General features: G+C 46.8%; 40 protein-coding genes. 18 read left to right on the forward strand and 22 right to left on the reverse strand.

What is annotated here, in order from left to right; all coding sequences use genetic code 11:
• On the forward strand, positions 1-5157 hold a 5157-nt coding region (locus QUA00_RS21110), incomplete at its 5' end, for an AAA family ATPase (protein ID WP_333411010.1).
• Here the strand turns inward: QUA00_RS21110 and QUA00_RS21115 are convergent.
• Entirely contained in the window at positions 5129-5401 is a 273-nt protein-coding gene (locus tag QUA00_RS21115) for a hypothetical protein (protein ID WP_333411011.1), read from the reverse strand. The genes QUA00_RS21110 and QUA00_RS21115 overlap by 29 nt on opposite strands.
• A gap of 344 nt (positions 5402-5745) precedes the next feature.
• On the opposite strand from QUA00_RS21115, the gene QUA00_RS21120 reads away from it, so the two are divergent.
• The 3 genes from QUA00_RS21120 to QUA00_RS21130 all read left to right on the forward strand — a co-directional run bounded on the left by QUA00_RS21120 (position 5746) and on the right by QUA00_RS21130 (position 9347).
• Positions 5746-6378 carry an alpha-ketoglutarate-dependent dioxygenase AlkB gene (locus QUA00_RS21120; protein ID WP_333411012.1) on the forward strand — a complete coding sequence of 211 codons (633 nt, stop codon included), beginning with the start codon at positions 5746-5748 and terminating at the stop codon, positions 6376-6378.
• A 604-nt stretch (positions 6379-6982) separates the two neighbouring features.
• Positions 6983-7876 carry an isoaspartyl peptidase/L-asparaginase family protein gene (locus tag QUA00_RS21125; protein ID WP_333411013.1) on the forward strand — a complete coding sequence of 298 codons (894 nt, stop codon included), beginning with the start codon at positions 6983-6985 and terminating at the stop codon, positions 7874-7876.
• 142 nt (positions 7877-8018) lie between these two features.
• Positions 8019-9347 (forward strand): carbamoylphosphate synthase large subunit, encoded by a 1329-nt coding sequence (locus tag QUA00_RS21130; RefSeq protein WP_333411014.1) that lies wholly within the window; start codon positions 8019-8021, stop codon positions 9345-9347.
• 180 nt (positions 9348-9527) lie between these two features.
• Here the strand turns inward: QUA00_RS21130 and QUA00_RS21135 are convergent, their stop codons facing one another.
• The 3 genes from QUA00_RS21135 to hisD all read right to left on the reverse strand — a co-directional run bounded on the left by QUA00_RS21135 (position 9528) and on the right by hisD (position 14107).
• On the reverse strand, positions 9528-11570 hold the full coding sequence (locus tag QUA00_RS21135; protein ID WP_333411015.1) for an ATP-binding protein: 2043 nt from the start codon (positions 11568-11570) through the stop codon (positions 9528-9530).
• Between the two features lie 472 nt (positions 11571-12042).
• Positions 12043-12471 (reverse strand): universal stress protein, encoded by a 429-nt coding sequence (locus QUA00_RS21140; protein WP_333107034.1) that lies wholly within the window; start codon positions 12469-12471, stop codon positions 12043-12045.
• 322 nt (positions 12472-12793) lie between these two features.
• A complete protein-coding gene (gene hisD, locus QUA00_RS21145; protein ID WP_333305308.1) occupies positions 12794-14107 on the reverse strand; it encodes a histidinol dehydrogenase in 1314 nt (437 codons plus the stop codon).
• Between the two features lie 1288 nt (positions 14108-15395).
• Between hisD and rpsT the strand changes: the two genes are divergently transcribed.
• From rpsT to QUA00_RS21160, 3 genes are all read left to right on the forward strand, one after another.
• Positions 15396-15698: a 30S ribosomal protein S20 gene (rpsT, locus tag QUA00_RS21150; protein WP_333066838.1), complete on the forward strand. Its 303-nt coding sequence runs from the start codon at positions 15396-15398 to the stop codon at positions 15696-15698.
• Positions 15699-16054: 356 nt separating this feature from the next.
• Positions 16055-16834: a TatD family hydrolase gene (locus QUA00_RS21155; RefSeq protein WP_333411016.1), complete on the forward strand. Its 780-nt coding sequence runs from the start codon at positions 16055-16057 to the stop codon at positions 16832-16834.
• Complete coding sequence (locus tag QUA00_RS21160; RefSeq protein WP_333305306.1) at positions 16803-16985, forward strand: hypothetical protein; 183 nt, start codon at positions 16803-16805, stop codon at positions 16983-16985. Before QUA00_RS21155 ends, QUA00_RS21160 begins: the two co-directional genes overlap by 32 nt.
• Before the next feature lie 205 nt (positions 16986-17190).
• Here the strand turns inward: QUA00_RS21160 and QUA00_RS21165 are convergent, their stop codons facing one another.
• Positions 17191-17334 (reverse strand): hypothetical protein, encoded by a 144-nt coding sequence (locus QUA00_RS21165; protein ID WP_333305303.1) that lies wholly within the window; start codon positions 17332-17334, stop codon positions 17191-17193.
• Between the two features lie 102 nt (positions 17335-17436).
• Between QUA00_RS21165 and rpoB the strand changes: the two genes are divergently transcribed.
• The 4 genes from rpoB (at position 17437) to QUA00_RS21185 (ending at position 28406) form a co-directional block, all read left to right on the forward strand.
• Positions 17437-20823 carry a DNA-directed RNA polymerase subunit beta gene (rpoB, locus tag QUA00_RS21170; RefSeq protein WP_333305301.1) on the forward strand — a complete coding sequence of 1129 codons (3387 nt, stop codon included), beginning with the start codon at positions 17437-17439 and terminating at the stop codon, positions 20821-20823.
• A 149-nt stretch (positions 20824-20972) separates the two neighbouring features.
• Positions 20973-22061, forward strand: a complete 1089-nt coding sequence (locus tag QUA00_RS21175) for an HNH endonuclease (protein ID WP_333411017.1) — start codon at positions 20973-20975, stop codon at positions 22059-22061.
• 83 nt (positions 22062-22144) lie between these two features.
• Positions 22145-24019, forward strand: coding sequence for a DNA-directed RNA polymerase subunit gamma (locus tag QUA00_RS21180; protein WP_333411018.1), 1875 nt, complete (start codon positions 22145-22147; stop codon positions 24017-24019).
• A gap of 262 nt (positions 24020-24281) precedes the next feature.
• On the forward strand, positions 24282-28406 hold the full coding sequence (locus QUA00_RS21185; RefSeq protein ID WP_333411019.1) for a DNA-directed RNA polymerase subunit beta'': 4125 nt from the start codon (positions 24282-24284) through the stop codon (positions 28404-28406).
• A gap of 304 nt (positions 28407-28710) precedes the next feature.
• Here the strand turns inward: QUA00_RS21185 and QUA00_RS21190 are convergent, their stop codons facing one another.
• Positions 28711-29106, reverse strand: a complete 396-nt coding sequence (locus QUA00_RS21190) for a response regulator (protein ID WP_006632892.1) — start codon at positions 29104-29106, stop codon at positions 28711-28713.
• 1908 nt (positions 29107-31014) lie between these two features.
• Here QUA00_RS21190 and QUA00_RS21195 point away from each other — a divergent pair.
• The 3 genes from QUA00_RS21195 to QUA00_RS21205 all read left to right on the forward strand — a co-directional run bounded on the left by QUA00_RS21195 (position 31015) and on the right by QUA00_RS21205 (position 35520).
• Positions 31015-33567 (forward strand): DNA topoisomerase (ATP-hydrolyzing), encoded by a 2553-nt coding sequence (locus QUA00_RS21195; protein WP_333411020.1) that lies wholly within the window; start codon positions 31015-31017, stop codon positions 33565-33567.
• Positions 33568-33754: 187 nt separating this feature from the next.
• Positions 33755-35242, forward strand: a complete 1488-nt coding sequence (locus QUA00_RS21200; protein WP_333411021.1) for an ATP-binding cassette domain-containing protein — start codon at positions 33755-33757, stop codon at positions 35240-35242.
• A 125-nt stretch (positions 35243-35367) separates the two neighbouring features.
• The gene (locus tag QUA00_RS21205) at positions 35368-35520 is read left to right on the forward strand and encodes a high light inducible protein (RefSeq protein ID WP_015179166.1); all 153 of its coding nucleotides are present in this window, start codon (positions 35368-35370) and stop codon (positions 35518-35520) included.
• A gap of 210 nt (positions 35521-35730) precedes the next feature.
• On the opposite strand, the gene rpoD is transcribed toward QUA00_RS21205, so the two are convergent.
• The 8 genes from rpoD to trxB all read right to left on the reverse strand — a co-directional run bounded on the left by rpoD (position 35731) and on the right by trxB (position 43242).
• Positions 35731-36897, reverse strand: coding sequence for an RNA polymerase sigma factor RpoD (gene rpoD / locus QUA00_RS21210; RefSeq protein ID WP_333105010.1), 1167 nt, complete (start codon positions 36895-36897; stop codon positions 35731-35733).
• Positions 36898-37172: 275 nt separating this feature from the next.
• Positions 37173-37466, reverse strand: coding sequence for a hypothetical protein (locus QUA00_RS21215; RefSeq protein ID WP_333411022.1), 294 nt, complete (start codon positions 37464-37466; stop codon positions 37173-37175).
• A gap of 116 nt (positions 37467-37582) precedes the next feature.
• Positions 37583-37747 carry a hypothetical protein gene (locus tag QUA00_RS21220; protein WP_333054806.1) on the reverse strand — a complete coding sequence of 55 codons (165 nt, stop codon included), beginning with the start codon at positions 37745-37747 and terminating at the stop codon, positions 37583-37585.
• Positions 37748-37948: 201 nt separating this feature from the next.
• A complete protein-coding gene (locus QUA00_RS21225) occupies positions 37949-38203 on the reverse strand; it encodes a hypothetical protein (protein WP_333142346.1) in 255 nt (84 codons plus the stop codon).
• 342 nt (positions 38204-38545) lie between these two features.
• Positions 38546-39178 carry a DUF4276 family protein gene (locus QUA00_RS21230; RefSeq protein WP_333411023.1) on the reverse strand — a complete coding sequence of 211 codons (633 nt, stop codon included), beginning with the start codon at positions 39176-39178 and terminating at the stop codon, positions 38546-38548.
• 24 nt (positions 39179-39202) lie between these two features.
• Positions 39203-40408: an AAA family ATPase gene (locus tag QUA00_RS21235; RefSeq protein ID WP_333411024.1), complete on the reverse strand. Its 1206-nt coding sequence runs from the start codon at positions 40406-40408 to the stop codon at positions 39203-39205.
• Between the two features lie 172 nt (positions 40409-40580).
• Positions 40581-41465: an ABC transporter permease gene (locus QUA00_RS21240; protein WP_333054802.1), complete on the reverse strand. Its 885-nt coding sequence runs from the start codon at positions 41463-41465 to the stop codon at positions 40581-40583.
• Between the two features lie 406 nt (positions 41466-41871).
• Positions 41872-43242, reverse strand: a complete 1371-nt coding sequence (trxB, locus tag QUA00_RS21245; protein ID WP_333411025.1) for a thioredoxin-disulfide reductase — start codon at positions 43240-43242, stop codon at positions 41872-41874.
• Positions 43243-43826: 584 nt separating this feature from the next.
• Between trxB and QUA00_RS21250 the strand changes: the two genes are divergently transcribed.
• Entirely contained in the window at positions 43827-44843 is a 1017-nt protein-coding gene (locus QUA00_RS21250; RefSeq protein WP_333411026.1) for a methyltransferase domain-containing protein, read from the forward strand.
• Positions 44844-44889: 46 nt separating this feature from the next.
• Here the strand turns inward: QUA00_RS21250 and QUA00_RS21255 are convergent, their stop codons facing one another.
• The 3 genes from QUA00_RS21255 to QUA00_RS21265 form a co-directional block, all read right to left on the reverse strand.
• A complete protein-coding gene (locus QUA00_RS21255; protein WP_333411027.1) occupies positions 44890-45120 on the reverse strand; it encodes an addiction module protein in 231 nt (76 codons plus the stop codon).
• A gap of 20 nt (positions 45121-45140) precedes the next feature.
• Positions 45141-45368 (reverse strand): hypothetical protein, encoded by a 228-nt coding sequence (locus QUA00_RS21260; protein WP_333411028.1) that lies wholly within the window; start codon positions 45366-45368, stop codon positions 45141-45143.
• A 78-nt stretch (positions 45369-45446) separates the two neighbouring features.
• Positions 45447-46772 (reverse strand): transposase, encoded by a 1326-nt coding sequence (locus QUA00_RS21265; protein WP_333411029.1) that lies wholly within the window; start codon positions 46770-46772, stop codon positions 45447-45449.
• Between the two features lie 209 nt (positions 46773-46981).
• Here QUA00_RS21265 and QUA00_RS21270 point away from each other — a divergent pair, with 209 nt between their 5' ends.
• Entirely contained in the window at positions 46982-47176 is a 195-nt protein-coding gene (locus QUA00_RS21270) for a helix-turn-helix transcriptional regulator (RefSeq protein ID WP_333411030.1), read from the forward strand.
• Positions 47177-47235: 59 nt separating this feature from the next.
• Here the strand turns inward: QUA00_RS21270 and QUA00_RS21275 are convergent, their stop codons facing one another.
• Positions 47236-48345 (reverse strand): diguanylate cyclase domain-containing protein, encoded by a 1110-nt coding sequence (locus tag QUA00_RS21275; RefSeq protein ID WP_333411031.1) that lies wholly within the window; start codon positions 48343-48345, stop codon positions 47236-47238.
• 553 nt (positions 48346-48898) lie between these two features.
• On the reverse strand, positions 48899-49393 hold the full coding sequence (locus QUA00_RS21280) for a DUF427 domain-containing protein (RefSeq protein WP_333316291.1): 495 nt from the start codon (positions 49391-49393) through the stop codon (positions 48899-48901).
• 113 nt (positions 49394-49506) lie between these two features.
• On the opposite strand from QUA00_RS21280, the gene QUA00_RS21285 reads away from it, so the two are divergent.
• Positions 49507-50787, forward strand: a complete 1281-nt coding sequence (locus tag QUA00_RS21285) for a GH25 family lysozyme (RefSeq protein WP_333305284.1) — start codon at positions 49507-49509, stop codon at positions 50785-50787.
• Positions 50788-51463: 676 nt separating this feature from the next.
• Here QUA00_RS21285 and QUA00_RS21290 read toward each other — a convergent pair.
• The gene (locus QUA00_RS21290; protein ID WP_333305344.1) at positions 51464-51622 is read right to left on the reverse strand and encodes a hypothetical protein; all 159 of its coding nucleotides are present in this window, start codon (positions 51620-51622) and stop codon (positions 51464-51466) included.
• Between QUA00_RS21290 and QUA00_RS21295 the strand changes: the two genes are divergently transcribed.
• Positions 51585-53543: a cation:proton antiporter domain-containing protein gene (locus QUA00_RS21295; protein ID WP_333411032.1), complete on the forward strand. Its 1959-nt coding sequence runs from the start codon at positions 51585-51587 to the stop codon at positions 53541-53543. The two genes, QUA00_RS21290 and QUA00_RS21295, sit on opposite strands and share 38 nt — an antisense overlap.
• A gap of 137 nt (positions 53544-53680) precedes the next feature.
• Here QUA00_RS21295 and QUA00_RS21300 read toward each other — a convergent pair whose 3' ends face one another.
• Both QUA00_RS21300 and QUA00_RS21305 read right to left on the reverse strand, forming a co-directional pair.
• Positions 53681-54079 (reverse strand): winged helix-turn-helix domain-containing protein, encoded by a 399-nt coding sequence (locus tag QUA00_RS21300; protein WP_333142335.1) that lies wholly within the window; start codon positions 54077-54079, stop codon positions 53681-53683.
• Positions 54080-54307: 228 nt separating this feature from the next.
• Positions 54308-55036 (reverse strand): response regulator transcription factor, encoded by a 729-nt coding sequence (locus tag QUA00_RS21305; protein ID WP_333142334.1) that lies wholly within the window; start codon positions 55034-55036, stop codon positions 54308-54310.
• Positions 55037-55518: the final 482 nt, after the last annotated feature.

Below are 55518 nucleotides of genomic sequence, written 5' to 3' on the forward strand. Positions count from 1 at the left end.
GGCGTCACCTTCTACGAATTGCTGACAGGAAAATTGCCTTTTGAGACAAAAGATGCTTTAGAGATAGTTCACTGCCACATTGCCAGACAACCAGTTGCCCCGCACGAAATCAAGCCAGAAATTCCCCTAATTGTCTCGCAAATTGTCAGCAAGCTGATGGCAAAAAATGCGGAAAATCGCTATCAAACTGCATTGGGTATCAAGCAGGATTTAGAAATGTGTCTGGTTCAATTACAAGAAACCGATAGCATAGAAGAATTTGACTTGGGAACGCTGGATATTACAGACCATTTCCTGATTACCGAAAAACTCTACGGCAGAGAAAGTGAAGTTGATCATCTATTAGCTGCCTTTGAGCGAGTCAGTATCGGTAGCGCCGAAATGATGCTGGTGGCTGGCTTTTCTGGGATTGGAAAAACCGCAGTAGTGAACGAAGTCCATAAGCCGATCGCCCGACAGGGTGGCTATTTTATCAAAGGCAAATACGACCAATTTCAACGCAATATTCCTTTCTCAGCATTTGTGCAAGCATTTCGGGAATTGATGGGACAATTATTATCAGAAACTGACGCTCAGTTACACAGATGGAAAACCCTGATTCTCACCGCAGTAGGCGAGAGTGGGCAAGTCTTGATTGACGTAATTCCTGAATTAGAACACATCATTGGCCCTCAAAGTCCTGCACTAGAATTGTCGGGGAGTGCCGCCCAAAATCGCTTCAATCTGCTGATGCAGAAATTTGTGCAAGTATTTACCACAGCAGAACATCCATTAGTGATATTTTTAGATGATTTGCAGTGGGCGGATTCGGCATCCCTGAAGTTGCTACAACTGTTAATGGAGGATAGGGGGCATCTGTTAGTATTGGGTGCTTATCGGAATAATGAAGTCACCCCTGTTCATCCGTTTATGTTAACAGTGGATGAGATTGTTAAGTCTGGGGCAGTGGTGAACACTATTACGCTGGAACCGTTGAGCCAAAGAGATATCAATCAGTTGGTAGCAGATACGCTGATTTGCGATTTATCCTTTGCCGGGCCATTGACAGAATTGGTTTATCAAAAAACCAAAGGTAATCCCTTTTTCTCTACTCAATTCCTCAAGTCGCTGTATGAAGATGGTCAAATTATCTTTGACTGGGATGTAGGGCATTGGCAGTGCGATATTGCTCAAGCTAGACTTACCCACGCCTCGGATGTGGTGGAGTTTATGGCGTTGCAATTGCAGAAGTTGCCGGCCATTACTCAGGAGGTTCTCAAACTTGCCGCCTGCATTGGGGCGCAGTTTGATTTAGATACATTGGCAATAGTCAACGAAGAATTACCCGAACAAACAGCATCACCACTATGGAAAGCCTTGCAAGAAGGACTCATTTTACCGATTACAGAAGGCTATAAATGCTTCATTCCCACAGATGCTCAATCCAATACTGAGTCTATTACCAATCCAACTTATCGCTTCCTGCACGATCGCGTCCAGCAAGCGGCTTATTCCCTAATACCCGAAAACGAAAAAAAAGCTACTCATCTCACAATCGGACAGTTACTCCTCCAAAATTATTCGGAGATAGAAAGAGAAGACAAACTCTTTGATATAGTGGGGCATTTTAATCAAGGAATTGATTTAATCAATCAATTAAGCGAACGAGAAGCCTTAGCCCAACTAAACTTAGAAGCGGGAGGTAAAGCGAGAAGTTCTACCGCCTATGCAGCCGCAAATATCTATCTGCAAACAGGGATTGAGCTACTGAGGGCCAACTGCTGGCAAAGTCAGTATGAGTTGACGCTGAATCTCTATATTGCTGCTACCGAAGCCGCCTATTTGAATGGTGACATTGAGGGTATGGAACAGATGGCAGCATTGGTGTTGCAGAATGCTCAGACGATTTTAGACAAAGTTAAAATTTACGAAATTCAAATTGCCGCCCAGACAGCTCAGGGCAAGGTGTTAGAAGCGATCGCAGTCGGCAGAAATGCACTCTTACAACTGGGTGTTGAACTACCCACAGCACCTGACGAAGCCTTGATTAGTAAAGCGCTACAAGCCCTTGCCGGCCAACTCCAGCATAAACGGATTGAAGAACTAGCTAATCTGCCGATGATGACTGATGCCAAGGCTCAGGCAGCTATGCAACTCTTAAGAATGTTATGTGCACCCATTTTTCAAGCAATGCCCGGTTTGCTGCCCCTAGTTACCTCCACGATGGTGAGTTTATCGCTCTGCTTTGGGAATGCACCCGCATCGACGGTGGGGTATGCGATGCACGGGATGGTTCTGTGTGCCTTTTTAGGACAGGTGGAAACGGGTTATGCCTTTGGTAAATTGGCACTTTCATTGCTCGATCGGTTCAATGTGCCCGAATTAAAGTCCATGATTCTGTTTGTGTTTAGTTGCTTTATTCAGCATCACCAAGAAGCTCTCTGGGCAACGGTACCGACGCTGAAAGATGGCTACACGGCGGGCATGGAAACGGGCGATTTTCTCTACGCTGGCTACAACATAACTATTTACTTTTATGCCAACTTTTTCGGTGGGGTAGAACTAGACCATTGGGGAGCCGAACTAGCAGATTACAGCACTGCCTTAGATATGGTGAAGCAATATTCTGCTCAGGATTATTTGGATATGATGCGGCAGACGGTGCAGAACTTGACGGAATGTGTGAGTCAACCGGATTGCTTAATAGGAACTGCATACGATGAAACTGTAATTATTCCTAAGCGCTATCAGAACAATGAATTCACAGCGCTAGCTTTTATCTACATCAACAAACTACTTCTTGCTTACTCGTTTGGCAATTATTCGGCTGCCATATACCACATTACCCAAGTTAAGTCGTATTTGATGGCAGTATCGGGAAGTGTTTATTTTCCCATTTTCCCTTTCTATGCTGCCCTAACACACTTAGCGCTATTTCCCACACAGCTAGAAATTGAGCAAGTAGAAATTATCGCTCAGGTACAAACACATCAAACCACTTTACAACAGTGGGCGGAAAATGCTCCCATGAATTATCTGCATAAATGGTATTTAGTTGAGGCCGAAAAACATCGCGTTTTGGGCAATAAAGCTGAGGCGATTGAAATGTACGATCGCGCTATTCAACTCGCTAAAGAAAACCAATTCCTCAACGAAGAAGCCCTTGCCAACGAACTAGCAGCCAAATTTTATCTAGAATGGGGCAAAGAAAAAATTGCTCAGACCTACATGGTTGAGGCGTATTATTGTTATATCCAATGGGGAGCCACTGCTAAGGTAATAGATTTAGAAACGCGATATCCCCAGTTATTGTCAGCGATTCTAGTAGGAAGAAAACCAACTAAAACTACTCCAACAGTGACGACCAAGGGTTCTGGTTCTAACTTAGATATCACCACAGTAATGAAAGCTTCTCAGGCCATTTCTGGCGAAATCCTGCTGGATAAATTACTGTCTAAATTGATGAAAATTTTGATGGAAAGTGCAGGAGCGCAAAGAGGCTCTTTAATTTTATCAAGCCAGGAAAAGCTGTTAATTGAAGCTGAAGGCACAATAAATTCCCAACAAGTCACCGTGTTGCAGTCAATCCCCGTTGACACCTGTCAAGAACTTTCCTCCGCAATTGTCAACTATGTGGCCCGCACTCAAGAAAGCGTGGTACTTGATGATGCTGTCCGAGAGGGACAATTTACCAACGACCCCTACATCCGAAAAAATCAGCCCAAATCAATTTTATGTGTGCCACTGATTAACCAATCTCAAATCGTCAGTATTGTTTACCTAGAAAACAATCTGACAGCCGGATCTTTTACGCCAGAAAGAGTGGAACTATTAAAACTGTTATCTGGACAGGCGGCGATCTCGATCCAAAATTCTAAGCTTTATACAGAAGTCCGCGAAAGTGAGAACAGACTCGCTCAATTTTTAGAAGCAATTCCAGTGGGGGTGTCAGTGCTGGATGCTTCTGGCAAATTTTACTATAGTAATCGCGTTGCTATTCAATTATTAGGTAAAGGAGTTATCCCTGAAGTCACCAGCGAGCAAATACCAGAGGTTTATCAAGTCTATCAAGCTGGAACAGAGCAGGAATATCCCTCGGCAGAATTGCCGGCTGTGCGGGCGTTGAGGGGCGAAAATGCCACCGCTGACGATATGGAAATCCACCAAGGCGACAAGATTATTCCGATCGAGGCTTGGGGTACTCCCATCTATGATGAAAAGGACAACATTTCTTATGCAATTGTAGCCTTCCAAGATATCACAGAGCGCAAAAAAGCCGAAACAGAGCGAATCAGATTTACCAATGAACTGTTCCAACTCAACAAAGCTTTCGAGCGTTTCGTCCCCAATCAATTCCTCCATTTTCTAAATAAATCAAGCATTATTGATGTCGAATTGGGCGACCAAGTGCAGTTGGAAATGTCGGTGCTATTTTCCGATATTCGCGACTTCACCACGCTTTCGGAAAGCATGACGCCGGAGGACAATTTCAGATTTATCAATGCCTATCTTTCTCGCATGGAACCCGTCATTAATGAAAATAACGGGTTTATTGATAAATATATTGGCGATGCGATTATGGCGCTGTTTAGCGGCGCGGCGGATCATGGGGTGAAAGCCGGAATTGCTATGCTGCAGAGCCTCGTTGAATATAATCAACACCGGGCTAATTCTGGCTATGGCCCGATTCAAATAGGGATTGGAATTAATACCGGTTCTTTGATGCTGGGAACGGTGGGAGGACAAAATCGTATGGAGGGCACAGTAATTTCCGATGCGGTGAATTTAGCTTCTCGCGTGGAAAGTTTGACGAAAAATTATGGGGTGTCGCTGTTAATCACCCAGGAAACTTACTCGCGCTTAGAAAATCCATCCGAGTACGCAATCCGCACCCTCGATACGGTAAAAGTCAAGGGAAAATCTGAATTAGTAACAGTTTATGAGGTATTTGATGCTGATCCGCCAGAAATTAAAGAGGGCAAGTTAGCTACGTTGGAATTGTTTGCAGAAGCTTTGGAAATTTACTCAGAAGGGAAGTTAGCTAAAGCGGGGCGGCTGTTTGCCGAGTGTTGGCGTCAGAATCAGGGCGATGCCGTCGCTAAAATTTATTGGGAACGCTGTCAGTCTACTTTAAGGACTCGCACAAAAATCAAAGACAGGCTATACCATTTAGATTAATCATAAAAGTCCAAAGCTCGATCGCTACATTGTTGGAGGGGGAGATCATTTTCATTTGACGGGGTGACAACCCCATCAACCTCGGGTCGCTAGAATCTATGTTACATTGCTGCGATAGGTGAGAATATTCTCCTCGCAAGTCTTCTAGTGCGTCATTAATTACCTCATCCTTTTTAGCTTCATCTCCTGGAATTTGGACATAAGCTTCATCAAGAACAGATTTAATTATTGGAAAGCAATTCATAGTACATAGCTAATTGACACCATTCTCATCTTTAATCACGATTCAGGATTGGGTTGGTGAATACATAAAAATTTATGTAGGTTACAAAAAGTAATTATCCTTGTCTTGTTAAAATGTTAAAATTAGCTTTACATGATTAATGGTAAAGCTGGGCAGTGCTTGTGTCAACAACTGTATATAGCAATCCTAAATCATTCTCATAATTATTGTAGGGGCAATCCCACGCCCGGTTGCCCTATAGATAGGGGGTAGGCACTCTTAGCACTACCCCTACAAATTTATCTGAATCATTTAGGATTGCTATATTTATAAAATTCAGTAAAAAGTAATCATCGAGCAGATTTATGTACACTCAACTTTCATTGTGGGAAGAGCCAAAAGCAGAAAGCCAGAAGCATGGTCAGCAATTATCTCTGCCTGATGCCGAAATAATCATGTACCGCGACTTCTTCAATAACAATGAGAGCAACCAGATATTTGCCCAATTGTACAGCACTATTAATTGGAAGCAAGAGGTGGCCCTGCTTTTTGGCAAGCAAGTCGCTATACCGCGACTTAGCGCATGGTACGGAGATGCAGGTAAATCTTACACTTATTCCCAAATAAAAATGGAGCCTAATCTATGGACACCTACACTCATAACAATCAAATCTAAAATAGAAGCAATAGCAGGTACATTGTTTAACAGCGTATTGATTAATCTATATCGCGACGGCAAAGATAGTGTAGCTTGGCACAGTGATGATGAATCAGAACTTGGTGAAAACCCCGCGATCGCTTCTGTAAGTTTTGGGGCTACTCGTCGTTTTATGCTCAGGCACAAATACCAAAAACAAATGAAATTAGAAATTCAATTAACTCCTGGAAGTTTCCTGCTGATGAAAGGAGTAACCCAGCATTTTTGGCAACACCAAATCCCGAAAGCAGCCAAAGTTACTGAAGCAAGAATCAACCTTACTTTCAGGAAAGTAAGCTAACTGAATTAATGGTAATTTGCCTATGCGTTTATCGGCTTTTACTTGCGGTTTTAATAAAAAAAATGCAACTTTTGTTAACAGTAAAAGTAGCGATTTTCGCCCAGCAATAACAGTACCGCCGAATTAGCGATCGCACGGGAGGGCCGCTGCTACGGCTGAATTTTGGTCAAACGGCTAGTTTGTTGCCGCTGCGGGGGTTTTTGGCGGGTAAGCAGAAAGGCTCAGAGTGATGTGAAGCGCGATCGCACTTATTTTATCTCAAAGTCTCATCCTTCAGGTTTACCCATTTTGCCTGTTAATGTGTAGTGCATCGCCTTAAATTTTACCCCCTCTTTACTCCCTAAATCTTTCAATTTCCTTAACTAACTCGCAGCCAAATTACCTCACACTATTGACATAACTTTGCTCAGATATCTATTAATAATTTGTAAATAGCTAGGTCTGAAGGAACACAAAGCTCGACAAAAATAATTATCTCTGAAGATAGAAGAACCCCAAATTAAACACAGCTAAGGTATAAAACTATGAAGGAGAAAAAACTACTTAAAAATTGATTAATGTAAGAAATTTTTAAGTAGAGCTTAAGATAAAAAAAAGGAAATTTATGGTACTAAGCATTATTGTCCACGGTGGAGCAAAAACCATCACCGAAGAGAAGGTTGCAGCCAACAATGCAGGCTGTACCGCAGCCGCAGAAGCGGGTTGGGCAGTGCTCGCAAGCGGGGGTACAGCAGCAGAAGCTGTTGAGGCAGCTATCCGCGTTCTGGAAGCTGACCAGACATTTAACGCAGGCTTTGGATCGGTTCTCAACAATCAGGGAGAGGTAGAGCTAGACGCAGGGATCATGGAAGGCGGTTCATTAGCTTGGGGAGCCCTCGCAAATGTTCAAGGCGTGCGCCATCCCATCTCTGTGGCGCGAAAGATTATGGATAAAAAACCCATGTTCTTAGTAGCGGATCATGCAGAAAAGTTTGCTGCAGAAAGTGGAGCCGAGATGTGTACAAAAGAAGACTTAATCGCAGATGAGCAACAGGAAGAGTGGGAGGAGGAAAAAGAAGTTATTGACCGCCCCAATACCGTTGGTTGTGTAGCTTTGGATAGTAATGGCACCTTAGTTGCGGGTACCTCCACAGGCGGCACTATGAATAAGCCGGCCGGTCGCGTCGGCGACAGCGCCATTATTGGCTCAGGCTTGTTTGCTGAAAATGTACAGGGCGCTTGCTCGACCACAGGCGATGGCGAGTCGATTATGCCAGTAGTTTTGGCTAAGACGGCGATCGACATTCTAGCGTCCGGCAAGCACCCAGACGAAGCAGCGAAGATGGCAATTGAGACTCTGGCATCTAAGGTGGCAGGAGAAGCTGGGTGCATCCTCATAGACCCTCAAGGGCGGGTTGGCTGGGCGCATAACTCAACCGACATGGCTTGTGCTTATAGAACCTCAGAAATGGACAAGGTGGCTGTGTTCACTAAGAAAAAACAACTCGCCCATCGTTGAAATTATTGAGGTTAAAGTCTCTCTAGTTGCAGAGAGTTAAAATTCCGCAACTAATATCTTGTTTCCTAGGTATTAAGTAGCTGGACATCAATAAACAGTTTTTCAATTTGTAGGGCGGGCATTGCCCACCCTACTTTTAATTATGTCGAGCTACTTAGTGGCCGGAAAAACAGTTCAATTCAAACTAGACTTGGATATTCCTATGAACTCAACATACGACTTTCCTTACTTTCAGGGTAATTCTCTTTCCGATTTGTTTGCTCCAGACATCACAGATGCACGTTATGCGTTCATCCTCAATTACCCTGCAACTGCCAGTTGGGCTGCTTACCCCAACAGGGAAAAATACTTTATTCAAGACGGCAGCAGTGAAGCCACCAAAACTTCTTTCGACAAGATTGGCCAGAAGGAACCTTGGAAAAATCTGGCAGTGTTAGGCGATGCCATCCCAGGAATTGTGATTAATCACCCGCCGAACTCGCTGATTGACTATTGGCGGGAGCATTTGGGCTTCAGCAACAGCAGTATGGAGATGATAGACTGCTCAACTTATCTCGAAGATCTCAGCGTAAGCGATCGCTTTGACAAACTCCTGACTCTATTTCCCTTCGACAATCTCAAACCCGAAAAACACGCCGTTCATCCCGACATCCACTACCACTTGCTCAGCAAAGCAACGCTAGCAGAATTAGGCGTGCAATGTCCGAAATACGAAAGCTACAATCTGCACGAAGTCAATCTCGAAAGCATTCAGTTACCAGAGCAATTCCCCTACTTGATTAAAACATCCCACGGACTTTCTGGAGAAGGCACTTATATTATCAAAAGCGCCAGCGATCTGAACTACTGCTTGCAGGAAGTGAGGAAATATCTCGATATTAAGTTGCTGGATACGATTATTGTCTCGGAATTCGTCAAGAATGAAGTGCAGAACTATTGCGTGCAGTTCTATGTAAGCAAAACGGGAAATATCACGCTTATCGGCACTACCGGCCAACTTGTCACTCCAGAGGGCAGCTATTTAGGGGGACTGATTCACTACCGCGAAACCGACATGAGTAGGTTTTTTGAGATGATTGCCGCTATTGGTAAATATGCTCACCAACAGGGTTATTTCGGCGTTATTGGCTTCGACGTGCTGGAAGATTCTGAGGGACAGTTGTATGCCATTGATGCCAATTTCCGAGTTAATGGCTCGACTCCGCTTTGTGTGCAGCGCCATACCTTACTGGGGCTGGGAAAGGATGTGGCTAAATATTCGAGTGACTGGCGAATGGATGGGACTTTGGAATCGATTCTTGTCACCCTGAAACCCGAACTCGATCGCAAGGACTTGATAATCTTGTCAGCTTTAGAGAAGGTTAAATACGGGAAAATCTACACGGAAATTTACGGGATAGTTGCTGGTGAGGATATGAAGGATATGCAGCACATCGAGCAGAAGTTGCACAGTAAGGGATTGCAGCAATAGGGTTAATATCTATTCTACCGATTGCAGCGGTTATGCGGTTTTCCCGCTCATCTCGATCGCAGGCTTCGGTGATATCGGCAAACGGGCCATCAAAAATCAAAATTGAAGGTTCCACAGCTTTGAAGTGACCAGATTCATCGGGTTCGGCAAGATAATGCCACACTTCGCGAATATCCTCAACTAAATAACACTTTGATTGAGGGGAATTTCGATCCAAAACTCTGTTCTTTCTCCGGGTTCTGATGTACACCACAGTTTCCCTTTATGCTTTTGGATCACAATTTGATAACTAATAGACATCCCCATTCCCGTACCTTTTCCTACCGGTTTGGTGGTAAAAAATGGGTCAAATAGCCGTTTTTTGACTTCCTCTGTGATGCCACACCCATTATCAGCAATACAAATTCTGATCAATTCTGAGTTATACAGACTCGTACTAATCCGAATTGTCTTTTTCTCCACCCGATCTCGCTCATCTAAAGCATCCAGAGCATTTGTCAGAATATTCATAAATACCTGGTTAAGCTGTCCTGCATAACATTCGATCTGCGGCAGATTACCGTACTCTTTGATCACTTCAATCTCTGGATGTGTGTGTCTGGCCTTGAGACGATTTTGCAGAATCATCAGGGTGCTTTCAATGCCTTCATGGATATCGACTGCTTTGATATCTGCTTCGTCCAATCGAGAAAAGTTCCGTAGAGATTTAACAATATCGCGGATACGTTCAGAACCTACTTGCATAGACTTGAGCAGTTTTGATAAGTCTTCGCTCAAAAATTCTATCTCAATATCTTCCGACTTGGCTTGAATCTCCGATACCGGCTGGGGATAATACTTTTGATAAAGCTGTACTAGCTCTAGTAAATCTTGGGTATATTGGCTAAGATGAGATAAATTACCGTGAATAAAATTCGCGGGATTATTCACTTCATGGGCAATCCCGGCTACCAGTTGCCCCAGAGATGACATTTTCTCACTTTGGATGAGTTGGGCTTGAGTCTCCCGTAGTTCTTGAGTGCGTTCTTCTACTTTTTGTTCAAGGGTTTGGTAAGAGTTCTTTAATTCGTGACTCATTTGATTAAAAGATACTGATAAACTTACCAATTCCTCTACGAGAGTGTCGGAAACATTTTGCTCGAAATTTCCACCGGCGATCGCCTGACTGGCTTGACTCAATTGCCGAATAGGTTTAGCTATCCATTGTGAAGTGATAATTGCTAATCCTGTTGCGATTACCAGTGATAACAGACAAAGGATAATCGTCGTATTTCTATTATAATTTATTTGCTCCATAAAATCAGATTCAGGCACGACGACTACAATTAGCCAATCCATGCCTCTACCATCATTCAGCGGTAGCAACTGAACAAACTGCCTTTCACTGTTGAGGGTAAATTCTAACTGTTCTGATTTATGAATTTGGTCAAACTTACCAAAATATTTCTGCAAATATTTAGCTGTCTCCCGCACAAATGGTTCGCTACTTTCCACGGCGTCAATCATCTTCTGAGCTTGACCTTTTCCTTTGATTAGTGGCTCTTTGGTGGAACTAGAAATCATTGAACCCGATCGCTCCATCACAAAAGCCTTACCTGTTTTACCAATAGACAAACTTCCCAGAAATTCCCTTAAATTTTCTGAGAGGACAACAAGAGTGGCACAGACACCCACAAGTTTACCTTCTGAGTCATAGACAGGTTCGCTGGCAGTAATTGCAGGCTTACCATTGTTGACAATATTCACAAAAATATTGCTCCAAGTAGGCCTCCCTGCTTTCACAGCAGAAAGATACCAGGGGCGTTGGCGAGGATCGTAAGAAGAGTTTACCTGTTCTAGGAATTTTTGCCGATCGCCTCTATTATCCATTTCATAAGAAGTAAAATGATAGTTTGTTTCTTGATTACTCGCAGTCATCGCGATTGTTGACTCTCGACGAGCGGCCCCTAGATAATGTCCTTGGGCATCGCCACAATAGGAGCCAAAAACAAAAGGGGAGATTTGCACTTGGGTCAACAATTGCTTAGCGTTGCGGCCATTCACCATGTCCATGTGGCCCTGTGCAAAAGCGACTGAATTCACACGATTGATATCATGAGGTTTGTTGATATATTGCTTGAGTTCTCCTTCAATGCGTGCTATTAGTTCCTGACGAAGTTGAGCCGCCACATCGTTAACCGCTTTTTGTCCATTGCGTAAGGAAAGCCAACCTGTTAAGCTCACTGCTGTAAAGATTTGTAGAACAAATGGAACAACAAGAACACCGCGCAGAGGAATTTTTAGACAATTCGCAGTTGGAGGCATAGATGATAATGCTTAGCCATTGGTTCTTTGTCTATCATAATATCAATTCATCAAAGAAGCCTGAAGCGGAGCTATCCCGATCGTGACTCGCCCTTTTTGTAGCCCCGTTAATCTGCGGTTACAAGCGATCGCTTACTGGAAGTTTTTTATTTTTCCGTTGGTCGGTAAATTGACCAAATAGCATATATTTGATAAGTCGTTAATTTTTACATTCAACTAACAAATGATATTAATAGCTATAGCCTTTCTCAAAAAAGTGAGGTATGCCCTATGCCCTATGCCCTATGCCCTATGCCCTATGCCCTATGCCGGATAGTACCTCATATGAGAGATCGAAAGGCTATGTCTTGGTTTATGTGAATGCAATAGTCGATCGCATTTACCAGCCTACTTACTTCGCCCGCACCACCAACACCGAACAAGGAGCCTCAGCCACAACCTCCGCACTCACCGAACCCTCCAAAATTCGCTTTAAACCAGTCAAACCCCGACAGCCGATCGCAATTAAATCGGCTTTATAGATATGAGCCAAACGCACAATTTCTTCTGCTGGTTGTCCCGAAACAATCTCCAATTCGCTCTGGCAAGGCAACTTTTCCTGATAAGATTGCAGTAACTTCTCCACCTCTCGGTAAGCAATCTCATCTCCCTGAGCGTGAGGTCGATCGACAACCGCGTCAAAATCCGACCTACCAGAACTGACAACATGAACTAGAATCACCTTTGCCGTCGGTTCTAGCTGAAATTGCCCTACAACTTGCAATACCTGAGTCGCTAACTCTGAATTGTCGATCGCTACCAAAACAGTATTCAATACCATGCACCTTTAAATTTCAGATACTAGACTTTAACTTTTCGCTGATTGTCGCCTACTTTCCACAATTTCGCCCTTCCCACCAACATCATTATTACCTACCCCGAAACCCGGTTTCTTAACATAATTGCGTCATTTAAGCAAGATTCTGGAAGAAACCGGGTTTCTTAAGCCCGCAGTGCGTAACTCCGTAGGTGCAAATAAACTGGGTCGCTTGTCACAGAATGTAAAGCTACCATAATCGCAAGAGAATTGCTTCCTTTCATTGCATTTCACTCGCTTTTGACTACCTATGTATTTTGCCGATCGCCAATCTCAAATCTACCATCTAAAACTCACCCTTTCCCTCATTTTCAGTCCGCAGCCGCACCGAATCAGCGTGAGAAGGAAGCCCCTCAGCTTCTGCCAAAACATTAATCGCCCTACTCACCTTCTTAAGTGCAGCCGGCGAATATTGAATCAAACTCGAATGCTTCATAAAAGTTTCGACACCCAGCGGCGACGCATAGCGCGGAGCCCCAGAAGTCGGCAAAGTGTGATTCGGGCCAGCCAAATAATCACCTACAGCTTCCGGCGTCGAGCAGCCCAAGAAAATCGCCCCAGCGTGGCGAATTTGGTCGAGCAAAGCCCAGGGATCTGCCACTTGCAATTCCAAGTGTTCGGGCGCAAACTCGTTAGAGAGTTCCGCCGCCGCTTTGAGCGAGTCAACTACCACGACTAAACCATAGTTGGCGATCGCCTTTTCTGTTAAAGTTCGGCGCGGGTGATTTGCCAACTGTCTGTCTACCTCAGCCACCACCTTTCTAGCCAGCACCGAATCCGCCGTCAGCAAAATTGCCGACGCCATCGAATCGTGCTCAGCTTGAGCCAACATATCCGCAGCCACGTGTACAGGATTCGCCGAAGCATCCGCAATAATCAACACTTCCGACGGGCCAGCCAGAGAATCAATTCCCACAGTCCCGTAAACCAGTTTTTTAGCCAGGGTGACGTAAATATTCCCCGGCCCAGTAATTAAATCCACCTTCGGAATAGTTTCCGTACCGTAGGCCAAAGCCGCGATCGCCTGCGCCCCGCCTACCCGATAAATCTCATCAACTCCCGCTTCCTGAGCCGCTACCAGCACCGCAGGATTCATTTTCTTCTCCTGTCCGGGGGGAGTACACATCACCAGTCTCGGCACCTTGGCGACCTTCGCAGGAACCGCATTCATGATCACCGAGCTTGGATAGGACGCCTGACCGCCAGGAATGTAGATTCCCGCTCGATCGACCGGCGTGTAGCGCTTGCCCAAAACAATCTCGTCATCACCAAACTGCACCCAAGACTTGGGTACGCGCTGTCGGTGAAACGCCTCTACCTGTTTGCAAGCCAGCCGGATGGCATTTAATAATTCTTTTGACACCTGCTGGTAAGCAGCATCCAATTCGGCGCCTGTCACCCGTAAATCTTCCACATTTAGGGTCATGCGGTCAAATTCAGCAGTGTAGTGCAGCACAGCCCGATCGCCTCTGCGCCTTACAGCTTGCAGCACCTCCCGCACGGTGGCTTCTTTGTGAACGACAAGTTCGTCATGGGTGCGATCGCAGATCCGTCGCAGTTCAGCTTGTGCCTCAACCCACTGAGTAATGATTCGCAGCATGGAGATTAGGAATGCCGTCTATAACTTCACTAACATTTGCTTGACAATTGGGGATTTTTGTGGCTATCTCCTAGAGAAGTAGGCCACCACCAGTCCACAAGCTTAAACCGCGATAGTCGCGGCATTTTCCAAGGCTTCAGTGCAGCGTTTAAATCTCTGTCGAGGATTTTGCAACACTGAGGACAAGTCACAACCTTCTGCTACACAAAACTTGGCTAAACTTATTTAAGTCTCACCATTCAATCAGGATTGCTCCTGAAGGGTCTGCTTCCTGTTTCACCCAAGGGAGTCGGCTCCTTCTTGTCCACAGGCGTTAATTCGGGTGTAGCCCACCCTAATTGAGTTAATTTTAGTTGAAGCTTTTAGCCATGAGTCATCCAATATTTTCAACCCATTTAACGAAACGCGGACTCCCGTTCGACCTTGTAATAGGCTGGTCAGTTTTGACTTGCACGCTGGTTTACTCTCCCAGATAATTAAGCCTTTGTTTTCGGCACTGATGTAATCATACCGCCCCGAATGTTAACCATTCAAGTTAAGTATGACTAATTTTAGTAAACTTTTTGGCTATGCAAGTCCAACTCTAGGAATTGCCCGCCAGAGAACCGGTTGCGGAGGGAGAGGGTGGGAACGCAGAGGGGGAGAGTGTCAGACCCCGATATGATCCGAGAGGGAGAGTGTTCGAGGGGGAGAATTTTGATTCTGCCTTCTACCTTCTACCTTCTGATCCGGCTGTCTTCTACCTTCTACCTTCTACCTTCAGCTTTTTACCTTCTACCTTCGGTAAGTGCTTCTTGCCGAAGCCCAAATAACCCGTATTCTTTCTTATAGCTTAACTTGGATTTTTCAGAGAATTGGATTTTAAGCAAAATAGGTGCTATATTAGTTTTTCCAACACCTGATAATTTTTTTATAAAAAAACGCCAAATTATTGTATACTTGAAAATTGCGCGCAAGAAACCGTGACTTTAACTCGTGACGGTGGAAACACCGCAAAACGCCTCCGTAACACCCGTGTCATACCTGTGGGTATTGTCAGGGGTAAAGAACAGGCAGTTAAATGAGTCAATAAAAAATTATTGCGCGGGCGCCGCCAAAAAGTAGCCACAGACTCAGCTCAATCTGAATCTCAATCTGAGCGAATGGAAAGTGGCTGTCTCACTCCGCCATTAAAAATCAAGCTTTTTGCGGATCGATCCCGAAAAGGTTGTCCTTCAAAATCCCCGTGTCTTGGGACTGTCTTGAGACTAGGGTGTATCAATGAATACCTACTTCCAGCAACTGAACTATGGCAAATATTAAGTCCGCCGTCAAACGAGTCAAAATCGCCGAACGTAACCGCTTGTACAACAAATCTTACAAGTCAGCGGTCAAAACTTTGATGAAGAAGTATTTCGCGGCCGTAGACAAGTACGCCGCAGCTCCGAGCCCGGAATTAATGCAAGAAGTCCAGCAGCGAATGTCTGAGGCCTACAGCAAAATTGACAAAGCTGTCAAAAAAGGTGTACTCCACCGCAACAACGGCGCTCGTAAAAAGTCCCGCTTGGCAAGAACCCTCAAGCCACACGAAACATCCTCGGTAGCGTCTTAAGGAAGCAGAAAGTTCGGCAACGAAGCAGTGTACAAGATTGAAGGGATGGATGTTGAGGGAAGAAGTCAATCGATTTTCGATTTTCGATTTTCGATTTTCGATTGAAGCATTGACTTGCGCGAGATAAATTCGGGGGGCAAGTTTCATCGGATACAGGTTTTTTATTTCTGGACGGATGAATCACGTGGCGGGTATCCTGGATGCTTGATTGTCAAGCGTGAAGCAGGAAGAAGGAAGAAAGAAGACGGAAGATTTTTCCCGCACACTCTCTGCCACTCCCACTCCCAGACTCTCTCACTCCCCCCTCGCCCTATCCCACCAAGACTCTCCCGTATCACCTCTAATCTGCTTCCCCCATGCAGCTCATCGACACTCACGTTCATATCAACTTTGAGACCTACAAATCTGAGTTAGAAGCCATTCGAGAACGCTGGCGCGAAGCTGGTGTAGTTCGGCTGGTTCATTCTTGTGTAGAGCCAGAAGAGTTTGCCGGTATTCAAGCAATCGCCAATCAGTTTGCAGAAGTCTCGTTTGCGATTGGACTCCACCCCCTAGATGCGGACAAGTGGAAAGACGAGACTGCCAGCCAGATTAGGGAATTAGCAAGTTCGGACTCTAGGGTAGTGGCGATCGGCGAAACCGGACTGGACTTTTATAAAGCTGACGATCGAGAACACCAGTTTAAAGTGTTTGAGGCACAGCTTGAAATCGCCCAGGAACTTGACAAACCAGTCATTATCCACTGTCGCGACGCCGCCGCCCCAATGGCCGAAATGCTGAGGAACTTTTGGCAAACACGCGGGCCAGTGCGCGGGGTCATGCACTGCTGGGGAGGCACACCCGAAGAAACCCAGTGGTTTTTAGACCTAGGTTTCTACATTAGTTTTAGCGGAACAGTCACCTTTAAAAAAGCCTTGCAAATACAAGAATCAGCTTGTATGGTAAATAGCGATCGCATCCTAGTCGAGACAGATTGCCCTTTTCTCGCCCCCGTACCCCAGCGGGGAAAACGCAACGAACCAGCCTACGTCTACTACGTAGCCGAGCAAGTTGCTAAATTGAGAGGAGTTTCTCTCTTAACTCTGTCCCAGCAGACAACCGAAAATGCCTGTCAGCTATTCGGCTTTTCTGTTTAGTTATAGCAGAACAGAGAAACGAGGAAAACAGGTTGGTTTAGGAGCCAGCGATCGGGACAATCCCATTTCTATCCAGCCAGAAAAACCGGATTCATCCTTTATTGGAGATTCTTTTGGCGTTGCCTGTTGCGATCGGATTTGCGTCCTATAATAAAAAGAACCGACCGATCGGGCGTTGGCTTAGTCTCCGCGACTGCGATGTCGCCCAGGAACTACCAACACAACGCGAGTACGCTAACCTTCGGGATCGGTCAAAACTTCACGCAATACCTCAAACTTACACACTCAAACTTACACATCAGAAGAAACTTGGAACCTCAGCAATTTGGCAATAGCTGTCAAGTCAATTTTAGGAGTCAAAAGTGTAGGGAATTCACCCAGGGATACCACGAGATCAGAGCTAAAAGCATCTCGATCGAAACTAAAATCCGCACAAAAATACTGCGAGCCACCAGCAAAAATAACCGTTGCATCAGTTGGCAGGCGATCGAAAACATCATATAAATTCTCTCACACAATCCATCAAAAAAACGCAACAAGGTAAAAAAGCCCAGCCTTGGCGCCATGTAAAAAGCTAGAGCCACTGCGGAAAAAGGACACCCATGACCACTAAAGATTACACAGAATTCGCCTTCACCTTGCCCGACCTGATCGAAATCCAGCGGGCAAGTTTTCGCTGGTTCCTAGAAGCCGGACTGATCGAAGAACTCGACAGCTTCTCCCCGATTACAGACTACACGGGCAAGCTGGAACTCCACTTCATGGGCAAAGACTTCAAACTCAAGCGCCCCAAATATGATGTGGACGAAGCCAAGCGGAGGGACAGCACGTACTCGGTGCAAATGTACGTCCCCACCCGCCTGATTAACAAAGAAACAGGGGAAATCAAAGAACAAGAAGTCTTCATCGGCGACTTGCCCTTGATGACCGAGCGCGGCACTTTCATCATCAACGGCGCAGAACGGGTCATCGTCAACCAAATCGTGCGTTCCCCCGGCGTGTACTACAAATCGGAAACCGACAAAAACGGTCGCCGTTCCTATAACGCCTCGCTCATCCCTAACCGTGGCGCTTGGCTGAAATTTGAAACAGACAAAAACGATTTAGTCTGGGTCAGAATCGACAAAACCCGCAAACTCTCAGCCCAGGTGCTGCTCAAAGCCCTCGGCCTCACCGACGGCGAAATCTACGACTCACTCCGCCACCCGGAATACTTCCAAAAAACGATCGAGAAAGAAGGACAATTCGGCGAAGAAGAAGCTTTGATGGAGCTCTACCGCAAACTCCGTCCCGGTGAACCCCCCACCGTGGCGGGCGGCGAACAGCTCCTTAACTCGCGCTTTTTCGACCCCAAACGCTACGATTTGGGCCGAGTCGGCCGCTACAAACTCAACAAAAAATTGCGCTTGACAGTCCCCGATACCACGCGGGTGCTGACATCGCAAGATATCTTGACGGCGATCGACTACTTAATTAACCTCGAATTCGACATCGGTTCCACCGACGACATCGACCACTTAGGCAACCGTCGCGTCCGCAGTGTCGGAGAACTGCTGCAAAACCAAGTCCGCGTCGGACTCAACCGCTTAGAACGGATCATCCGCGAAAGAATGACCGTCTCGGATGCCGACTCCCTCAGCCCCGCTTCTCTGGTCAACCCCAAACCGCTGGTAGCAGCAATCAAGGAATTCTTCGGTTCCTCCCAGCTATCGCAGTTCATGGATCAAACCAACCCTCTGGCAGAACTAACGCACAAACGTCGGCTTTCCGCCTTGGGCCCTGGAGGTCTGACTCGGGAACGGGCCGGGTTTGCAGTGCGGGACATTCACCCGTCCCACTACGGCCGGATTTGCCCGATCGAAACACCAGAAGGCCCGAACGCCGGTCTGATCGGTTCCTTAGCAACCCACGCCCGCGTCAACCCCTACGGCTTCATCGAAACTCCTTTTTATCCAGTAGAAAAAGGACGGGTGCTGCGCGACAAAGCGCCTGTTTACATGACAGCCGATGAAGAAGACGATTTGCGCGTTGCCCCCGGAGACATCAGCCTCGACGAAAACAACAACCTCTTGGGCGAAACCGTAGCCGTCCGCTACCGCCAAGAATTCACTACCACCACTCCGATGCAGGTGGACTACATGGCGATTTCGCCCGTGCAAATCGTCTCCGTAGCGACATCGCTGATTCCGTTCTTGGAACACGACGACGCCAACCGAGCTCTGATGGGATCGAATATGCAGCGGCAAGCTGTGCCGCTACTGAAACCAGAACGGCCCCTCGTCGGTACGGGCTTGGAAGCTCAGGCGGCGCGAGATTCCGGGATGGTTGTGGTTTCCCGGATCGACGGCGAGGTGATTTACATCGACGCTACCCGGATTATTGTCAAACCCCTGGCTGTAGATGCCGAATCGAATTCCAGCGAAGAACATTTCCTGATTCGGGAATACGACGATCTCAAAGTCAAACAGCCCTCGGTTTGGAAGCAAAAATATGCTGGCTGCATCGAACACGAACTGCAAAAATATCAGCGTTCTAACCAGGATACTTGCTTAAATCAGCGTCCTTTGATTTATGAGGGCGATCGCGTCGTAGCAGGTCAAGTGCTCGCCGACGGTTCCTCCACCGAAGGGGCAGAACTCGCTCTGGGTCACAACATCCTCGTAGCTTATATGCCTTGGGAAGGCTACAACTACGAAGACGCGATGCTAATTAGCGAGCGTTTGGTGTACGAAGATGTCTACACTTCGATCCACATTGAAAAATACGAAATCGAAGCCCGCCAAACCAAACTCGGCCCCGAAGAAATCACCCGTGAAATTCCTAACGTCGGCGAAGACGCGCTGCGCCAGCTAGACGAACAGGGGATTATCCGCAAAGGTGCTTGGGTAGAAGCCAGCGACATCCTAGTCGGCAAAGTCACCCCCAAAGGCGAATCCGACCAACCGCCGGAAGAAAAACTGCTGAGGGCAATCTTCGGCGAAAAAGCCCGCGACGTGCGCGACAATTCCCTCCGCGTCCCTAACGGCGAAAAAGGCCGCGTGGTGGATGTGCGGGTGTTTACCCGCGAACAGGGCGACGAACTGCCCCCCGGCGCCAACATGGTCGTCCGCGTCTACGTGGCTCAAAAGCGGAAGATTCAAGTCGGCGACAAAATGGCCGGCCGCCACGGAAATAAGGGTATTGTGTCCCGGATTCTGCCGATGGAGGATATGCCTTATTTGCCCGACGGGACTCCCGTTGACATAGTGCTCAATCCCTTGGGCGTACCGTCGCGGATGAACGTGGGTCAGATTTTTGAGTGCTTGCTGGGGTGGGCGGGCGAAAATCTGTCGATGCGGTTCAAGATGGTGCCTTTTGATGAAATGCACGGCGCTGAAAAGTCGCGGGAAACCGTACACGGCAAGCTACAGGAGGCACGCGAAAAAACCGGCAAGCCTTGGGTGTTTAATGAAAAGCACCCCGGCAAGACTATTGTCTACGATGGCCGAACTGGGGAACCGTTCGATCGTCCGATCACAGTCGGCATCGCCTATATGCTGAAGCTGGTTCACTTGGTAGACGATAAGATCCACGCCCGTAGCACAGGCCCTTACTCGCTGGTAACGCAGCAGCCTTTGGGCGGCAAAGCACAGCAGGGGGGTCAGCGGTTCGGAGAAATGGAAGTCTGGGCTCTGGAAGCGTTCGGCGCCGCTTATACTTTGCAAGAGTTGCTGACTGTGAAGTCGGACGATATGCAGGGGCGGAATGAAGCGCTGAATGCGATCGTCAAAGGCAAAGCTATTCCGCGCCCCGGTACGCCGGAATCTTTCAAGGTGCTGATGCGGGAGTTGCAGTCTTTGTGCTTGGATATTGCCGTGCACAAGGTGAATACGTCCGACGAGGGCAGCGAGCACGTTGAGGTGGATTTGATGGCAGATGCTGGGGGCAAGCGATCGCCCTCCCGACCTACTTACGAATCGCTTTCTCGTGACGAACTTGACGAGGATTAGGCATTAAAGATTTTAGATTAAAGATTAAAGATTTTTTGACAGCCTTCAATTCTTTAATCTTTAATCGACAATCTCAAATTAAAATGCCTCAGCAGTGTTCGTACCACTGCTGAGGCGAATCAACGCTCTAAACAGGAGAGACGCTGAACATGAATATTGTAACAGTTGTCCCAGGAATTCAAGGAGAAGTTGACCGGGCGACGGGCTGTATTAATTGGCAAGGGAGCAAGTTTGGCAACGGTTACGGGCGCAAGTGGATCGATGGCAAAACAGTATTAGTCCACCGTTTAGTCCTCGAGTCGAAAATAGCAGGGTTCCTCGGTTCCGGTTATTTTGGTTGCCATACCTGCGACAATCGAAGCTGCATCAACCCGGCACATCTGGTAGTAGGTACTGCTGCTGAGAATACCGGGCAGATGATTGGGCGCGATCGCAAAACTCCCAGACGCAAAAGTATTCCCGGTATTGGCATATTGTCGATCGCACAACTACGGGAAATTCAGACTAAATATTTATCTGGAACCATCAAGAACCACCTAGCAAAAGAGTATGGAGTACAACATGAAACTATTACTAAGATACTTCAGACAAATATTCCCGATAACTTCACTACAGTTTCACCCAATTTTTTAGGAGAAATTCAAGACAGCGGCTGCATCATTTTCTCAGGTGGAAAGGATGGTCAAGGTTATGGCAGATACTGGAAAAATGGGAAATTAAAATCAGTTACCCGTGCTGTTTTAGCCGAGAAATTAGGATATGAACTTCCGACTTCGATGGATGCTTGTCATACCTGCGACAATCCCAGTTGCATCAATCCAGAACACCTTTGGGCAGGTACTCGCACTCAAAATTTGTTAGATGCTTCTAAGAAAGGACGCACTCAAGGAAAAAGTCATCCTCTTTCCAATGCCAAATTAGATTGGGAAAAGGTGCGAGAAATTCGACAAAAGCTAGCAGCAGGAGAGAGGATGAAGGATGTAGCACAGGAATACAGTGTCGGCCGCAAAACCATACACGATATTAAATATCACGTCACTTGGAAGGAAGCAGGCGAAGAGGTTCCAGTTCCTCGCATGGGTGGATATCTCGATCGAAAATTGACTTTCGAGCAAGCTCTTGAGGTACGAAAAAGGATTAGAGATAGAGAATCAATCTCTAAAATAGCTGATGACTTAAAAGTATCCTCAAGTGTTATCTATGATATTAAAAATAATATCACTTATAAAGGAGTATAAGAGTGATTTAAACCTAAAAAAAGCACAGAAAAAAGATAAACCACCCCAAATAATCTACTGTAAATTATCAATTGGAGTCAAGAATGGCTAAAATAGAACAACGCTTTGATTACGTCAAGATCGGGTTAGCTTCACCCGAAAGAATTCGACAGTGGGGAGAGAGGACTTTACCCAACGGTCAGATAACTGGAGAGGTGACAAAACCAGAAACAATTAATTATCGCACGTTAAAACCTGAAATGGATGGCTTGTTTTGCGAGCGCATTTTTGGGCCTGCAAAAGATTGGGAATGTCATTGTGGGAAGTACAAACGAGTTCGCCATAGAGGCATTGTTTGCGAAAGATGCGGTGTAGAAGTCACTGAATCTCGCGTCCGCCGTCACCGGATGGGATTTATCAAATTAGCGGCTCCCGTAGCTCACGTTTGGTATCTCAAAGGCATCCCGAGTTACATGGCAATTCTGTTAGATATGCCGCTCCGAGATGTCGAACAAATCGTGTATTTCAATGCCTACGTTGTCCTAAATGCAGGTAATGCAGAAAAGCTGCAATACAAGCAATTGCTCACCGAAGATGCTTGGCTGGAAATAGAAGACGAACTTTACAGCGAAGATTCCACGCTGACGGGCGTAGAAGTGGGGATTGGTGCTGAAGCTTTGCAAGTTTTGCTGCAAAATATTCCGCTAGAAAGTGAAGCGGAAAAGTTGCGGGAAGATATTGCTAATGCTAAGGGTCAAAAACGGGCAAAGTTAATTAAACGCTTGCGGGTTATTGACAACTTCATCGCTACGGGTTCTCAACCCGATTGGATGGTTCTCAACGTGATTCCCGTGATTCCCCCCGACTTGCGGCCAATGGTGCAGTTAGACGGCGGCCGTTTTGCAACCAGTGACCTCAACGACCTCTATCGGAGAGTCATCAACCGCAATAACCGCTTAGCTAGACTGCAAGAAATTCTGGCGCCGGAGATTATCATCCGTAACGAAAAGCGGATGCTGCAAGAAGCAGTGGATGCGCTGATTGACAACGGTCGCCGGGGCCGGACAGTGGTGGGGGCAAATAATCGGCCGCTGAAGTCGCTGTCGGACATCATTGAAGGGAAACAAGGCCGCTTCCGACAAAACTTGCTGGGGAAACGGGTTGACTACTCCGGACGTTCCGTGATTGTGGTAGGCCCGAAACTGAAAATTCATCAGTGCGGATTGCCGAGAGAAATGGCGATCGAACTTTTCCAGCCCTTCGTCATCCACCGCCTAATCCGCCAAGGATTAGTCAACAACATCAAAGCAGCCAAAAAACTGATTCAGCGCAACGATCCTAGTGTTTGGGACGTGCTTCAGGAAGTGATTGAAGGACACCCAGTAATGCTAAACCGCGCCCCCACCCTGCACCGCTTGGGGATTCAAGCCTTTGAGCCGATTTTGGTAGACGGGAGAGCAATTCAGCTTCACCCGCTGGTTTGTCCGGCCTTTAACGCCGACTTTGACGGCGACCAAATGGCCGTACACGTGCCATTGTCTCTGGAATCTCAGGCCGAAGCGCGGTTGCTCATGCTGGCTTCTAACAACATTATGTCGCCGGCTACTGGGAGACCGATCGTTACTCCTTCTCAAGACATGGTGCTCGGTTGCTATTACTTGACAGCCGAAAATCCTGACGCTCAAAAAGGAGCCGGTCACCACTTCTCCAACCTCACCGACGCAGTTGTAGCTTACGAGCAAGGAATTGTTGACTTGCACTCTTATGTGTGGGTGAGGTTTCAAGGCGCCATCGAAAACACAGAACCAGAAGGAGAACCGCTGAAAGTAGAACGATCGACCGACGGCATAGTGACAAAGGAATATAAGTTCCGCCGGGTTCGGGAAGATAGCGAGGGTAAAGTGATTAATCAGTTTATTCGCACAACTCCGGGCAGGATTATTTATCACCAAACTATAGAGTCAGTGATAAATAATTAGGAAGTAATAGGTAAGACGTAGTGGGTAATAACTGATAAGTAATCGCTAACAAATAATAGTGATTGAAGTTAGAAAAATTACCCATTACCCCTTACCAATTACCAATAAATACAGTTGAGTTAAGGAGAGTGAGAGTGAAATGTTGCGGGGTTTGTTCAAGGAGTGTCCAACCTGTGTACTACTGCCCTCTGCCTCCTGCCTCCTGCCTCCTGCCTCCTGCCTCCAAACCAATTACCAATTACTACTACTACTACTCAGAAAAATGACAGAAAATAAGGAAATTGTTTTTCGCAATCGAGTTGTTGACAAAGGTCAGCTCAAAAAATTAATCTCTTGGTCCTTCATGCACTACGGAACAGCCCGTACAGCACAAATGGCCGATAAACTCAAAGACCTAGGTTTCCGCTTTGCGACACGAGCCGGAGTTTCAATTAGCGTAGACGACCTACAAGTACCCCCATCAAAACGATCGCTCCTAGACGCAGCCGAAGAAGAAATCCGCATCACCGAACAAAAATACACCAGAGGCGAAATCACCGAAGTCGAACGCTTCCAAAAAGTAATCGACACCTGGAACAGCACCTCAGAAGACCTCAAAGACGAAGTAGTCAAAAACTTCCGAGCCACAGACCCCCTGAACTCCGTCTACATGATGGCCTTCTCCGGAGCACGGGGAAACATCTCCCAAGTCCGACAGCTAGTCGGAATGCGCGGATTAATGGCAGACCCCCAAGGCGAAATCATCGACCTACCAATCAAAACCAACTTCCGCGAAGGACTCACCGTCACCGAATACATCATCTCCTCCTACGGCGCACGCAAAGGCCTAGTCGATACAGCCTTGCGAACAGCCGACTCAGGCTACCTCACTCGCCGCCTAGTCGATGTATCCCAAGACGTAATCGTCCGGGAAGTAGACTGCGGCACCCAGCGCGGAATTCGAGTCCGACCCATGACCGATGGAGCAACAGTGCTCATACCCCTCAAAGACAGATTGCTAGGGCGCGTCTTAGCCAGAGATGTCCAGCACCCCAAAACAAAAGAAATTGTCACCTATGGCAGCGAGAAAGCAGTCCGAAATCAGCCAATCACCGATGAATTAGCAGGAGAAATTGGTAACTCTGGAGTAGGCGAAGTGTACCTACGATCGCCCCTGACCTGCGAATCAACCCGATCCGTATGCCAACACTGCTACGGCTGGAGTCTCGCCCACCTGAAAATGGTAGACATGGGAGAAGCCATCGGAATAATAGCCGCCCAATCCATCGGCGAACCCGGAACCCAACTCACCATGCGTACCTTCCACACCGGCGGCGTATTCACCGGAGAAGTCGCCAAACAAGAACGCGCCCCCTTCCCCGGCACAGTCAAATTCAAAAACCTGCGTACCCGCTCCTTCCGCACCAGACACGGCGAAGAAGCACTGGTCGCCGAAAACAACGGCAAGCTTGTATTTGAAGGCGACGGATTTGAAGAAGGGAAAACCGGCGCCAAAAATCAAAAACTCAAAATCGAACTAGCCATCGTCCAAGGCTCCACCCTCATGGTCAAAGACGGACAGCGCGCCATACCCGGCCAAGTATTAGCAGAAGTGCCCATCGTCGGACGCGCAGCCCGCAAAACCACCGAAAAAGTCACCACAGACGTAGCCTCCGACCTAGCCGGAGAAGCCAAATTTGCCGACCTAGTACCAGAAGAAAAAACCGATCGCCAAGGCAACACCACCCGCACCGCCAGCAAAGGCGGACTCATTTGGATCCTCTCAGGAGAAGTCTACAACCTCCCCCCCGGCGCCGAACCAGCAGTCAAAAACAGCGATCGCATCCCCGCCGAAAGCGTCATAGCCGAAACCAAACTCGTCTCCGAACACGGCGGCGTAGTCCGCATCGCCGACCCCAGAGAAATCGAAATAATCACCGCCCAAGTCCTCCTCGACCAAGCAGTCGTCCGCGCCGAAAGCGCAGGCGGCCGCGACCACTACACCATCGAAACATCCTCCAAACAGCGGTTTTCCCTCAAAACAGCCCCAGGAAGCAAAGTCATCAACGGAGAAGTCGTCGCCGAACTGCTCGACGACAGCTACCGCACAGCCACAGGAGGCATCGTCAAATACGGCGGAGTCGAAGTCCACAAGCGCGGCAAAGCCAAACTTGGCTACGAAGTCGTCAAAGGCGGCACCCTGCTCTGGATACCAGAAGAGTGCCACGAAGTCAACAAAGACATCTCTCTCCTCCTAGTCGAAGACGGCCAATACGTCGAAGCCGGCACAGAAGTCGTCAAAGACATCTTCTGCCAAACCAGCGGAGCAGTAGAAATCACCCAGAAAAACGACATCCTCCGGGAAATAGTCATCAAACCAGGCACCCTCCATGTAGTAGACCGCCCCCCCCTAACATTAGGCGAAGGTCAAATCGTCAACGCCGGTCAAGAAATTTTCCCAGGCTTGATTGCCGAAGAATTGAGCTATGCCGAATATATCGAAACCCCCGAAGGCCCCGCTTTGTTGCTGCGGCCCGTCGTAGAATTTCCCGTACCCGACAAGCCACCCGTGCCCTCACAGACCGCCCTCAACGAGTCCATCTCCTTGAAAGCAGTCCAGCGGCTTCCTTACAAAGATGGAGAGCGCGTCAAATCAGTCGAAGGATTAGAACTACTGCGGACTCAGCTTATCTTGGAAATTGGCTCCGGAGCTCCGCAACTAGCCGCAGATATCGAGCTATTGCCAGACGAAGAAGATGCTACAGCTTTTGGCGCCGATGGTTCTGGGCCCGCTTGGGGTTCCGCCGAAGATGCGTCGCAGGAGTTGGCGGTAGCCGTGGATGATGGGAGCGATCGAACCTCCAAGACTTTCCGCTTGCAGCTAGTCATTTTGGAATCCCTCGTGATTCGGCGAGATGTCTCCGCCGACCCCACCCAAGGCAGCACCCACACCCGGCTCTTGGTCGAAGATGGACAATCGATCGCCCCCGGAGCCGTAGTCGCCCGCACCGAAATTCTCTGCAAAGAAGCCGGCATCGTCCGAGGCATCCGCGAAGGCCACGGCGAACCAGTACGCCGCCTATTAGTCATGCGAGATGCCGACTCCATTTCCATCTCCGTAGCCGGTACCCCCGATGTCAGTCCCGGTCAACTGCTCGTCGCCGGTACCGAAATAGCCCCCGGAGTTACTCTCGAAGAATCCGGCCAAGTCGTAAAAATAGTCCCCGCCTCCGAGACAGAACCCGCCAAACTTGTACTCAGGGTAGCCCGCCCTTACCGGGTTTCCGCCGGTGCAGTCCTGCACGTAGACGACGGCGACCTAGTGCAGCGGGGAGACAACCTAGTGATTCTCGTATTTGAGCGCGCAAAAACTGGAGATATCATTCAAGGTTTGCCCCGGATTGAAGAACTTCTGGAAGGACGGAAGCCCAAGGAAGCCTGTATTTTAGCCAAGCGGCCCGGCACAGCTCGCGTGGTTACAGATGACGATGTTGTCGAACTTGCCGTCATTGAGGATGACGGCCGGATTGAAGAGTATCCCTTGTTGCCCGGTCAAAACCCCATCGTTTCCGATGGACAGCGCGTAGGCGTCGCCGAAGCTTTGACCGACGGGCCTGCGAATCCTCACGAGATTCTGGAGGTGTTCTTCCACGTGCTCAAGGAGCGGCAGTCTACTTTTGAGGCGGCTTTGGAGAGTTTCCAACAGGTGCAGACCTTTTTGGTGAACGAAGTGCAGTCGGTTTATCAGTCTCAGGGCGTCGATATTTCCGACAAGCACATCGAGGTAATCGTCCGCCAGATGACCAACAAAGTCAGGATGGAGGATGGCGGCGATACTACTATGCTGCCGGGCGAGTTGGTAGAGTTGCGGCAGGTGGAGCAGGTGAATGAGGCGATGTCTATTACTGGTGGGGCGCCGGCGGATTATACTCCGGTGTTGCTGGGGATTACTAAGGCTTCGCTGAATACTGATAGCTTCATCTCCGCTGCTTCGTTCCAGGAGACTACGCGGGTGTTGACTGAGGCTGCGATCGAAGGTAAGTCTGACTGGCTGCGAGGCCTCAAGGAAAATGTCATTATCGGCCGCCTGATTCCTGCCGGTACTGGGTTCAATGCCTATGAGGATGCTGGGGTTCAGGATGCGGGTTTTGATGGTGCCGTATTTGATGACGACATCCACGATTTACAGGAGGATGTTGTACTTGACGATCGCACTGCCCGTCGTGCTTATACGATCGAAAGCGGCTATGAAATTGGCCGCGGGGCCGATCTTGAGCCCGATGAAGACTTTGAGGAGGTTGAGGTTGATGAGGACGATTTTGTCGCTGAGGCTGAGGATGATGCCTTGGGGCCTGATGCGGACGATGAGGATGATATTGGTTTTGATTTTGATGAGGATGAAGAGTAATCGCGGTTTAGCTTGAGCAAGGAGGTGAGTGAATGGTGTTGCGCGGGGCGATCGGATAATTTCGTTCCACGGTCGCCGCACACTCCTATTTCACTCGTCATAAAAATCTCAAAGTTTTCCTCACAAATTACAAGTCCGAACTCATAGCATTGTGCGATCGGACATCGAAAGGAAGAAGGAAGAAGGAAGATTCAGAGTTCAAGAAAACTTTGTAATTCTAGAGTTTTAATTGTTTGTTGGTTCAAACAAACAATTCTTTCTTCCTTCTTCCTTTTTCCTTCTTCCTTCTGCATATATGGTTCACTCAATCAGGCAGCAAAGCCTTGATTTGATTAACAAACTCTTGATGGTCTACCACAGGTTTAGAGATGTAACCGTCGGCACCGCTTTGATCCAGAAATGTTTCTTTATCACCAGCCATCGCGTGAGCAGTCACCAAAATAATCGGCAGCGAGGCCGTTTGTGGGTCAGCTTTGAGCAGTTGAGTAATCTTAATGCCGTCAACAGATTTGCCCTGGTACACGCTGCGCGAAAGAGACACATCCATTAAAATCAAATCAGCTTCGCCGTTGGCAGCAATCTGCATCACCTCTTCAACATTTTCCGTGTGCTTTACGGCTAAGCCCCCCCGCTTAGTCAGAATTTTGGAAAAAACCCGAGCATTAACCAAATCGTCCTCTACAATCAGAACGGTTTTCATAAATAAATATGGGAAGTATAGAAACTTTGTGACTTTAGTCCAAAGAGGAACACGGCACGGGGACTACATCCCCGTCAAAAATGCAGAGTTTTTAGCGCCATCAGCCGGGAACCCTGCAAAACCCGTATGTATATCCTTGAGCCACTAGCTGTGAGAGGGTTTACAGATGCCTAGAAGCATCCAGTACCATCATTTAGACTACTACACACAGACAGTTTAGTTCTTTTTTATAACTAGACCTGGAACTGGTGAGAGTCTCAAGATTCTCAGGTAGCAGGTTTCTAGTACAATCCAGGACGGATGGACGACGCCTCCAAACCGGGTTTTTGATCGTTTCGGCGGGCTACAACGAACTATTGCTATGAAAAAACCCGGTTTCTGACTACCCGTGCGTCCTGGACTTATAGTACCCTCTCTTTCGGTCAAGCCTCCGGCTTCTACCATTTTAGATTTTAGATTTTAGATTTTAGATTTTAGATTTTAGATTTTAGATTTTAGATGGGAACTGATTGACTGGATATCCGTTTGGAACACGGGCCTACAGTTGCATTATTTTTTGAACTGGTATTAGATTCGGGAATGTGTGATAATTATTTTCCTTCTTCCTCATTAGAATCAAGCCATGTTTATTCACATACTCCCGTCGCCACAGCATTCGGAGTAGCGAATCTAGCGGGGATTGTTGGAGATTCCTAATACTCAGTTTTAACCCCTCAAAACGGCTTAAAATATCGACGCTTGCGTTCATCAAGGGGATGTCAGACTAGGAGATATCGCCAGGAGAGCTTTTGACTGATGCAATTCATCAATATCGGCATTTTTGACACTCTCAGCGAGTCACGGCCACGCTCTATGGTTGAATAAGCCCAAAACTTGGACTTCCCTCATCAGAAAAAATGGGTAGAAACCCCGTGCTTCTAGCACGGCTTTATATTTTTGATTTACTACCGCCTTGGGATTGGTTAACGGGAGTGTACTTTTGTATTGCACTTTCAACGGGACAATTACCGCTTCCAATCTTCCAATCCTGTACGCATAGTATTTTGCACGGGTTGTGCCTCCCATGAATGGGGTAATGTTAGCTTCGACAATGTTTCGAGAGCTTGTTAGACCTGCAACACTGTTCCTGTTACCTGAGAACTGTTTAATTGCAGATGACAGAGCAGGGGACTAGCTACACATCCACAGGGTGTCGTGACTCTCAAAACGTAGGCAATTAAGCCTTAGTCTGGTCAGTACGGCTTGCCAGATTTCTCTTGCAAGCCCCGTGTCTTTAGACCGGGGTTACTGACAGTCCAGTCGCCTCTACACGATCAGAACAAGTACCAGTACCAGAGGTATTCCAATTCCGCTTACTTTTCTTTTGTAATACTTTCGGAGTCCATCACGCTTGCCAAAATACGGTAAGCTCGATCGTCTACCATTGCTGCTTGATCCAAGCTACGACTATACCGAGACGAGATCAATCTGGGGTTTCTCCTGAATATAATATTTCTTCGTGTAGATGGTTATTCCTAATTGCAATTAAATTCTATCATGGATTGACGGGGACTCAAGTCCCTCGTGATGCTTTCCTAGGAAGAGCTACAGCCTCACTACGTTCTGAGTTTCTGGCATTCCGTGTTCTCCTGTGAATCAACCTTCTCACGGCAGAAGGTAAATAGACAGGTAGACACAAATGAAGGCAACATAGAGGTTAGGGTAAGAGTGGAGAGTAAGAGGCCAGTGTGGCCCGTCTTCGGGACTCTGATTCTGCTTTCACAAGTTAAGTTTATTTTTATTCTTCAACTGGGCGGTTGGGTCGAACTTTCGGTTCGCCTGCTGCAAAGGCTTTTAAATCGAGACAGGGAACCTCGGCATTATTGACAGAGGCTGTTTTCACTCAGGAATTAACGGACACAAGGACTCATGGCTAAACAACTCAACCTACTTTCCGGGCAAGTAATTTCTACGCCTCTGCACGCCGAGATGCAGCAATCGTACCTCGAATATGCCATGAGTGTGATCGTCGGGCGAGCTTTGCCTGATGTCCGCGACGGTTTAAAACCAGTTCACCGTCGAATTTTATATGCGATGCACGAACTCGGTCTGACGCCAGACCGACCTTACCGTAAGTGCGCCAGGGTAGTTGGAGATGTTTTGGGAAAATATCACCCCCACGGCGACCAATCGGTTTACGACGCTCTGGTACGCATGGTTCAGGAGTTTTCGAGCCGCTATCCTTTACTGGCGGGTCACGGCAATTTCGGTTCGGTGGACAATGATCCGGCGGCTGCTATGCGCTATACGGAAACGAGGCTAGCACCGATCGCCCACGAAGCTATGCTAACCCAAGTCGGCGATGCAACTGTTGATTTTACTGCTAACTTTGACAGTTCCCAGCAGGAACCGACGGCGCTGCCTGCTCAGTTGCCGTTTCTGTTACTCAACGGCTGTACGGGCATTGCTGTGGGCATGGCAACTAATATCCCGCCGCACAATTTGGGGGAGGTGGTAGACGGTTTAATTGCTTTGATTGAAAACCCGGAACTATCCGACGAGAAGTTGATAGAACTGATTCCAGGCCCGGATTTTCCAACCGGAGGGGAAATCGTCGCTACAGAGGGCATTGTTGACGCCTACACTAAGGGTCGAGGCAGCATTGCGGTCAGGGGTGTGGCCGGGGTGGAAGAGGTGCCAGGTAATCGCAAGGTGCGGACTAAAACGGCGATCGTGGTGACGGAGTTTCCGTTTCAGGTAAATAAGGCGGCTTGGATTGAAAAGGTGGCGGAGTTGGTCAATGCTGGCCGCCTCGACGGTATTTCTGATTTGCGTGACGAGAGCGATCGCGAAGGGATTCGAGTGGTGATTGAACTCAAGCGGGAATTTACCCCTGAAGCGGTTCTGGCTCGTCTTTATCAACAAACTGACCTGCAAACAAATTTTGGCGCGATTTTGCTGGCAATTGTCAACGGTCAACCCCGACAGTTGACACTGAGACAATTGTTGCAGGAATTTCTCGATTTCCGGGAAGTGACTCTTACCCGCCGCTACAATTACGAGTTGCAAGCTGCAGAACGCCGATGTCACATTGTCCAAGGCTTAATGTTGGCTTTGACAAATCTCGATACCGCGATCGACATTCTCAGAAATTCTCCTGACGGCTCTACTGCTAAGCAAACTTTCCAAGTTCGCCTCAATTTGAGCGAAAGTCAAGCTGATGCGATTTTGGCGATGCCAATGCGTAGGCTGACTGGTTTGGAAAGGCAAAATTTGCAGTCCGAGTTTGATGAGTTGATGGCTAATATTCAAGAATTGCAGCGGTTGTTGAGCGACAGGCGCGAACTTTTGAAGGCTTTAAAGAAGGAATTTCGATCGCTCAAACGCAAGTACGCTGACCCCCGCCGCACTAAATTCGCCAATGGAACTGCACGCGCAGCAAACGCCGAATCACAATTTTCTGGCAAGAAAAATTCTGGGGTGAAGCAGTTGTCGCCGGCAACGATTCAGCCTAACTTATTGCCCGTTCTAGAGGCAGAGGAAACTATAGTTGAATTTTCGCACAAGCAGTACGTGCGGCGCTTGCCGCCTGGGGAAAAACCACGCTCGAAAAGTCGCGAAAAATCGGTTTCAGCTTTAGAAAAAAATGAAGATTTTATTGTGACGGCAAATCTGACGAAAACCGATCGCACTTTGGTCGTCTTAACTCCTAACGGCAAAGCTTACCCGCTGAAAGTGGCAGATATTCCTAGTAGTAGCGCCAAAGACCGGGGAACGCCGATCGTTAGTTTGTTGTCGCCGAGTGCTACCAAAGAAAGTGCCGGTCGCGCTTTGTCGGAAATCACAGTCGCACACTTTATTTTGCCGGAAAATTCGGAAGCTGCAGATTTAGTAACTCTGACTCAGCAAGGGAAAATTAAGCGCTTGCCGATGCAGGAATTTGCTGATTTGACTAATCGTGGCGTTACTGTTGTTAAACTCAAGGAGGACGATCGGCTGCGCTGTGCGAGTCTGGGTAAAGTCGGCGAGCAAGTGGCGATCGCAACTTCAGGAGGCAGAGTCCTCCGGTTTGAGATTGATGATGAACAACTGCCGCCAATGGGCCGCGCGGCCCAAGGATCTCAAGTAACCAGGTTGCGGAAGCAGGAAGAGTTGGTGGGTTGCATCACTCTCTACCCGGACGACAGTCTGGTACTATTTTCCGAGTTGGGTTGGGCAAAACGAATGCCTGCAGGTTCTGTCAGACTTACTAACAGGGGCGAAATTGGCACTCAAGCTTTTCGTTTCTCAGAGCCTAAAGATGCTTTAGTTGGCTTGCTGCAGGCTGTTCCGGGTACGGATGTCAAACTTTTTACTAATTCTGGCCGCCTGCTGCGATCGACTATTGATGCTATAGCTTTTTGGGGGAAAGATGCTGCGGGCGATCGAGTTTTTGACCTCAATCCAGGTGAAAAAATTATCAAAGTTATCAGCAGTCAATAGTCATTAGTCATTGGTCATTATTCGCTGTGCCTCGATTGAGACTTGGCCTTGTTGCCTTCGAGCGTCTACGTCCAATTCTATTCCCCATTCAGCCTTGTTCCCAGGCTCTGCCTGGGAATACATACCCGGAGGCTCTGCCTCCAATTCCCCAATCTAAAATCTAAAATCTAAAATCTAAAATTGTTTAATGGCGCAAGTTGTATTAGAAAATATCTACAAAAGTTTTCCGCTCCGCCAAGGAGAACAGGAAAAAGAAGCAAACACCGTCGCAGAAAGTGTCTCGCCTATAGCCGATCGCCCTGCGTCTAACAGCGTTTTGCGGCGCATTAACCTAACGGTCGAAGACGGGGAATTCATGGTGCTGGTGGGGCCTTCTGGCTGCGGAAAAAGCACTTTGCTGCGATCGATCGCCGGTTTGGAAGTTTTGACTGCTGGCAATATTTGGGTTGGCGATCGGCTCCTTAACGATTTGCCTCCTAAAGACCGAGATATCGCTATGGTATTTCAAAATTATGCTCTCTATCCTCACTTAACAGTTTACGATAATCTCGCCTTTGGATTGCGCCGCTCGGAAAGGGAGAAGGAAGAAGGAAGTTCGGCAACGGATTCTGTAACGGATGTAACGGATGTAACTGATAGAAGGAAGAAGGAACAAGGAACAAGGGAAAAGGGAGCAGCTAGAAGGAAGCAGCTAGAAGGGAGCAGAGAGAAGGGAGAAGAGACAGAAAAAGAAAAAGGAAGCAGGGAGAAGGCAGAAAAAATCAGGAATCAGGTAAAAGAGCTTATTAATTATTTAGCTTCTAATACTTTAAACAACGAGCGAATATATGCTTTATGGGAGGATTTTTTGGTAGGAGCGACTCGCAAGTTGCCTCCGGGTTTGCGCTATTTGTCGGAACGGGAAAAGGCTGTAGGAAAACGAGTGCGAGAGGTAGCTGAATTATTGCAAATAGAATCTCTTTTAAATCGCTTGCCGAAACAACTTTCGGGAGGGCAAAAGCAGCGGGTAGCTTTGGGTAGGGCGATGGCTAGAAATCCTGAAGTTTTTTTGATGGACGAACCGTTATCGAATCTGGATGCGAAATTGAGGGCCCAAACGAGATCGCAAATTGTGCAGTTGCAGCGACAGTTGGGAACTACAACTATTTATGTAACTCACGACCAAACTGAGGCGATGACTATGGGCGATCGGATTGCTATTATGAATGTCGGCCAGATTCAGCAAGTAGCTCAACCTCTAGAGCTTTACAACAAGCCGGCTAATTTGTTTGTTGCTGAGTTTATTGGTTCTCCGCCGATGAATTTCTTGTTGGTGGAATTTAGTGCCCCGTTGTTGATTTCTCACCCGCAATTTCGCTTTACTTTACCCGATATTTGGGCAAAAAGTCTACAACAATATGACGGGCGAGGGCTGATTTTGGGCATTCGGCCTGAACATCTGAGCATTAACCCTCCGGCTACCAAAAATATTTCGGTACAAGTGGAAATTGTAGAGGCTTTGGGACACGAAACTTATTTGGGAGTTTGTTTGACGGATGCTCCGGCGGTGCGGATGCAAGTGCGGGTTCCTCCTGAGCGATCGATCCGAGTTGGCGAGGAGCTTTGGTTGGCCATCGCCCATGACAAGATTCACTTGTTCGACCCTGATACCGAGTTGGCTATTTTTCCTCGTTAGGTAAAATCATCAAGGTCGATCGACCGTTGTGACCGATATCACTAATCACAAGCTTGCATTTTTTTCAAGGAATGTTATATTTATTTACATAAGCCTTACACAAGTTAACGAAAGGAGTTCGCACTATGCAAGAACAAAAACGCAACGCTTGGAACTGGGGCTTCAGCGAAGGAGCCGAAAATTGGAACGGTCGTTTGGCGATGATTGGTTTCTCTGCCGCTGTCATCATCGAATTGGTTTCCGGTCAAGGTCTGCTTCACTTTTGGGGCGTGATGTAATTTTCTAGTTAGGGCTTTTTTGACACTGCAAAGCTTGGGAGTTCCGTAACGGACTCCCTAAATTTTGGCAGCGCGATGTGGGCAGCAAATAGCCACTTGCTCCGACCAGTTATGAGCCTAAGATTTAACATCTATAGCTCAAACCGGGGCGGGGGGTCTCCCACCCAAAAGACTGCGAATCACTCTTTTGGGTGATGCTAGCAAATTACTCTAGCGGATATATTCTTTTAAGATGCTGTTCCGGTTGGGATGGCGCAACTTCCGCAGGGCTTTAGCCTCGATTTGGCGAATCCGCTCGCGGGTGACGTTAAAGATTTGACCAATTTCCTCCAAGGTCTTCATCCGTCCGTCATCTAAGCCGTAACGCAGTCGCAGTACATCCCGTTCGCGGGGGCTGAGAGTATCCAAAACGCTTTCCAAATCTTCCCTGAGCAAGTTTTTCGAGACTTGATCTTCTGGCGTTTCCCCGTCAGATTCAATAAAGTCTCCCAGACGCGAGTCTTCCTCTTTGCCGATCGGAGTTTCTAGAGAGATGGGCAACTGTGCGGACTTAGCAATGAACCGCAACTTCTCGATCGTCATCTCCATCTTAGTGGCGATTTCTTCTTCCGTAGGCTTGCGGCCCATTTCCTGAGACAGGAGTTTGGTAGTTTTCTTGATCCGCGAAATGGTTTCGTAAAGGTGAACCGGCAGGCGGATAGTGCGGGATTGGTCGGCAATTGCTCGGGTGATGGCCTGACGTATCCACCAAGTTGCGTAGGTAGAAAACTTGTAGCCTTTTTCGTGATCGAATTTTTCAGCGGCCCGGATCAGACCCAAAGAGCCTTCCTGAATCAAATCTTGGAAAGACAAACCGCGATTCATGTATTTTTTGGCGATCGACACCACCAAACGCAGGTTTGATTGCACCATTTTCTCCTTTGCCCGACGGCCGACGTGGAGTCGGTGACGGAATGCAGGAAGTGCCATATCTACAGCATTAGCCCATTCGCTGTCTTTGGGTTCGCGGTTATACTCTTCGAGCAGTTGTTCTCGAACTCGCTCTAATTCCAGCAAATCTGCAATCTTGCGCGCTAGTTCAATCTCTTCGTCAGCTCGCAGCAGTCGAATCCGACCGATTTCTTGCAGGTAAAGACGAATAGAGTCTTCAGTATAATGCTTTTTCTTTGCCTGTGCCCGACGGCGGGCTTTGGCGCCTTTGCCAGATTTAGTGTCGTCCTCAGATTGAGAGTCTAAGAATTCTTCTCGATCGTCTTCTTCGTCGATAAAGAGTTCTAACTCGCTCTCAGGTAGAACGCTTTCGGCGCCCCGAAGCAACTCGAGTGTTTCCATTTCCGGTGTAATTGTGGTTGCGAGTACGGTGTTAGCCTGGATCATGCCGTCTTCCTCATGCTCCTGAATTAAAGAATAAATAACAGTGGAATAGTGTCTGTTTGTAGTTTAGACAAGTTAGCCAGTATTGACATTCCCGCAGGAAAAAATAGTGGGATTTTCGGTCGGCTACCTGAATCTGTTACCGAAACTGCACCTGTTTTATGAGTCACAGTTCGAGTTCTGGTCTGAAGCAGCCAGGGCATTCAATCGATCGCAGATTTTAACATCGCGACCTTGAATTGAGCTTGAGGCTTTTTCTTTCGGAGCGAGTTATCACATCATCTGCGATACCTGGCGCCCAGAAGCAAACCATGAAGTGCGATCGATCGCACTTCCAAAAATACTGGCTTTTTTACTCGGTACTTCGAGCTTTTACCCGTACAAGTTTTCGGCACGGAACCCTCTAACTTTTGTATTCGAGGTGTCGAACTTTTGATGCGCCTTGCTTTCACTCTGGTTGTCAGACATGACAGTTGCACGGCAAATTTTCGCCACCTTGGATGCTGGTCTGCTGCCTCAAATGCAACAGCAGAGGGTTGAAGCACCAAACGGGGAGAATCGGATCTTGCCAAGACCTTTCCGATTGTAGCCTTTCTCACAAAAAATGGAAGTTGTTTTCCATTGTTGGTCAAGAACTAGGAAAACTCTGTCAGCTTAGCTTGACAATACTAACTCATGTCCGGCTCTGCTAAATCCTGAGAACGGCCCGCAAAAACTTTGGCACGATCGAACGGCGCTGTTTTCTGCGTATATCTGGGTGAACGGCTGCGGCGTAGTTGGCCAGACAGTTAGCAGACAATTTTTGAGTTGCCCAAATTGGAACCAATACCATCCGTGTAGATACACCCATCATTACCCTGTTTCCCTGAATTGAATCATACGCAATCTGCGATTGAATAAAGCTCGTAGCTTTAGTTTTAAGCCGGCAACTCTAGATTAGAGACCGACTCTGACCCCAAATGAAGCGTTGCGGGTTGAGTAGTGCAACAGGGGCTTTAATTGTTAAGTTAGCTCAAATCTCAGAAATTGGGTTTAATTTTCACGTTAAATCACATTAAGTTCTTAACGTCACATTCTTATTTAAGCAGTTCGACACGAGTTTGTCGCGTCCGTGGCAAAAACCACCCGGATAAATTCTACTGAGAGTTAAGCCGCCGCGCAACTCTGGGCTGCGGACTTCTCTAAAATTTTTGGCTTTCGGTTCGCACTTACGCGATCGCACGTTCTCACAAACCATACAATTAGACATCTCCCGGAAGTATAACTTCACGATTCCTTTAAATATATCGTGACAGCGTAAAGATTCCATAAAGCCCTTTAATTAATTTTAGGTAGCATTCCCGAATTGTCTTGATAATTTCAAGCAGACGCAAAAAAATCCCCAGCGGACGTTGCTGCAACTACCTGCAGATAATAACTCCGCCCGGGAAGAAAAATTTACCCAGTTAGCGATGTGCTTGCTATGGTTATAGAAGGCCTAAACAGCAGGATGCGCTTAAAGATGTGGAGGGGTAGGACGCTGGTGCGATGCTCAAAATTTTGTTATTATTTACAGCGTGTCATCAGAAAGCGCTGATCTAGGTTTGATCTCTAAATCATTCATCGCTCCTAGCTCAGCAATGACGAGAGCGAAAATTGTCGATAAAGTTGATTATACCTGCTTACTATTGATGATTTCTAATAAACCTTGATAAAAGACTTTGAAGCTTTTAGAGAGATTTGATTCAGGATTCATATATTTAGAAATTTCGCTAGAGGCTTTATATTTTTCTAGTCCTCCCTGATGGTATCCAGCGTTCCGTAATACTCTTTCTAAAGCCTCCGCTGTACCCCCTTTAATAGCATCAGGCTCTCGATATTTTTTTTGATTAGCTAAATTGGGAGAGACTTTAGGGTAAGCTTGGCGAATTGCTTCAACATCGCCGAAAAACCACGCTTCTAATTCTTCAACTACAATTCGATTTAAGACTTGGAATGATTTATCTTTTTGACAGGAAGATTTAGTGATTAATCCCGATGATATTGCCATTATTTCTAGTTGTTGTTTTAATTTGAGACAATCTTCTCGATCTTCATCTATTAAAATAACAATTTTCCAATCAGGCGGAAGCCATGCTTGATAACCTTTCAAACGATTAGGCAAGTTAGCAAGTAAATCTGGTTTTCCTCGAAAAGCATGAATCTTAGAGCTAACAGTCGATGGCACTATTTTCGGCAAAAGCTGGGTCAAAGCTGATTCTAGGGATGCTTCTTCTACTAAAAGCTCAAGATGCAAAATCCTCACCTTCTATTTATTTTAAGTGTAAAATCATTGCGGTGTACCCCCATTTTTCAGCGGATTTCCCACCTCAAAGAAATCTTCCATCCACAGCGAACCCAGTAAGGCACCGTGTTCCATAAATTGTTTGACTCCCTGCATATCTGCGGTTCTTTTTGCTTGAGTAAAACCTTTTTCATCTCGATATAATACCCATAATTCCTCTGGCTTCAAACTATCCACAAAAAAGGGAGAATGCGTTGTCACCATTAATTGAGTATTCGCAGAAGCCGAACGACATTCTTCTGCAAGCTGAGGTAATAATTGCGGATGCAAATGATTTTCTGGTTCTTCTATTCCCACTAATTGCGGGGGATTGGAATCGAAAAAAACAGTCAAATAAGCTAAGAGTTTTAACGTACCATCGGAGGCATATTTTGCCAGAATAGGATGAGTAAAAGGAGCATCTTTAATTTCCAACAAAAGTCTGCCATCCTGCATGATTGAGGCTTCGACTTTTTCGAGGCGTGGAATACGAACAGAAAGGGTTTTTAGTATTTCTTTTAACCGTTGGGGATGTTGCTCTTTTAGGTATTGGATAACATTGGGTAAATTGTCACCAGTGGGAGATAATCTTTCCTGTGCACCTGCTTCGGGAAGGCTGCGGGTGTGCTCTGCGGTTAAATATGATAAATACCAGCCTGTAATAAAACGTCTTAATGCACTAACGCGGGGATGTTTGGCAAATTGTCCTAATGTATTTACGGCTAAAAATTCAGATGATTCTAGTTTTTCGGTTATCCTTTCACCTTCTTCATCAGGACTTTCGCCACTAATGACTTGTCCTTCCCCTTTTTTGAAGTCTAAAAAACGAAAGGGTTTTCCTTTTCCCGATTGTCCGCGTCGCCAATGCAACCATTCTTCAGCAATGAAGGGACGATTATTTTCTTCATCTATAGCGAGATGATAGGTAATTAAAGGCGAGTCGGATGTCTCTCGATATTTTAATTCAATGATAATGCAGCCTTCGCTGTCTCTGGTGCGTAATTCTCGAAATCGGCCCCGTCTATCCCAGGCTTTTCTGAGGCTTTCGGTAAAACATTCGGATAGGAAAGCGAAAACATCGAAAATAGTTGACTTGCCGCTACCGTTGGGGCCTAAGAATACAGTTAAGGGGGTGAGATTTTTGAGTTGGAGATTGTGCAAAGCACGGTAATTTTGTACTTTGAGATATTCTCTACGGGGAATAGATTTCATGATTTCACCTCCTCAATTATAATCTCGGTTTTTTTTATCCTAATTTCTCCTTTAACGAACCGCGAAGACGCGAAGTGCGCGTTCGGCGAAGCCGTTCCCGAAGGGTAGGAAGAAAAGAGAAGAAGAAAAAACTAAAGTCCTGACGGAGAACTTAATTTAACCGCGAGACAGATTACTGCTGATTCCGCAGGCGAGGGTTAACAAACTCGTTTAATCCTTCCCCCACCAAAGACAGTCCCACCACCATTAAAGTCATCGCTAAACCGGGAAACAAAGCTGTCCACCAAATGCCAGTAGGTAGCGCATCTAAAGCTAAACGCAAGTCGTGTCCCCATTCGGGAGTTGCTTCGGGAAGTCCTAATCCGAGAAATCCTAAACCTCCTAATGTTAATATTGCATCGGCAGCGTTGAGCGCAAACAGCACAGGTACGCTCTGAATCACATTCAGAAACAGGTAGCGCGATAGCACTGTCCAAGTGTCAGCACCCATTGCTCGCGCGGCTTCGACAAATAATTCGGTTTTGACGCTGACGGTGTGATTCCTGACAACGCGGTAGTATTGAGGGATGTAGGAAATGCTCAGGGCGATCGCAGCATTCAATACTCCTTTTCCCACTACAAACGCTAGGGTCAAAGAAAGCAGCAGCCCCGGCAAAGTATAAATTGTATCCATTAAAAATAACAACACTCGATCGAGCTTACCGCCCAAGTAACCGCTAACCAAACCCAGCGGCACACCGATAAACAAACTCAAAGCAGTGGCTAAAATTACCACTTGCCAAGCCGCGCGAGAAGCAAACAGCGTGCGGGAAAACACATCGTAGCCGCTGCGGCTAGTACCAAACCAATAATTCGCCGACGGCGGTTCGTGGATGGGGTTACTCAAAGCCTCGGTAGGATTTTGTAGCCATCCCCAAGCTTGCATAGCTGGAGACAAGGTTGCTACCAATATAAACACGGCAGTTATTGTCAAACCTGCCCACATCATTTTCATTGACAGGCTTGACGGTGAGGCACTGTTGAGAAATCGCGGGAGTCGGAGGCGGCTTTGAGCCATAATGACGATCGACCTATATAAGACTTTTCGATTTTAGTAGCACTCAGGCGCAAAAACCCGGAACAGTCAATCGATTTTAGATTTTAGATTTTAGATTTTCGAGGCGACCCCACGGATAAATGCGGGGGCTTGAGGATTTTCGATTTGAGATTTGGGATTGATTCCACGGATAAATCACGTGGCGGGTACCATCAAGAAATTCCTGGTCAAAAATCCTCTTTCTCATTCGCCAAACACTCGCGACAAACCGGGTTTTTTCGCGCGATGGGGCTAAAAAAAAACCCGGTTTCCCCCCTGCACGGGACTGGCGCGCAGGGGGGAAACCGAGTTTTTGGCAGGTGGGACGCAAGTTGAGTTTAGGTTAAATCTCTCTTGGCACACCTCAAGTCTAAAATCGATCGAATTCCTACAAATTACTGGCAATTAACTCGCGGTACTGGCTTTTCGGCTTAACTCCCTTGAGCTCAGCTACCAAATCTTTGTCTTTGAAATACTGAATCGTCGGCGTACCAATCACGCCAGCATTTTCAGCAATTTCTGGATCTTCTTCGATGTCAATTTCCACGTAGTGGATTTTGCCCTCGAACTCATCTACTACTTTGCTCAAAATCGGCTTGAGGCTGTGGCAAGGCCCACAACTCGGAGAGGCATATTTGACCACAATCAGTCGATCGCTATCGTGGAATAACTTCCGCAAAGCATAACCTCCTTCGTGGCGCGTGTCTTGGATATCAAAGTTCTCGCTGGTTTTGCGTACTTTTTGAGATTCCGGCGCTGCTGTGGGTTGCTCGGATTCCTCAGTTTGATGGAATTCCTGCATTAAACCGTTGACTGACAGCCAACGTTCTGCCAGCATCGCCCCCATACAACCGCTGCCGGCGGCGGTGATTGCTTGGCGAAACTCGTGGTCTTGCACGTCGCCGACGGCGTAAACTCCCTCGACGCTGGTTTCTACCGAACCGTGTTTGGTGGTGATATAGCCTATTTCGTCGAGTTCTAGCTGACCTTGGAACAGTTGAGTGTTGGGAGTGTGACCGATCGCATAAAACAATCCTTTCACCAGCAAATCGCTCTCGGCGCCTGTCACGATATTTCTAAGTCTCACCCCGTCCATTTTGCCGCCGGCTTCGCCCAAAATATCCAGTGCTTCGGTGTTCCAGTGCACGGTAATTTTGGGATTGCTCAGCACTCGGTCTTGCATGGCTTTGCTCGCGCGCATTTGATCGCGCCGCACCAACATATGTACGTGAGAGCCGTATTTTGTCAAATAAATAGATTCTTCTGCTGCTGTGTCGCCCGCGCCGATGACAGCTAAGTCTACTCCTTTAAAAATTGGGGTAGCGCCGTCGCAAATCGCACAGGCCGAAATGCCATGACTCCAAAATACGTGTTCGCTAGGCAGCCCCAGCCTTTTCGCCGTCGCGCCTGTAGCGATTACTATGGTGTGGGTTTTGATTTCTCTGTCTTCCGATCGCACTGTAAACGGCCGCTTGGTCAAATCCACCGAAATTACATCTTCTGTGTATAATTCGGCACCCCAGCGCGCTGCTTGAGCTTTCATCCGATCCATCAGTTGCGGCCCGGTGATGCCTTCGGGAAAGCCGGGGAAGTTTTCGACTTCTGTGGTGGTCATCAGTTGACCGCCGGGGACGCCTCCCATTTGGTAGCCTTCAAACACTACGGGTTTCAGGTTTGCCCTCCCGGCGTAGATTGCTGCTGTGTAGCCTGCTGGGCCTGAGCCGATAATTACTAGGTTTTCTACGGTTTCGTTGGTCATAGCTATTTAATTAAACTCATAACGACTTCGTTTTACTAATTCTAGCAGAGTTCGATCGAGTTTGGTTTGATGCCATTGGGCGATCGAGCATCTGTATCTATTGTTGAGGGTCGATCGGTCTTCGGGGCAATTCCAGCTACTTTAATAAGCAAAAACAATCTAAAAGTCGATTTAGTTTTAAATGTTCGATCTATTTTGACCGCTGAAATCTTAAGAAAATCTAAAGACGACCCAAATTATTGACTTCATTCTCAATTATTTTACCTATTTACTTGTTTTGAGGCTTGTGGTACGATTTTCAAAATCCAGGGGCATTATGACTAATTTTACTTTTTGAGGCTGAAAGCTTTTAAAATCGTAAAATTAACGAATTCGCAAATGTAATAAGTACAATTATTTATGCAAAATCAGCATTTTCTGGTTTAAGAATTGTAACGCAGATTTTGCCAAGTTTGACAAAATACAGTATTTGTGGTATGCAAGGTGCGATCGGGGGGAAATTAGAAGGAAATTTTTAACCGCTTTGGAAGCACAGGCGGGACGCCCGTGCCACAATTAACATAGAATTTTGTATTTGTGTGTGAATGGATAAAATCAAGATATTGTTTGTATGCAGCCGGAATAAGTGGAGGAGTTTGACTGCCGAGAAAATATGCGAGAAAGTTAGTGGCTACAGCGTGCGATCGGCGGGAACGGAAAAAGGTGCAAGAATTAGAGTAACTGAGGGTCTTGTCGGTTGGGCAGATTGGATATTTGTGATGGAGAAGAAGCATGGCGATCGACTTCGCAGCAAATTTCCCGAAAGTCTCGAAGGCAAGAAAGTTATTTGCCTGCAAATCCCGGACAATTACGAATATATGGAACCGGAATTAGTCGAGCTTTTGCAGGCGAAACTGAATCCCTATATGGAAATTCCAGAGAACCAGATAAATTTTATGCAGCGAGTTTTGGAACCGGAAGTGATGGATTCCTTGGAAGAGGCGATCGAATACGATTCGATGGATTTTGCTGAGGTTAATGCTGCTTTTGCTCAGAGTGCTGCGGCGTTGGGGCCGGTTTTTGGAAACGTTTTGGATGCGGGGACGGGTACGGCGAGAATTCCGATCGCCCTTTGTCAACTCCGGCCAGCATGGAAATTGACTTGCATTGATTTGTCGGCAAATATGCTGAAAGTTGGGGCCCAAAATGTGGAAAAGGCGGGCGTGCGATCGCAAATTAGTCTCGAATTAATTGATGCTAAGGCCATGCCTTACCCTGACAATTATTTTGACATGGTGATTTCTAACAGCATTATCCACCATTTGCCCGATCCACTGCCGTTTTTGCAGGAAGTCAAGCGGGTGTTGAAGCCACAGGGAGCAATTTTTTTGCGGGATTTACTGCGGCCGGAAACATCGGAAATCAGGGATAATTTAGTCAATCTGTATGCGGGAGATTGCAACGCGCATCAGAAACAGTTATTCAGCGATTCGTTGCAAGCGGCATTTACGCTGGATGAAGTTGAGGAGACGATCCAAAATGCCGGGTTGGATGGGTTGAGGATTTACGAATCTTCAGACAGACACTGGACGGCAGAACGTGTTTGGTGCGAGTCTTTGTAGGCACGGGACGATCGCCGGAGAAAATTTCAAAGGACAATGGAAAGGCTCACTGTTGCAACCTCGCCATTGTTCTAGCTTTTACTTGTTGCCAAGAAATAACCGCATTGGGGTTTGTTTCGTGGTCTAGCAGGCGGCGAGATAGCTCTACCCTTTGAGATTCAGTTAATTCAAGATGTTCGGGATCGGCGCTTATGCTGTCCCATATCGCTTGTACTAAGCGAATTCTGTCATTAACGCTCAAACTAATAATTTCTGCAAGAGTACCAGCGAGATCCATAGCTTAAAAATGCGTCACAGCTAAATACTTTTCCACATTTTATCGCAAAGATTGCTGGAAAGGAGCGATCGCACCTCCCCAGCTATCCGCCGTACCGTTGCGCGATCTGTTTGTTGTTTAATTACTGTTTTCGGGTCGGAAAAATTAGTATGATTGAACCGCGAAGACGCGAAAAACGCGAAGGAAGAGTTAGGAAGAATCAGAAGTAGATAATCTTCTCCGAGGAAGGAAGTAAGATGTTTAAGCATCTGATCGGAAAAATGTGCGATCGAGGATATGCCGAAAAAGCCCGTTCCGCGACCAGAAAATGAAGAGTCGCATGTCAACTACCCGCCATCAAGCGGAGTACCGCTATGATGGGGGCTTGTATCTGAACTCCACCGCAATTCCGAGAACCTAGATAGGATTTCAGCTTTGGTTTCACCGCTCGATACATCAGGGGATGCTGACAAGCTCCCCATGCTCATCCAGTCTTGCCGGACAAGCAACGCTCTCATTGCAATATTTCGCGCACCAACCAAATCAGCGTGTAACTCATGACTACAACATTCGCATCGAAACAATAGTCCTTTGTTTGGTCTATTAGCATCCGAAGTATGTCCACATTTAGGACAACTTTTCGATGTGTAATGAGCCGGAACTTTAGTTGCTAACGAACCATTTAGATTGGCTTTGTAGTCGATATAACCGTGCAATTCGGCAAATGACCATTGAGCCTTATTTCTATTAGCTCTACGCTGTTTTTTACTAGCCTTCTTCCCAGACTTAGACTTAGTTCTATCTCGTATTCCGGTCAAGTTCTCTAATCCAATGAGGCTGTTAGGTTTGGCAATTTCCTTGCTGATTTGGTGGTTCACATCAGCGATAAACCGTCTTTCTCTTCCAGATAAAGCGATTAGTCTTCGCTTTGCCGAACGAGTGTCTTTACGCTGAAGAGTCTGTCTAGCTTTGTGATAGCGGTTGGCTTTGTGTCTAGCATCTTTCCCTGAGTAGAATTTAGACTTATTTTGTAAGTCTGTTTCCACCGCTAAGTAGCGCATACCCACATCGACACCAGAAACTCTTGTTATTTTTAGTGGCTCAATTTCAGGTACTTCTACTTCAATGCTTACCATTAAGTAGTAGACCTTAGAAGAACGCTGATAGACAATTTTAGCGGCTCCAATTTTAGCACCATTGGTAATTAAATCTAGATGCTTGTTGTATCCATCATACGGGACTACTATCCGACCTTGTAGCGTGATAATACTCACTTTCTGCTCGGTCTTAAAAGAGTAGTCCCGTTGATAATTTAGGGTACAGGTTCGAGAAATATATTTAGGGGGTTTATCGAGCCCTTTATACCGCCTCTTTGTGTAACCTTTGGCGAGAGCATCGTTAGATTGTTTTACCTTAGACCAAAGGGTCTTATAAGTGACAGATACTTGTCTGGGTACATTGCAAGCCATTTGGGCTCCAAGCCCAAACCGAACTCGCAATTCGTTGTAGACAGCTTTCTGCAACTTAGCGCCATTACTGATTTTACCCGCATCAAAAGCGACTTGTGAAGTATAGTTCAAGGCATCCCGGTAAGCTCTAGCCGTCTGAGACACCAAGGCTTTTTGCTCGGTGGTCAGGTTTAGTTTCAGCTTGGCGGTAATTACTTGGGGCATTATCACGCGCGTACTCTGATATTATTGTATCTCGTGAAAGCGAGAATGGTGAAAGGTAGAGCGAAATTTGTTCGTTCATCGACCGCCCCCTCACTTTCCGATATCTGAAGATTGTCGGTTTCGTTCGGGGGCGGATCTCTTCACTCACGCGAATTCCTCCCGCCGCTCACTCCTTGTACAGGTAGAGCGGGGGACTCCTTCTGTTTTAGTTGAAGAAGCTCAGGGAAGAACTAGAGATGAGCCAGGAAGATTTGGCGCGAGAGCTTGGCGTTTCGTCGCAAACAATCAGTCGTTGGGAGTTGGGGAAGAATGTGCCGACGTTCACCGTCAAGCAGATGAAAGCTTTGGAGAAATTGCTGGCTAGCATCGGCAGGTCGATCGGCGATTTGCCCGACAATCTGTGATCGAAACAATTAAACAAGCCCACGAATAAATCCGTGGAGCACTTTTTCCAATCTAAAATCTAAAATCTAAAATCTAAAATTACTCGATCGCGCCCTAAGTCTTTAGCTTGATAAAGCGAACGGTCTGCCGCTGCAATCAGGTTTTCCTGGGAAGTTTCGGGCACAGGAAACGTGCTCGCTACCCCCAAACTCAGCGTCACGAAAGAACACACCGCTGAATTAAGGTGTTCGATTTCTAGTTCTTTTACCCAAACTCGAATTTGCTCTGCAATCCAAACAGCTATTTCTGACGAAGTGCGGGGTAAAATTACCGCAAATTCTTCACCTCCGTAACGAGCTACCAGAGTCTCCCCCGAAACTGCGCCTGCTGAGTCATGTACAGCCTCAACAATAGTTTTGGCTACCTGTTGCAAACAAGCATCTCCCGCCTGATGTCCGTAAGTATCGTTGTATTTCTTAAAAAAGTCAACATCGCATAAAATCAAAGATAGTTCTGCTGCTGCTTCTCCCAATTCTTGCCATTTTTTCTGTAAGTATTCGTTAAAACAGTGGCGGTTGGCAATCTGAGTTAAGCCATCTAAGTTGGCAAGGCGATACAATTCGGAATTAGCTGCTTTTAATTGAGAATTAGCTGCTTCTAACTCGGATTGCGTGAGCGATAAATTGTAATAAAGTTCGCTCATAGACCAAGTAGCTTGTTGGTGAATTTGGGATAAAGCTACCCAGAGTTGATGCACGTCTAAAAGTCGGTAAACTTGAGGCTCTAACTGCACCACAATCGGCTCGTAAAGCAGTTCAGGCGGTCGCTGCACGGAGCGCTGAGCTGCCATGACAATTAAGGCTACTCCTGGTAAAATCAAAATATCGGTTTGAGCTATTTGATACAAGGCTATAATCGGTCTGCAAGCAAATATATCTACTCCGTAAGGGCGGCTCATTCGTTCCATAAATCGCCGACGCGATATCATCCCTAAAAATTCCCCATTTACGGTCAAGATAACTCCCGGAAGCAGCGGGTGAGATTGAAACAACCGAGCTACTTCTTTGGCGAGATATGAGGAGTCAACCTGAAAATTGAATAGAGCCAGATCCTTAAGGGTAGACTCTAAAGATAAATTTTGGGGTGAGTTTTCTGGCGAGTTAGACGGCTCAATAAATTCAACAGACACAGCGCAGATCCGAATAAACAATAAACCAGCAACAAAGCTAGTGTCAGCTCTTAAATTATATAATTATTTATTTCTTACCATTGGTTGTATTATTTACTACACTATTTTTAAATAATGGAAGCTGCTGCCTGAGTTTTTGCCGTAGCTGCATTGTATTGATTCATGCTCACTAAATTACAGATTTATTGAATTATTCTAGATTTTTTCCTCGATTTTTGACTAGCGGCTTTTTACGGCGTAAAAAAACGATTTCGGCGCCATTCCTCAACTCATTGACCGAAAGCATCCAGGATACAAGCCCCCGTACTCATTCCTTCGCAGACTCAGAACCCAGAAATAAAAAACCTGTATCCGATAAACCAGCCCCCCGAATTTATCCTGGGGTCAATGCTTCAATCTAAAATCTAAAATCTAAAATCTAAAATCGATTGACGGTGCACACAAACTCAAGAAACCTGGTTTTTAAACCGGGTCGAGGCTGTAACGAGGTTTTGCGTAAAAAACGCGGTGTCTGCCCCTGTCCTCCACTCAAAATTCAAAACTCAACATTCCCTCACCACCCCCAAGTTCCTTCCCCTCCCTTAAACGGGCCGACAATATCTTTGGTAATCCAGCCGCCGTAAAAATCCCCTGGTTGAGATTGCACTAATTCTCCGTCTACATAACAGGCATCCATCTTGCTCGGATAAAAAGCCACATAATCTTTAATAGCTGCAAAAACCTGATTAGGATTGGGATAAAACCAAGCAGCATTTACTACTTCTTTCGACTCTACCGTCACAGTGTAATAACCGGCTTGTCCCTTCCACTCGCACCAAGAGCCTCGTAAAGTTTTGTGCAAATATTCCATTTTGATGTCATCGGGGCAGATATAGTAGGCAGGAGGGTGACTCGTCTCCAATACCCGCTGAGGACGGCGCGTGTCGGCGATCGTCACTCCATTAAAAATTATCTGTACGTGTTTGGTCGATTCCTCAAGCCGAGGGGGACGCGGGTAATCCCAAACAGACTCTTGACCAGGGCCGGGCTCTATTCGATCGAAGTTCATGTGCACCATCTCCCCTCCAAAAAAAACAATTAGCGACTTAGCATTACAAATTAATGTACCCTTAATCGAGTCGCTGCTTCAGAGCAAACCAGCTTTTCTCAACTCTTTGTAATATGAGTATTCGCGGTATAGATGTTTCCGACTACCAGCCCAATGTCAATTGGCAAGCAGTTGCCAGGGATGGTATTACCTTCAGTTTTGTCAAATCGACCGAGGGTGCAACGTTCGTTGCCCAAACTTTCGCCCGCAATTGGGCGGCCATGAAAGCGGCGGGGATTCAACGCGGTGCTTACCACTTTTTTCGACCTGCAAGCAGCATTCAAGGACAAATAGATTTGTTCTTGAAAACTGTAAAACTCGAAGCGGGGGATTTGCCCGCAGTCTTGGATATCGAAACTACAGGCGGTTTGAGTGTGGATCAATTGTGCGATCGAGCCGCAATTTGGCTAGAAGCCGTCGAAAAAGCCACCTTGATGCGACCGATTATCTACACCTACCCCGGTTTCTGGGACAACCTGGGGACAACACGGTTTGCCGATTACCCGCTGTGGATTGCTCACTATACCACTGCTGAGGAACCTTGGGTTCCCGGCGGCTGGAAAACTTGGACTTTTTGGCAGTACAGCGACAGCGGCAGCGTCTCCGGCGTATCGGGCAATGTAGACACCAATATTTATGAAAGCGTCCGAGAAGGCGCCGTAAGTTATAAAGTTGCAGACATCCAGAGGGAATTAAGAATTAAAGGTTTCTATCAAGGCGCGATGGACGGTAAATTTGGAGCCAACACCACAGCGGCGCTAATCTCGTTTCAGAAATCTCAAGGTCTCAATCCAGACGGCATTGCCAGCCTCAAAACCTGGGCCGCTTTGATGCGAAAATCTCCCAAAGTAGTTGTCCCCCCTCCAGCGCCGACACCCACTCCGCGGCCGACACCCACTCCGACTCCCACTCCCATATCAGACGTGCGGCTGACTCAGGTATTCTCGTCTTATCAAGCTAAGGCTAGCCAAGATACTGCCTTAATTTGGCTGCAAAGTCAGGTTCCTACCTCTGTTTTAGCGGACTTTGCTCAAAAATGGCGGGCAACTGCCTTACCTCCAGACACTAATTTGCGATTGATAGATGTCGGCAAATTTTATCGCGGTTTAGCACAACAAGACCAAGCTTTAGATTGGCTGCAAAAACAACTTTCTCCGGCTATTATTAACGAGTTTGCACAAAAATGGCGCTCTCAATCTATTGTCACTAATTCTCCGATTCGGCTGATAGATGCGTGCAAATTTTATCGGGCTGCACCAAACCAGAACCAGGCTTTAGATTGGCTGGAAGGGCGAATTTCGCCGGCAATTCTATCGGAGTTTCTTCGCAGGTGGCAGAATGCCAATCGATTATAGATTATAGATTTGAGATTGACTCTACAGATGAATCTTGCGATTTTAGATTTTATATCATGTCCGATCGAGTGACCGCGATTAAAAGGGCGGGTTTTTGAGATGGTCAATTATTGGCCGGTATTGTTGGCTCACGGGCCCCTACCGTATTAGGGGTAATCGACCGGACATAATATTAGATGGGAACTCTACTCTAAAGATGAGTCTGAGGGCGATCGATTAGATTTTAGATTTGAGATTGACTCTACAGATGAATCATGGGATTTTAGAGTTTTTTAGATGGAAACTACTCTAAAGATGAGTCTGGCGGCGATCGATTTGAGATGTGAGCTTTTTGATTGGAGATTGACAATCAAGCATCTAGGATACAAGCCCCCGGATTCATTCCGAAAGCAGACTCAGGACCGGTGAAATAAAAAACCTGTATCCGATGAAACTTGCCGAACGTATTTATCCGTGGGGTCAATGCTTCAATTCTTTAATCTAAAATCTAAAATCTAAAATCGCGCAATCGATTGACTCCCCATCAAAATTAGTCAAACCCTCTCCCTCTCTGCCCGCACCCCATCAGACTCTCGAACATAACAGATAATCTCTCGCTTAGCTACAGCGATCTGCCATCTTTGACGCCAAGAGAATTATCTGATAAAGTTATAGCGACTATCAAGGTTTTTTAATCTTATTGGGAAAAATGCAGGGCCGTGCCGAGTTTGTAAGCTGCGCCGAAAATAGCGCCTGCACTCCAATTACCCGCGATCGCACATTTAAAACTAAGCGGGCAGCCTGTAACAATAATATCTATGGAAATCCCCTTTAACATCACCCAGTTGATGGTCATGACCGTCCTCTGTGGCATCAGCGCTCAAGTTCTCGCCGCTTATCTGAAAGTTCCGGCGATCGTCTTTTTGCTGTTGTTTGGCATTTTAGCCGGTCCAGACTGCTTCGGAGTGCTGCACCCCAATCTGCTGGGCAGCGGTTTGGAAGTTATGGTATCCCTTTGCGTAGCCTTAATTCTGTTTGAAGGCGGCTTGAATTTGGAATTGCGAGACTTAGGCAAAGTTTCCGGCAGCATCCGCAATTTAGTTACGGTAGGCACTTTAATTACGCTAATAGGCGGCGGAATGGCCGCACACTGGTTGGGGGAATTTCCCTGGCCGATCGCATTTCTATATGCTTCTCTAGTAGTCGTCACAGGCCCGACAGTAATCGGCCCTTTGCTCAAACAAGTATCCGTTGACAAAAAAGTTGCCGCCTTGCTAGAAGCAGAAGGCGTTTTAATCGATCCTGTCGGGGCAATTCTGGCAGTATTAGTGCTGAATATTATTTTGAACGGCAATGCTGATTTGCTAGTTGTGTTCCGAGATTTAATCGTGCGACTCTTCGTTGGCGCAGTCATAGGAGTTGCGGGAGGTTGGCTGCTGGGATTCATTCTCAAGCGATCGCAATTTCTCTCAGAAGACCTCAAAAACTTGGTAGTGTTAGCCGGTTTGTGGGGATTTTTCGGCTTAGCAGAAGAAATCCGCAGCGAATCGGGACTGATGGCAACAGTCCTCTCCGGCATCGTCCTCAGAGCCGCTGCTGTGCCGGAAGAAAGGCTGCTGAGGAGGTTTAAAGGTCAACTCACAGTCCTGGCTATTTCCATGCTGTTCGTGCTGCTGGCGGCCGATTTATCCCTCGCTAGTGTGGTCGCCCTCGGTTGGGGAAGTTTGTTTACAGTTTTAGCTTTAATGTGGGTAGTGCGGCCGATCAACGTTTGGCTGTGTACTTGGAATAGCGGACTGAATTGGCGGCAGAAATTATTTGTTTGTTGGGTAGCGCCGAGGGGAATTGTCTCAGCGTCGATCGCATCTTTATTTGCAATTTTGCTCACCCAGCGGGGAATCAACGGCGGCGACTCGATTAAAGCCTTAGTTTTCCTAACAATTATTATGACAGTTTTCGTCCAGGGACTAACGGCCGGACGGATAGCTCAACTGTTGGGCATCACCTCAAAATCGGCAACCGGTGCTGCAATTGTGGGGTCAAATCCTTTGAGCAGATTAATTGCTCGCTTGTTTCAAGAACGCGGAGAATCGGTGGCAATTATCGACACCAACCCAGAAGCTTGCGAACAAGCAGAACGAGAGGGTTTGCGGGTGTTTTTGAGCAGTGCTCTGGATCACAGCGTGTTAGAAGAAGCCGGACTGGAATCGATGGGAACTTTTTTGGCAATGACTAACAACGGCGAGGTAAACTTAGTGTTAGCTCAGCGAGCAGCCGAGGAGTTTGCACCGCCGAGGGTTTTGGCAATATTCCCCAAAGATCCGCAAGCAAATACGCCTGCAAATCAGGCTAAAATCAATCAAGCTTTTGTCTCCGATTTGTCGCTGAAGGATTGGAACGAATATTTGAGCGACGGCGAAGTAAAATTGGGGGAAACTGAGTTAAAAAGTGAGGGATTGCAGTTTCAGATTGCTCACTTGCAAGCTTTGGTTCAAGCCGGGGAGTTGGCGCCACTGCTGCTGGAAAGGCAAGGGTACTTGCAAGTAGTGTCGGCGACTCAGATTTGGCAAGCAGGCGATCGAATTATTTATTTGCTGTACGATCCGACACCGAAATTGTTGAAAAGATTGTCGGGTTCGTCGCAGTCTCGTTTGACTATGGAAAAGCATCAGGTAGTTGAAGAAGTGCCAATTCCTTCTCCGGTTTTAGAGGAGGTTTTGGAGTCAGCGGAAATAGCAAAGGATGCTAAAGTTTTGCAGCCACCAGTTTCGCGATAAGGGTTAGTATCCCGATCGTACTCTATAATCTGCTTGTCGCGATCGCGGCTTTGCTTTCATCGATCGGCATAAAAATACAGCAGGTAAATTGACCAGACTATAGCGGTGTTCAATTTACCTGATATAATAATGATTCTTCAATTAGAAACTACCCTGTGATTGCGAGCGATCGGATGGAAAATGTAACCGTATCCTTGAGTAGTTTTAATGAAATTCGGCACTGCGGCATCGACTTTAGCCATTTTCCTGCGAATCAGACGGATATACACGTCCACCACTTGCTCGTCTCGTGCGTCATTGCATTTCCATCCCCAAACTTTTTCGATTAGCTGTTGGCGACTCCAGGCTTTACCCGAATGAATGGCTAAAAAATGCAATAGCTGAAATTCTAAAGGTGTGAGAGCTAAAGTTTTCTCTTTCAATCTCACCTCTCTACTGATTAAATCGATCGCTAGTTCACCGAAGACAAGATTGCGGACGGGGGCGTCATCCTCTACAACCAGAATTTGGGAATTTCGAGCGGTAGATATCGTCATAATTTTTGACTCTATTGCGACTATTTCAAAGTTCAAGAAAGCGAGTAAGCTGTTCACCATGTAAAACTCAGAGGCTATCTAAGCAAGTATTGGGTTTCAGTCTGTAAAATACGCAGTTTAAATGCTAAACAGCTTAACAGTCTTTTAATTAGCCCTTAGATATCCCCTTGCACGCTTAATAAAGAGGGGAAGATGCTTCAAAGTCCTCCTTCTTAAGGAAGGACTGTTTCAATTACAAACTACCTTGTTACTCCGAGCGCTCGGAGCAAAACTGTAACCGTATCCCCGAACAGTTTGAATAAAATTGGGAACAGCGGCATCAACTTTAGCCATTTTCCTGCGAATTTGGCCGATATGCACGTCCACCACTCGCTCTTCGGTTGCATAATTGGATTTCCACCCCCAAACTTTTTCGATTAGCTGTTGGCGGCTGCAAGCTTTACCCGAATGAGTTGCCAAAAAACACAATATTTCAAATTCTAAGGCTGTCAGCGTTAGAATTTGCTCCTTCAATCTCACCTGCCTACCCACTAAATCGATCGCTAATTGACCGAAGATAAGGTTGGGCGGAGCGACGGATCTCGCCCGCCTCAACAAGACTTCAACTCTCACTGCCAATTCTTCAAGATTAAACGGTTTGCAAATAAAATCATCGGCACCTGCTTTCATGATTTTAATCCGATCTTCTTGGCCGGTGCGGCTGCTCAGAATTGCAACTAAAACATTAGTTTGATTTTGCATTTGTTGGCAGAGTTTATACCCAGTTGTGTCGGGTAAATTCCAATCCAATATCACCAGAACAGGGTTGAATTCCTCAAAAATTTCGAGAGCTGTTTTGCCGTCTGCCGCAACTTGTACTTGATATGTCTGGTTCAAAAAGCGGTAGACGAGAGTGCGGACGGGGGCGTCATCTTCTACAAGCAGAATTTTGTGATTTTGACCAGTAGATATTGTCATAATGTTCGACTCTCTTGTTAGTTAATGGTGCCAAGTTAGGAATTGTAGGTTCAAACTCTGTTCTAATTAGATTCATTCTTTACTTAAATCTTAAGCAGCTCCGATCAAAAAATCATTCGTTCTACCCACAGAGTTGATGAAGTATCAGGTGCAAACTTGATTGCGGGAAAGTGCAACGTATGCGAATATCAGGACTTACGCATTGGGACGTAGTTCTGTCCTTCTGAGTAAAACGAAGAATCTCCAGCCCTATAAAAAGTTAAACCTATAGTCCGGCAGGGGTTTTAACCCCTGCCTCAAAGCGAAAGTCCTCGCTATCAGGACCCAGAAGAAAAATCCGGGTTTTCTACCCCCTTTATGATTCGGCGGTTGAAACCGCTACTACACACACGAAGTCTGCCTCCGCAGACTAAGGAATGAGAATTAAATAACTTCCACAAGTTTGTGGGATGGGCGTCCCGCCCGTCCTTTTTGGACGGGCG

This window comes from Microcoleus sp. T2B6 (assembly GCF_036700475.1).
Taxonomy (GTDB): domain Bacteria; phylum Cyanobacteriota; class Cyanobacteriia; order Cyanobacteriales; family Microcoleaceae; genus Microcoleus.

Bases quoted from the DNA above. Each gene is read 5' to 3' on its own strand.
- QUA00_RS21130 (WP_333411014.1), top strand. From the start codon at position 8,019: ATGTCGAGCTACTTAGTGGCCGGAAAAACAGTTCAATTCAAACTAGAC.
- QUA00_RS21220 (WP_333054806.1), bottom strand. From the start codon at position 37,747: ATGATGGGTGTATCTACACGGATGGTATTGGTTCCAATTTGGGCAACT.
- QUA00_RS21300 (WP_333142335.1), bottom strand. From the start codon at position 54,079: ATGACGATATCTACCGCTCGAAATTCCCAAATTCTGGTTGTAGAGGAT.
- QUA00_RS21140 (WP_333107034.1), bottom strand. From the start codon at position 12,471: ATGGTATTGAATACTGTTTTGGTAGCGATCGACAATTCAGAGTTAGCG.
- QUA00_RS21120 (WP_333411012.1), top strand. From the start codon at position 5,746: ATGTACACTCAACTTTCATTGTGGGAAGAGCCAAAAGCAGAAAGCCAG.
- QUA00_RS21125 (WP_333411013.1), top strand. From the start codon at position 6,983: ATGGTACTAAGCATTATTGTCCACGGTGGAGCAAAAACCATCACCGAA.
- QUA00_RS21235 (WP_333411024.1), bottom strand. From the start codon at position 40,408: ATGAAATCTATTCCCCGTAGAGAATATCTCAAAGTACAAAATTACCGT.
- QUA00_RS21175 (WP_333411017.1), top strand. From the start codon at position 20,973: ATGAATATTGTAACAGTTGTCCCAGGAATTCAAGGAGAAGTTGACCGG.
- QUA00_RS21205 (WP_015179166.1), top strand. From the start codon at position 35,368: ATGCAAGAACAAAAACGCAACGCTTGGAACTGGGGCTTCAGCGAAGGA.
- QUA00_RS21280 (WP_333316291.1), bottom strand. From the start codon at position 49,393: ATGAACTTCGATCGAATAGAGCCCGGCCCTGGTCAAGAGTCTGTTTGG.
- QUA00_RS21285 (WP_333305284.1), top strand. From the start codon at position 49,507: ATGAGTATTCGCGGTATAGATGTTTCCGACTACCAGCCCAATGTCAAT.
- QUA00_RS21250 (WP_333411026.1), top strand. From the start codon at position 43,827: ATGGATAAAATCAAGATATTGTTTGTATGCAGCCGGAATAAGTGGAGG.
- QUA00_RS21295 (WP_333411032.1), top strand. From the start codon at position 51,585: ATGGAAATCCCCTTTAACATCACCCAGTTGATGGTCATGACCGTCCTC.
- QUA00_RS21155 (WP_333411016.1), top strand. From the start codon at position 16,055: ATGCAGCTCATCGACACTCACGTTCATATCAACTTTGAGACCTACAAA.
- QUA00_RS21195 (WP_333411020.1), top strand. From the start codon at position 31,015: ATGGCTAAACAACTCAACCTACTTTCCGGGCAAGTAATTTCTACGCCT.
- trxB (WP_333411025.1), bottom strand. From the start codon at position 43,242: ATGACCAACGAAACCGTAGAAAACCTAGTAATTATCGGCTCAGGCCCA.
- QUA00_RS21255 (WP_333411027.1), bottom strand. From the start codon at position 45,120: ATGGATCTCGCTGGTACTCTTGCAGAAATTATTAGTTTGAGCGTTAAT.
- rpoB (WP_333305301.1), top strand. From the start codon at position 17,437: ATGACCACTAAAGATTACACAGAATTCGCCTTCACCTTGCCCGACCTG.
- QUA00_RS21200 (WP_333411021.1), top strand. From the start codon at position 33,755: ATGGCGCAAGTTGTATTAGAAAATATCTACAAAAGTTTTCCGCTCCGC.
- QUA00_RS21190 (WP_006632892.1), bottom strand. From the start codon at position 29,106: ATGAAAACCGTTCTGATTGTAGAGGACGATTTGGTTAATGCTCGGGTT.
- QUA00_RS21185 (WP_333411019.1), top strand. From the start codon at position 24,282: ATGACAGAAAATAAGGAAATTGTTTTTCGCAATCGAGTTGTTGACAAA.
- hisD (WP_333305308.1), bottom strand. From the start codon at position 14,107: ATGCTGCGAATCATTACTCAGTGGGTTGAGGCACAAGCTGAACTGCGA.
- QUA00_RS21265 (WP_333411029.1), bottom strand. From the start codon at position 46,772: ATGCCCCAAGTAATTACCGCCAAGCTGAAACTAAACCTGACCACCGAG.
- QUA00_RS21180 (WP_333411018.1), top strand. From the start codon at position 22,145: ATGGCTAAAATAGAACAACGCTTTGATTACGTCAAGATCGGGTTAGCT.
- QUA00_RS21260 (WP_333411028.1), bottom strand. From the start codon at position 45,368: ATGCTTAAACATCTTACTTCCTTCCTCGGAGAAGATTATCTACTTCTG.
- QUA00_RS21290 (WP_333305344.1), bottom strand. From the start codon at position 51,622: ATGACCATCAACTGGGTGATGTTAAAGGGGATTTCCATAGATATTATT.
- QUA00_RS21225 (WP_333142346.1), bottom strand. From the start codon at position 38,203: ATGGAATCTTTACGCTGTCACGATATATTTAAAGGAATCGTGAAGTTA.
- rpoD (WP_333105010.1), bottom strand. From the start codon at position 36,897: ATGATCCAGGCTAACACCGTACTCGCAACCACAATTACACCGGAAATG.
- QUA00_RS21305 (WP_333142334.1), bottom strand. From the start codon at position 55,036: ATGACAATATCTACTGGTCAAAATCACAAAATTCTGCTTGTAGAAGAT.
- QUA00_RS21165 (WP_333305303.1), bottom strand. From the start codon at position 17,334: ATGATGTTTTCGATCGCCTGCCAACTGATGCAACGGTTATTTTTGCTG.
- QUA00_RS21240 (WP_333054802.1), bottom strand. From the start codon at position 41,465: ATGGCTCAAAGCCGCCTCCGACTCCCGCGATTTCTCAACAGTGCCTCA.
- QUA00_RS21160 (WP_333305306.1), top strand. From the start codon at position 16,803: ATGCCTGTCAGCTATTCGGCTTTTCTGTTTAGTTATAGCAGAACAGAG.
- rpsT (WP_333066838.1), top strand. From the start codon at position 15,396: ATGGCAAATATTAAGTCCGCCGTCAAACGAGTCAAAATCGCCGAACGT.
- QUA00_RS21115 (WP_333411011.1), bottom strand. From the start codon at position 5,401: ATGAATTGCTTTCCAATAATTAAATCTGTTCTTGATGAAGCTTATGTC.